Source organism: Burkholderia sp. 9775_39 (assembly GCF_015712225.1).
GTDB classification, from domain to species: domain Bacteria; phylum Pseudomonadota; class Gammaproteobacteria; order Burkholderiales; family Burkholderiaceae; genus Burkholderia; species Burkholderia cenocepacia.
The window spans coordinates 56761-112990 of sequence record NZ_JACCQC010000018.1; the positions used below are offsets into that span (position 1 = coordinate 56761).

Annotated in this window: 55 protein-coding genes and 1 pseudogene (2 of these 56 running past the window's edge); 11 read left to right on the plus strand and 45 right to left on the minus strand. The window is 67.8% G+C overall.

The annotated features are described in order from the left end of the window. The 8 genes from nagA to H0X90_RS23430 form a co-directional block, all read right to left on the minus strand. Window positions 1–99 carry the start of an N-acetylglucosamine-6-phosphate deacetylase gene (nagA, locus tag H0X90_RS23395; protein WP_012492393.1) on the minus strand. It extends 1005 nt beyond the left edge of the window, so only the first 99 of its 1104 coding nucleotides appear in the window; its start codon is at window positions 97–99; the stop codon falls past the left edge of the window. 86 nt (window positions 100–185) lie between these two features. Then, the gene (locus H0X90_RS23400) at window positions 186–920 is read right to left on the minus strand and encodes a GntR family transcriptional regulator (protein ID WP_006487014.1); all 735 of its coding nucleotides are present in this window, start codon (window positions 918–920) and stop codon (window positions 186–188) included. Between the two features lie 312 nt (window positions 921–1232). Beyond that, entirely contained in the window at window positions 1233–4448 is a 3216-nt protein-coding gene (locus H0X90_RS23405; RefSeq protein WP_077189747.1) for an error-prone DNA polymerase, read from the minus strand. Between the two features lie 6 nt (window positions 4449–4454). After that, the gene (locus H0X90_RS23410) at window positions 4455–5942 is read right to left on the minus strand and encodes a DNA polymerase Y family protein (protein WP_077189748.1); all 1488 of its coding nucleotides are present in this window, start codon (window positions 5940–5942) and stop codon (window positions 4455–4457) included. Continuing rightward, complete coding sequence (gene imuA / locus H0X90_RS23415; protein ID WP_048986787.1) at window positions 5875–6582, minus strand: translesion DNA synthesis-associated protein ImuA; 708 nt, start codon at window positions 6580–6582, stop codon at window positions 5875–5877. The genes H0X90_RS23410 and imuA overlap by 68 nt, the downstream gene beginning before the upstream one ends. A 159-nt stretch (window positions 6583–6741) precedes the next feature. Beyond that, the gene (locus H0X90_RS23420) at window positions 6742–7536 is read right to left on the minus strand and encodes an ABC transporter ATP-binding protein (RefSeq protein WP_006486391.1); all 795 of its coding nucleotides are present in this window, start codon (window positions 7534–7536) and stop codon (window positions 6742–6744) included. Between the two features lies 1 nt (window position 7537). Next, window positions 7538–8434 (minus strand): ABC transporter permease, encoded by an 897-nt coding sequence (locus H0X90_RS23425; protein ID WP_006486373.1) that lies wholly within the window; start codon window positions 8432–8434, stop codon window positions 7538–7540. Between the two features lie 139 nt (window positions 8435–8573). Next, complete coding sequence (locus H0X90_RS23430; protein WP_006486371.1) at window positions 8574–9539, minus strand: ABC transporter substrate-binding protein; 966 nt, start codon at window positions 9537–9539, stop codon at window positions 8574–8576. Between the two features lie 332 nt (window positions 9540–9871). On the opposite strand from H0X90_RS23430, the gene H0X90_RS23435 reads away from it, so the two are divergent. Then, window positions 9872–10189: a VF_A0006 family four-cysteine protein gene (locus tag H0X90_RS23435; RefSeq protein WP_077019682.1), complete on the plus strand. Its 318-nt coding sequence runs from the start codon at window positions 9872–9874 to the stop codon at window positions 10187–10189. Between the two features lie 86 nt (window positions 10190–10275). Here H0X90_RS23435 and H0X90_RS23440 read toward each other — a convergent pair whose 3' ends face one another. Beyond that, on the minus strand, window positions 10276–11091 hold the full coding sequence (locus H0X90_RS23440) for a MetQ/NlpA family ABC transporter substrate-binding protein (RefSeq protein ID WP_006486394.1): 816 nt from the start codon (window positions 11089–11091) through the stop codon (window positions 10276–10278). A 218-nt stretch (window positions 11092–11309) separates the two neighbouring features. Then, a complete protein-coding gene (locus H0X90_RS23445; RefSeq protein WP_062884751.1) occupies window positions 11310–12947 on the minus strand; it encodes a methyl-accepting chemotaxis protein in 1638 nt (545 codons plus the stop codon). A 231-nt stretch (window positions 12948–13178) separates the two neighbouring features. On the opposite strand from H0X90_RS23445, the gene H0X90_RS23450 reads away from it, so the two are divergent. Continuing rightward, window positions 13179–13469 carry a YciI family protein gene (locus H0X90_RS23450; RefSeq protein WP_006486398.1) on the plus strand — a complete coding sequence of 97 codons (291 nt, stop codon included), beginning with the start codon at window positions 13179–13181 and terminating at the stop codon, window positions 13467–13469. Window positions 13470–13621: 152 nt separating this feature from the next. On the opposite strand, the gene H0X90_RS23455 is transcribed toward H0X90_RS23450, so the two are convergent. The 5 genes and pseudogenes from H0X90_RS23455 to H0X90_RS23475 all read right to left on the minus strand — a co-directional run bounded on the left by H0X90_RS23455 (window position 13622) and on the right by H0X90_RS23475 (window position 17704). Next, window positions 13622–14239 carry an SCO family protein gene (locus tag H0X90_RS23455; protein ID WP_077189749.1) on the minus strand — a complete coding sequence of 206 codons (618 nt, stop codon included), beginning with the start codon at window positions 14237–14239 and terminating at the stop codon, window positions 13622–13624. 18 nt (window positions 14240–14257) lie between these two features. Further along, window positions 14258–15160: a heme o synthase gene (gene cyoE / locus H0X90_RS23460; RefSeq protein WP_077189750.1), complete on the minus strand. Its 903-nt coding sequence runs from the start codon at window positions 15158–15160 to the stop codon at window positions 14258–14260. A gap of 8 nt (window positions 15161–15168) precedes the next feature. Next, window positions 15169–16281 (minus strand): heme A synthase, encoded by a 1113-nt coding sequence (locus tag H0X90_RS23465; RefSeq protein WP_059723972.1) that lies wholly within the window; start codon window positions 16279–16281, stop codon window positions 15169–15171. 25 nt (window positions 16282–16306) lie between these two features. Next, window positions 16307–16879: pseudogene (locus H0X90_RS23470) on the minus strand (SCO family protein); the annotation flags it as partial. Between the two features lie 114 nt (window positions 16880–16993). Then, window positions 16994–17704, minus strand: a complete 711-nt coding sequence (locus H0X90_RS23475; RefSeq protein WP_012492386.1) for an SURF1 family protein — start codon at window positions 17702–17704, stop codon at window positions 16994–16996. 84 nt (window positions 17705–17788) lie between these two features. On the opposite strand from H0X90_RS23475, the gene H0X90_RS23480 reads away from it, so the two are divergent. Beyond that, complete coding sequence (locus tag H0X90_RS23480; RefSeq protein WP_006477735.1) at window positions 17789–17998, plus strand: twin transmembrane helix small protein; 210 nt, start codon at window positions 17789–17791, stop codon at window positions 17996–17998. 173 nt (window positions 17999–18171) lie between these two features. Here H0X90_RS23480 and H0X90_RS23485 read toward each other — a convergent pair whose 3' ends face one another. From H0X90_RS23485 to H0X90_RS23520, 8 genes are all read right to left on the minus strand, one after another. Further along, entirely contained in the window at window positions 18172–19029 is an 858-nt protein-coding gene (locus H0X90_RS23485) for a cytochrome c oxidase subunit 3 (protein ID WP_006486364.1), read from the minus strand. Window positions 19030–19187: 158 nt separating this feature from the next. Next, window positions 19188–19388, minus strand: a complete 201-nt coding sequence (locus H0X90_RS23490) for a DUF2970 domain-containing protein (RefSeq protein ID WP_006486367.1) — start codon at window positions 19386–19388, stop codon at window positions 19188–19190. Window positions 19389–19404: 16 nt separating this feature from the next. After that, window positions 19405–20016: a cytochrome c oxidase assembly protein gene (locus H0X90_RS23495; protein WP_077189751.1), complete on the minus strand. Its 612-nt coding sequence runs from the start codon at window positions 20014–20016 to the stop codon at window positions 19405–19407. A gap of 35 nt (window positions 20017–20051) precedes the next feature. Then, window positions 20052–20192, minus strand: a complete 141-nt coding sequence (locus H0X90_RS23500) for a cytochrome oxidase small assembly protein (protein WP_006486385.1) — start codon at window positions 20190–20192, stop codon at window positions 20052–20054. Between the two features lie 80 nt (window positions 20193–20272). Beyond that, entirely contained in the window at window positions 20273–21880 is a 1608-nt protein-coding gene (gene ctaD / locus H0X90_RS23505; RefSeq protein ID WP_006477731.1) for a cytochrome c oxidase subunit I, read from the minus strand. A 43-nt stretch (window positions 21881–21923) separates the two neighbouring features. Continuing rightward, entirely contained in the window at window positions 21924–23522 is a 1599-nt protein-coding gene (coxB, locus tag H0X90_RS23510; protein WP_006477730.1) for a cytochrome c oxidase subunit II, read from the minus strand. 56 nt (window positions 23523–23578) lie between these two features. Then, window positions 23579–24103 (minus strand): DUF2244 domain-containing protein, encoded by a 525-nt coding sequence (locus H0X90_RS23515; protein WP_006486400.1) that lies wholly within the window; start codon window positions 24101–24103, stop codon window positions 23579–23581. A gap of 195 nt (window positions 24104–24298) precedes the next feature. Beyond that, complete coding sequence (locus H0X90_RS23520; RefSeq protein ID WP_048986797.1) at window positions 24299–25264, minus strand: methyltransferase domain-containing protein; 966 nt, start codon at window positions 25262–25264, stop codon at window positions 24299–24301. A gap of 81 nt (window positions 25265–25345) precedes the next feature. On the opposite strand from H0X90_RS23520, the gene H0X90_RS23525 reads away from it, so the two are divergent. Then, window positions 25346–26143 carry a ComF family protein gene (locus tag H0X90_RS23525; RefSeq protein WP_077189752.1) on the plus strand — a complete coding sequence of 266 codons (798 nt, stop codon included), beginning with the start codon at window positions 25346–25348 and terminating at the stop codon, window positions 26141–26143. Window positions 26144–26245: 102 nt separating this feature from the next. Beyond that, on the plus strand, window positions 26246–26716 hold the full coding sequence (gene trmL / locus H0X90_RS23530; protein WP_034201336.1) for a tRNA (uridine(34)/cytosine(34)/5-carboxymethylaminomethyluridine(34)-2'-O)-methyltransferase TrmL: 471 nt from the start codon (window positions 26246–26248) through the stop codon (window positions 26714–26716). Between the two features lie 27 nt (window positions 26717–26743). Here trmL and H0X90_RS23535 read toward each other — a convergent pair whose 3' ends face one another. The 5 genes from H0X90_RS23535 to H0X90_RS23555 form a co-directional block, all read right to left on the minus strand. Then, entirely contained in the window at window positions 26744–27268 is a 525-nt protein-coding gene (locus H0X90_RS23535) for an O-acetyl-ADP-ribose deacetylase (RefSeq protein ID WP_077189753.1), read from the minus strand. A gap of 92 nt (window positions 27269–27360) precedes the next feature. After that, window positions 27361–28359, minus strand: coding sequence for an NAD(P)H-dependent glycerol-3-phosphate dehydrogenase (locus tag H0X90_RS23540; RefSeq protein WP_006499050.1), 999 nt, complete (start codon window positions 28357–28359; stop codon window positions 27361–27363). Between the two features lie 25 nt (window positions 28360–28384). Continuing rightward, window positions 28385–28876: a protein-export chaperone SecB gene (gene secB, locus H0X90_RS23545; RefSeq protein WP_006481561.1), complete on the minus strand. Its 492-nt coding sequence runs from the start codon at window positions 28874–28876 to the stop codon at window positions 28385–28387. Between the two features lie 107 nt (window positions 28877–28983). Then, the gene (gene grxC / locus H0X90_RS23550; RefSeq protein WP_006477722.1) at window positions 28984–29244 is read right to left on the minus strand and encodes a glutaredoxin 3; all 261 of its coding nucleotides are present in this window, start codon (window positions 29242–29244) and stop codon (window positions 28984–28986) included. Continuing rightward, the gene (locus tag H0X90_RS23555; RefSeq protein ID WP_006481558.1) at window positions 29241–29663 is read right to left on the minus strand and encodes a rhodanese-like domain-containing protein; all 423 of its coding nucleotides are present in this window, start codon (window positions 29661–29663) and stop codon (window positions 29241–29243) included. Before H0X90_RS23555 ends, grxC begins: the two co-directional genes overlap by 4 nt. A gap of 136 nt (window positions 29664–29799) precedes the next feature. Here H0X90_RS23555 and gpmA point away from each other — a divergent pair, with 136 nt between their 5' ends. From gpmA to H0X90_RS23570, 3 genes are all read left to right on the plus strand, one after another. Beyond that, window positions 29800–30546 carry a 2,3-diphosphoglycerate-dependent phosphoglycerate mutase gene (gene gpmA, locus H0X90_RS23560; protein ID WP_006481562.1) on the plus strand — a complete coding sequence of 249 codons (747 nt, stop codon included), beginning with the start codon at window positions 29800–29802 and terminating at the stop codon, window positions 30544–30546. 257 nt (window positions 30547–30803) lie between these two features. Further along, window positions 30804–32357 carry a S41 family peptidase gene (locus H0X90_RS23565; protein WP_006487071.1) on the plus strand — a complete coding sequence of 518 codons (1554 nt, stop codon included), beginning with the start codon at window positions 30804–30806 and terminating at the stop codon, window positions 32355–32357. A gap of 104 nt (window positions 32358–32461) precedes the next feature. Next, entirely contained in the window at window positions 32462–33214 is a 753-nt protein-coding gene (locus H0X90_RS23570) for a molybdopterin-synthase adenylyltransferase MoeB (RefSeq protein WP_006487067.1), read from the plus strand. 67 nt (window positions 33215–33281) lie between these two features. Here the strand turns inward: H0X90_RS23570 and ptsP are convergent, their stop codons facing one another. The 7 genes from ptsP to H0X90_RS23605 form a co-directional block, all read right to left on the minus strand. Further along, the gene (gene ptsP / locus H0X90_RS23575; RefSeq protein ID WP_006487070.1) at window positions 33282–35054 is read right to left on the minus strand and encodes a phosphoenolpyruvate--protein phosphotransferase; all 1773 of its coding nucleotides are present in this window, start codon (window positions 35052–35054) and stop codon (window positions 33282–33284) included. Window positions 35055–35255: 201 nt separating this feature from the next. Next, a complete protein-coding gene (locus H0X90_RS23580; protein ID WP_006477716.1) occupies window positions 35256–35525 on the minus strand; it encodes an HPr family phosphocarrier protein in 270 nt (89 codons plus the stop codon). Between the two features lie 73 nt (window positions 35526–35598). Next, entirely contained in the window at window positions 35599–36069 is a 471-nt protein-coding gene (locus H0X90_RS23585) for a PTS sugar transporter subunit IIA (RefSeq protein WP_006487073.1), read from the minus strand. Between the two features lie 237 nt (window positions 36070–36306). Then, on the minus strand, window positions 36307–37263 hold the full coding sequence (gene gshB / locus H0X90_RS23590; protein WP_006499053.1) for a glutathione synthase: 957 nt from the start codon (window positions 37261–37263) through the stop codon (window positions 36307–36309). Window positions 37264–37288: 25 nt separating this feature from the next. Continuing rightward, the gene (gshA, locus tag H0X90_RS23595) at window positions 37289–38578 is read right to left on the minus strand and encodes a glutamate--cysteine ligase (protein WP_006477713.1); all 1290 of its coding nucleotides are present in this window, start codon (window positions 38576–38578) and stop codon (window positions 37289–37291) included. Between the two features lie 243 nt (window positions 38579–38821). Further along, complete coding sequence (locus tag H0X90_RS23600; protein WP_006499054.1) at window positions 38822–40333, minus strand: ammonium transporter; 1512 nt, start codon at window positions 40331–40333, stop codon at window positions 38822–38824. Window positions 40334–40370: 37 nt separating this feature from the next. Beyond that, on the minus strand, window positions 40371–40709 hold the full coding sequence (locus H0X90_RS23605; protein WP_006398175.1) for a P-II family nitrogen regulator: 339 nt from the start codon (window positions 40707–40709) through the stop codon (window positions 40371–40373). Between the two features lie 355 nt (window positions 40710–41064). Here H0X90_RS23605 and H0X90_RS23610 point away from each other — a divergent pair, with 355 nt between their 5' ends. Continuing rightward, window positions 41065–41316, plus strand: a complete 252-nt coding sequence (locus tag H0X90_RS23610; protein WP_006489451.1) for an accessory factor UbiK family protein — start codon at window positions 41065–41067, stop codon at window positions 41314–41316. A 265-nt stretch (window positions 41317–41581) separates the two neighbouring features. After that, window positions 41582–43186: a YifB family Mg chelatase-like AAA ATPase gene (locus H0X90_RS23615; protein ID WP_077189754.1), complete on the plus strand. Its 1605-nt coding sequence runs from the start codon at window positions 41582–41584 to the stop codon at window positions 43184–43186. A 332-nt stretch (window positions 43187–43518) separates the two neighbouring features. Here the strand turns inward: H0X90_RS23615 and H0X90_RS23620 are convergent, their stop codons facing one another. Continuing rightward, window positions 43519–44091: a hypothetical protein gene (locus H0X90_RS23620; protein WP_034201333.1), complete on the minus strand. Its 573-nt coding sequence runs from the start codon at window positions 44089–44091 to the stop codon at window positions 43519–43521. A 157-nt stretch (window positions 44092–44248) separates the two neighbouring features. Between H0X90_RS23620 and H0X90_RS23625 the strand changes: the two genes are divergently transcribed. Beyond that, complete coding sequence (locus tag H0X90_RS23625; protein ID WP_006490813.1) at window positions 44249–44785, plus strand: peroxiredoxin; 537 nt, start codon at window positions 44249–44251, stop codon at window positions 44783–44785. 99 nt (window positions 44786–44884) lie between these two features. Here H0X90_RS23625 and H0X90_RS23630 read toward each other — a convergent pair whose 3' ends face one another. The 9 genes from H0X90_RS23630 to H0X90_RS23670 form a co-directional block, all read right to left on the minus strand. Next, window positions 44885–46237, minus strand: a complete 1353-nt coding sequence (locus H0X90_RS23630; protein WP_006499057.1) for a sigma-54 dependent transcriptional regulator — start codon at window positions 46235–46237, stop codon at window positions 44885–44887. Between the two features lie 87 nt (window positions 46238–46324). Further along, window positions 46325–48334: an ATP-binding protein gene (locus tag H0X90_RS23635; RefSeq protein ID WP_077189755.1), complete on the minus strand. Its 2010-nt coding sequence runs from the start codon at window positions 48332–48334 to the stop codon at window positions 46325–46327. Window positions 48335–48338: 4 nt separating this feature from the next. After that, on the minus strand, window positions 48339–49628 hold the full coding sequence (locus H0X90_RS23640) for a dicarboxylate/amino acid:cation symporter (RefSeq protein ID WP_006490818.1): 1290 nt from the start codon (window positions 49626–49628) through the stop codon (window positions 48339–48341). 356 nt (window positions 49629–49984) lie between these two features. Next, on the minus strand, window positions 49985–51670 hold the full coding sequence (locus tag H0X90_RS23645) for a cation acetate symporter (RefSeq protein ID WP_062884303.1): 1686 nt from the start codon (window positions 51668–51670) through the stop codon (window positions 49985–49987). An 11-nt stretch (window positions 51671–51681) separates the two neighbouring features. Then, window positions 51682–51987 (minus strand): DUF485 domain-containing protein, encoded by a 306-nt coding sequence (locus H0X90_RS23650; protein ID WP_006477703.1) that lies wholly within the window; start codon window positions 51985–51987, stop codon window positions 51682–51684. Window positions 51988–52082: 95 nt separating this feature from the next. Beyond that, window positions 52083–53288 (minus strand): CaiB/BaiF CoA-transferase family protein, encoded by a 1206-nt coding sequence (locus H0X90_RS23655; RefSeq protein ID WP_077189756.1) that lies wholly within the window; start codon window positions 53286–53288, stop codon window positions 52083–52085. A 30-nt stretch (window positions 53289–53318) separates the two neighbouring features. Further along, a complete protein-coding gene (locus H0X90_RS23660; protein ID WP_077189757.1) occupies window positions 53319–54464 on the minus strand; it encodes an acyl-CoA dehydrogenase family protein in 1146 nt (381 codons plus the stop codon). Between the two features lie 14 nt (window positions 54465–54478). Beyond that, window positions 54479–55675, minus strand: coding sequence for an acyl-CoA dehydrogenase family protein (locus H0X90_RS23665; protein ID WP_077189758.1), 1197 nt, complete (start codon window positions 55673–55675; stop codon window positions 54479–54481). 29 nt (window positions 55676–55704) lie between these two features. Next, window positions 55705–56230: the 3' end of a 3-hydroxyacyl-CoA dehydrogenase NAD-binding domain-containing protein gene (locus tag H0X90_RS23670; protein WP_077189759.1), read on the minus strand. 1601 nt of this gene lie beyond the right edge of the window; the window shows 526 of its 2127 coding nt (coding positions 1602–2127); the start codon falls outside the window, past its right edge; the stop codon is at window positions 55705–55707.

The following is a 56230-nucleotide window of genomic DNA, read 5'->3' on the forward strand; positions in this document are numbered from 1 at the left end:
ATCGACGGGCGCGCCGTCGAGCGTGGTGATGCGGCCGTTCTCGCTATCGAGCGAACCGTGAATCCAGCCGTCGGGGGTGAGGATGTTTCCAGTCAGCATGACGTTCTCTTGATGATCTGGTGACGCGGGCATCCGCGTCGTGATTTGCAAATCCGTTGCATGTGCTGCGCGGGCAGTCTCGCGCGTCAGCGTTTCAGTTCGGCGACGAAGTCGTAATAGTCGTCGCGGCAATACGTTTCGCTCATTTCGATCGCGCGCTGGTCGACACCGTAGCCGATCCGCGTGATCACCAGCAGCGCCGAGCCCGGCTTCACCGCCATCCATTTCGCGATCGCGTGCGTCGCGTTCGCCGCGCGAAAGTGCTGCAGCGCGCGCACGACGGTCATGCCGCGCGCCTCCAGGTATTCGTACAGCGATGCACCGAGCACCTGCGGATCGGGCACCACCGCGGCGGGCAGCGTCGAATGCTCGACCGCCATCACGATGCCGTCCGCGCGGCGCAGCCGTTCGAGCCGCGCCACCGTCGCGCCGGGCGCGAGGCCGAGATGCGTGAGCTCGTCGCGGCTCGCGGTGCGCAGCGTGCGCGACAGCCACACCGAATCGGGCACGAAGCCGCGCTGGCGCATCTTCGCGGTGAAGCCGACGAGGCGCGACAGCGGATCGGCAACGCGCGGCGTGATGAAGCTGCCCGCGCCGCGCGCCCGCTTGATCAGGCCCTGCTCGACCAGCAGCGCGAGGGCGCGACGCGCGGTGATCCGCGACACGCCGACCGACACCGACAGCAGCCGCTCCGACGGCAGCGCCTCGCCGGCCTGCCACGCGCCCGCGTGGATCGCGCTCGCCAGATTGCGGGCGAGCTGCAGATAGAGCGGCGTATCGTCGAGGGGATCGGGCGCCAGTTCGGCCCAGCCGGTTTCCATGTGCCTCCGCGTGTCGGACGACGATCTCCGACCGTCGAAAGTGAACGCATTATATAACCACAATAATACCAGTCAACGAACTGGTATTAGCGCCGAGGAAATCGCCGAAAGCCTTGCGCGGCAAGCGTTTTAGTACCGGCAAAGCCTTTGTTTACAATGCAGTGCGAGATAGGGATTTACCCGAAGTGGTATGCAAGGGGACAGTTCCAGTGCGTGGACCGGCCGGGTTTCCGGCACGAATATGAGACCAGAATAGAACCAATTTGGCTGACTGGTATGCATCGACGACAGCGCGCCGGTGCGACGCGCGGATCAGTGGAATTCCCGGCTCGACGTGCGCAGGCCGCCGAGCAGCGGCGTCAGATCCTCGAAATGCTGCGCGACGAGGTGCCGCACGTCGCTCACGACCTGCCACACGCCGGACGCCGCGAGCAGCCGCGAATCGAGTGTTTCGCGGCGCTGCCGCGCGAGCAGCTCGGGCCGGACGATCACGTTCACGCAGCCCGTTTCGTCCTCGAGCGTCATGAACATCACGCCCTTCGCGGTGCCCGGCATCTGCCGGGCGATCACGAGCCCGCATGCGCGTGCGAGCCGGCCGTCGGGACGGTCGCGCAACTCGGCCGCCGACGACAGCCGCTGCGCGCGCAAGGCCGGACGCAGCAACGCGACCGGATGGCGGTTCAGCGTGAGGCCGGTGGTGTGATAGTCGGCGAGGATGTCGTCGGCTTCCGACGGCGCGCCGAGCGCAGGTTGCTCCACCTCGTCGATCGGCGCGGCGGCGAGCAGGTCGCGCTCCGGCGCCGCGGCGACGGCCTGCCACAACGCATCGCGACGATGGCCGGCGAGCGTCGCGAGCGCATTCGCGGCGGCGAGCGCCTCGAGATCGCGACGTTCGAGTTGCGCGCGGCGCGCGAGGGTGTCGACGTTGTCGAACGGGCCGGCGGCGCGTGCGGCTTCGATGCACCGCGCGGCGGCTTCGCTCAGGCCGCGCACGAGCGACAGGCCGAGCCGCACGGCCGGCTGACCGTGCGGCGGCGGCTGGTCGGGCAACGCCTCGAGCGCGGCTTCCCAGGTGCTTTGCGTCACGTCGATCGGCAGCACCTTCACGCGGTGACGCTTCGCGTCCTGCACGAGTTGCGACGGCGGGTAGAACCCCATCGGCTGGCTGTTCAGCAGCGCGGCGAGAAAGATCGCGGGTTCGTGGCATTTGAGCCAGCTGCTCGCGTACGCGAGTTTCGCGAAGCTCGCGGCGTGGCTTTCGGGGAACCCGTATTCGCCGAAGCCTTTGATCTGCTCGAAGATCTGTTCGGCGAATTCGCGTGTGTAGTTGCGTTCGAGCATGCCGCTGATGATCTTGTCCTGATATTTCTCGAGATTGCCCTTGCGCTTCCACGCGGCCATCGCACGACGCAAGTCATCCGCTTCGCCAGGTGTAAAACCCGCGGCGACGATCGCAATCTGCATCACCTGTTCCTGGAAGATCGGCACACCCAGCGTACGAACGAGCACTTCCTTGAGCGCGTCGCTCGGATACGTGACCTCGCCCTCCTCTTCACCGGCCACGATCCTGCGCCGCTGCAAATACGGATGCACGGCGCCGCCTTGAATCGGACCGGGCCGCACGATCGATACCTGAACAACGAGATCGTAGTAGTTGCGCGGCTTCAGCCGCGGCAGCATCGACATCTGCGCACGCGATTCGATCTGGAACACGCCGACCGTATCGGCGCGACAGATCATGTCGTAAGTTGCTTTGTCGTCCTGCGGAATGTGTTTCAGCGTGAACGGTTCGCCGTCCTTCGCTGGCCCGCGCCATGCGGTGCGCAGGTCGAACGCGCGATGCAGCGCCGACAGCATGCCGAGCGCGAGCACGTCGACCTTCATCAGCCCGAGCGCTTCGAGATCGTCCTTGTCCCACTGGATCACGCGTCGCCCGTCCATCGCCGCGTTCTCGACCGGCACGAGCCGCGTGAGCTTGCCGCGGCTGATCACGAAGCCGCCCGAATGCTGCGACAGATGGCGCGGGAAGTTGAGCAAGCGCCCGGCCAGTTCGGCCCATGTGCGAATCAGCGGCGTTTCGGGATCGAGCCCGGTCGACGCGAATTGCCGCAGCAGATCGCGACTGCCGTCGAACCAGCGATGCCCCTTTGCGACGCGATCGACCAGCATCGGATCGACGCCGAGCGCCTTGCCGGTTTCGCGCAGCACGCCGCGCGGACGATACGTCGAAACGGCAGCCGCGAGCGCGGCGCGATCCTTGCCGTATTTTGCGTAGATGTGCTGGATCACTTCTTCGCGGCGCTGATGCTCGAAGTCGACGTCGATATCCGGCGGCTCGCCGCGTTCCTCGCTGATGAAACGCTCGAACAGCATCGTGCTTTGCTCGGGATTCACTTCGGTGATGCCGAGGCAATAACAGACGACCGAGTTCGCGGCCGAGCCACGGCCCTGGCACAGGATGTTCTGGCTGCGCGCGTATTTGACGATGTCGTAGACGGTCAGGAAGAACGGCTCGTAGCTCAGCCGGGCGATCAGGTCGAGTTCATGGCGGATCTGCTTGTCGACCTTCTCCGGAATGCCCTGCGGATAACGCACCGCCGCTCCGGCGAAGGTTTCCTGTTCCAGATAGCGCGTCGGCGTCAGTCCCGCCGGCACGATCTCGTCGGGATACTCGTAACGCAGCGAGTCGAGTTCGAAATCGCATGCATCGAACATCGCGCACGTCTCCGCGATCTCGGCCGACGAAAACAACTTCGCGATCCGCCCGCGCGAACGCAGATGCTGCTCCGCATTCGGCGCGAGCGCGTACCCGCATTCGGAGACCGGCATCCCGACGCGAATCGCCGTCATCACGTCCTGCAGCGGCTTGCACGAGCGCACGTGCATCGTCACGTCGCCCAGCGCGACGAGTCGCACGCCGCGCCGTTTGCCGGCCTCGCGAATCTCGTCGCGCTGCGCGCCGTCCAGCGCGCGCTGCAACTGCACGAGCCCGAGCCGCGCCCGCTCGCCGAACATCGCGCGAAACCACGCGACCTGCGCATCGAGCACGTCCGCCCGCACCGGGTACGTCGGCACGAGAATCGCGAAGCAGTCGGGCATGCCGCGCAAGTGGGCAAACTCCGCCGGCGGCGCCGACAGCATCCGCGACGTCAGCTGGTAAGTGCCCTTCGACGATGCCATCCGCCGCCACGAAATCAACTCGGAAAGATTGCCGTACCCTTCGCGGTTCTGCGCGAGCAGCACGAGCCCGAACGCACCGGGGCCCGGGTCGTGGCCGGGCGCGACGTCATCCGGCGTGACGTCGAAATACGAACCGATGACCAGCGGCAATCCGTTCGCCTTCGCCGCGACATGCATGCGCGGCGCGCCGGCGAGCGAGCATTCGTCGGTGATCGCGATCCCGCGATAGCCGAGTTCCACCGCACGCTCGACCAGTTCGTCCGCATGCGACGCGCCATGCAGGAATGAAAAGTTCGAATGGCAGAACAACTCCGCGTAATCGGGCAGCCCGCTGAAATCCGCCATCATCTTCGTTCACCCGAACAGGCCGTGCAGGAACCAGTGCGGTTCGGACTCGCTCCCCGCTCGTTCCCTGAACACCCAATAGCACGCACCGGCTTCGTCCTGCGCGACGTGGTAATCGCGTGCCGCGAGCTGACCATCGAACCACCCGGCCTCGATCCGCTCCGCCGACGACATCATCCTCAGCGGCGTATGGAATACCGGCCGCTCGCCACGCATCAGCAACGGCAGCGGTTCGGCCAGCAACCACGCGGGGCGCGGCGGCACGGCCGGCGGCCCGCCGGCCGGCTTGCCCGCCTGCGCATCGAGCGGCAACCAGCGGTTCGCGGCTTCGGGCCGATGATCGGCGACGGGCGCCGCGCGCAGCACGTTCTCCGCGCCGAGCCGCGCGACCAGCAACTCGAGCAACCGCTCGCGGGTTTCCCGCGTACCGCCCGGCTCGGGAAAAAGATCGTCGGCCGGCGGCGCGACCGATTCGACGCGCGTGGCCTTCAGACGCACCGCGATCACCGCGGCCGGCAGCTCGACGCGCGCGAGCCGCTCGCCGAGCAGCCGCATGAAATGCCCCTCGTCGCGCACGGGGGCGGCGAACGCGAGCGCGAGCGGGGTCGGCGGCACGGCCTGGCGGCCGCGTTCGTGCTCGAGATCGAACGTCATCGCGGCGAGCGACAGGTGCCGCGCGGCCAGCCAGCCGCACAGCTGCACGACGAGCCGCCGCGCGGCGAACAGCACGGCTTCCGCGTATTCGACGCGCTCCGGCAACTCGAGCCGCACGTCGAACACGGGCGGCACCGCCATCCATGCGAGCGGCTCGACCGCTTCGCCGTACGCACGATCGAGCGTGGCCAGCAACGCGGGACCGCAGCGTCGCTGCAGCCCTGCGCGCGGCAGGCGGCGCAGATCGGCGAGCGTGCGGCAGCCGAGGCCGTCGAACCAGCCCGCATACGGACGCGCATCGGGCAGCAGCACGCATGGCAGCCGGTCGAGCGTGCGGACGAGCGAGGCCTGGCGTGCGACGCGGCGCCGGCTGCGTGCGCGGGCCGACGTGCGCGCGAGCAGCCATGCGCCGCGCCCGGTCGGCGCGGCGGACAGGCGCGCCGCGTAGCCAAGCGCCGCGAGCGTCGCGCGCACCTGGCGGCACAGCGACGGCAGGCCGCCGAACAGGCGCAGGCTCGGGCCGACGTCGACGATCAGCGTGGCTTCGTCGTCGAGCGCGACGCACGGCGAGAAACGCAGCAGCGCGAGCGCGACCGCGCGCAGCGCATCGGCTTCGCGCGCGGGATCGCGTTCGACGAGTTGCGTATCGGGCGCGAGCGTGAGCACGCCGCCGCGCTTCATGCCCGCGCGCACGCCCTGCCGGCGCGCGGCCGCGTCGGCGATCAGCACGACGCCCTGCTCGAGCACCGCGCAGCCGGCCTCGCCGGCCGCCGCGTCAGACGGCGGCGGGGCGCACACGTCGAGCGGCAGGCGCGGCAGATGGATGCCGAGCAAGACGCGCATAGCGGCTCTCCACGATGGGCGACGGCAAATCGAGCACGAGCGGCTCGCTGCGCGCGGGCCCGCGACGCTTGACGATGTCGAGCGACACGCCGCCCGGCACCGGATACAGCGCGACGCGCAGCACGGCCGGCGACGGCTGCCGCGCGGCCGACAGCGGACGCAGCATCACGAACAGCGTGTCGCCCGTGCGCGCGGCCGCGAGATGCAGGCGCCGCAGCGCATCGGGCCGCGCGTCCTGCCAGAGCAGCAGCGCGCCGCAACAGCCGGTCTTGAGCGCCTGCTCGGCGGCCCACAACGCATCGGTACGGCTACCGGCGCGCAGCCACAGCAGCGTGTCGGCCGGCACGCCGAGACTGGCGAGCGCGGTGGCATGCGGCGACTGCGGCGGCGCGACGAGCGCGAGCGGCCGCCGGACGCTGACGGTGCGGGCAAGCGCCGGCGCGAGCAGTCGCATCTCGCCGCAGCCCGGCTGCGCGGCCAGCAGTTCGACGAGGCCGCCGACCGGCCAGCCGCCGCCCGGCAGCTCGGCCGACAGCGGCGCGAAGCCCGTGTCGATCGTGCGCGGGCCGCCGCGCGCGAGCTGCGAGCCGCGCCAAAGGGACGGATGAAGGGATTCGGGAGTAATGGAGGATGCGAGCATGACGCCACCCACAACTGTATGGATATACAGTATATGGCAATGCGCGCGCGTCGCACAGCACCGGTGCAAAACCGGTTTTCGTCGGAAGAAACCGGGGAGAAGCCGGCGCGCCCGTCATGTCACGGCGCGCCGGCCCGTCAGCCGTCGGTCAGCAGCCCGTCAACCGAGCAGCAACGCGTCGTCGTCGAGCTGCTCGTGCCGCACCTTCTCGAACATCTGCAGCAGATCCGGCACGTCCAGCCCCTTGCGCGCGTCGCCCGACACGTCGAGCACGACCTGCCCCTGGTGCAGCATCACCGTGCGGTCGCCGTAGTCGAGCGCCTGCCGCATGCTGTGCGTGACCATCATCGTCGTCAGCTTGCTCTCGGCGACGATGCGCGCGGTCAGCTCCAGCACGAACGCGGCCGTCTTCGGATCGAGCGCGGCCGTGTGCTCGTCGAGCAGCAGGATCCGCGACGGCCGCAGCGACGCCATCAGCAGGCTCACGGCCTGCCGCTGGCCGCCCGACAGCAGCCCGATCCGGTCGGTCAGCCGGTTTTCCAGCCCGAGGTTCAGCAGCCGCAGCTTGTCGCGGAACAGCTCGCGCGACGGCCGGTCGAGCGCCGCCCGGAAGCCGCGCCGCGCGCCGCGCGCCATCGCGAGCGCCATGTTCTCCTCGATCGTCAGCGCCTCGCAGGTGCCGGCCATCGGGTCCTGAAACACGCGCGCGACGAGGTGCGCGCGGTCCCACGCGGCCTTGCGCGTCACATCCGTGCCGTCGATCGCGATGCGTCCCGCATCGACGCGCTGGTCGCCGCTGACCGCATTGAGGAAGGTCGACTTGCCGGCGCCGTTCGAGCCGATCACCGCGACGAACTGGCCGTCGGGAATCTCGAGCGACAGCCCGCGCAGCGCGCGCGTCTCGATCGGCGTGCCGGGATTGAACGTGAGTTTGAGATCGTGTGCGGACAGCATGTCATGCCCCTCCGTTCTTGCGCGCGAACAGCTTCTTGCGCGTCGCCGGCAGCACCAGCGCGATCGTGACGAGCGCGGCCGTCACGAGGTTCAGGTCCTGCGCCTTCAGGCCGATGAATTCGCTGTTCAGCGCGAGCGCGATGAAGAAGCGGTAGACGATCGCGCCGAGCACGACGGCAAGCGTCGTCAGCACCAGCCGGCGCGCCGGCAGCAGCGTCTCGCCGATGATCACGGCGGCCAGCCCGATCACGATCGTGCCGATCCCCATCGAGATGTCCGAGCCGCCCTGCGTCTGCGCAAACAGGGCGCCCGCGAGCGCGACGAGCGCGTTCGACAGCGCCATCCCGGCGAGCGTCGCCCGGCCGGTCGCGATGCCCTGCGCGCGCGCCATCCGCGGGTTCGCGCCGGTCGCGCGCATCGCGAGGCCGAGCTGCGACGAGAAGAACCAGTCGAGGCCGAGCTTCGCGATCACGACGACGATCGCGAGCAGCGCCGGGCGCAGCACGTAATCGGGCATCCAGTCGGGCTGCAGCACGGTGAAGAGCGTCGGCTCGGTGATCAGCGGCACGTTCGGCCGGCCCATGATCCGCAGGTTCACCGAGTAGAGCGCGATCATCATCAGGATACTGGCGAGCAGATCCATGATCTTCAGGCGCACGTTCAGCCAGCCGGTGACGAAGCCGGCCAGCGCGCCCGCAACGATCGCGAGCAGCGTCGCGGAAAACGGGTCATGGCCGGCCGAGATCAGCGTCGCGGCGACGGCGCCGCCGAGCGGAAAGCTGCCGTCGACGGTGAGGTCGGGGAAGTTGAGGATGCGAAACGAGATCAGCACCCCGAGGGCGACGAGGCTGAAGATCAGGCCGATCTCCAGTGCGCCCAGAAACGAGAACAGAGACATGATGGGGAAATCCTGTTGCTTCCCGGCCGGACGTGTACGGCCGGGCGAAGCGAACGGGCGGCCCCGGGTGGGAGCCGCCCGTCCGGCGATGTCGTCGAGGCCCGGATCGAGCCTGCAAGCGCGGCGGTCGGGCCGCGGCTTACTTGATGACCGTCTTCGCTTCCTTCACGAGATCCGGCGACAGCGTGACGCCCTGCTTCGCGGCCGCGCCCGTATTCACGAACAGTTCGAGGTTGCTGCTCGTCTCCGACGCGATCGCGCCCGGCTTCTCGCCCTTCAGGATGCGCGCGACGACCTTGCCCGTCTGGCGGCCGAGGTCGCCGTAGTTGATGCCGAGCGCCGCGATGCCGCCGCGCTTCACGCTGTCGGTGTCGCCCGCGACGAGCGGAATCTTCGCTTCGTTCGCGACCTTCACCAGCGCTTCGTACGCGGACACGACGTTGTTGTCGGTGTTCGTGTAGATCACATCGACCTTGCCGATCAGGCTCTTCGCGGCCGGGCCGATGTCGACGGTGCGCGGGGCGGCCGCTTCCTTCAGCGTCATCCCCTGCTTCGCGAGGATCTCCTTGAGCTCCTTCACGACGACGACCGAATTCGCCTCGCCCGGGTTGTAGACCATGCCGACCGTCTTCGCATTCGGCACGACGCGCTTGATCAGCGCGACCTGGCGATCGAGCGGCAGCTTGTCGGACACGCCCGTCACGTTGGTGCCCGACGGGCCCCAGCCCTTCACGAGCTGCGCGGCGACCGGGTCGGTGACGCCCGAGTAGACGACCGGCACGCTCTTCGTCGCGGCGACGACCGACTGCGCGGCCGGCGTTGCGATCGCGACGATCACGTCGGGCTTGTCGCCGACGAACTTGCGCGCGATCTGCGCGGCCGTGCCGGTGTTGCCCTGCGCGCTCTGGTACTCCCACTTGAGCTTGTCGTCGCCGTAACCTTCCGCCTTCAGTTCGGCGCGCACGCCGTCGCGGATCGCATCGAGCGCCGGATGGTCGACGATCGACAGCACCTTGACGGTCTGTGCATGCGCGGCGCCTGCCAGCGCGAGTGCGGCGACGCCGGCCGTGATCGAACGGATCGCGAAAGTCTTGAATCGCTTCATGGGTGAGTCTCCCCCGTATTGTGTCGGTTCTGGATGATGGATTCCCGCCGCCGTCGGGCGGGCGCCGCCCGTGCGTACGAGACGCGGGCGATCGGCCCGCGCACGCTCCGGGAAAGCGTGCAGCGGCGAACGCACGAGGATACCATTTCCGCAGACCACCGCCTGACTCCGTGCTTTCGCGCGGTGCGCCGGACACCACCTCGCCGAGGCCCCGAGAAAGCGCGCCAAGCCTTGCCGGTGGCGGCGCCGATCCGCGTCGGCCAATGCGTCGGCCGCGCATGCGGCTTTACGCTATGCTGTCGGCCGACCCAATCCACTCCACCGGAGGGCAGATGAAACGGGGTATCCGAGCCGCCGCATTCGCAGCATTCACCGCCATCGCGCTGACACTGCCGGGCGCGGCGTTCGCGCTGACCGACGGCAACGCGCAATACGACGACTGCATGCTCAACGCGCTGCGCGAAAGCCGCAACGGCGCGGCGGCCCAGTTGATCCAGCGCTCGTGCGACGCGCTGTACCGCAACAACGCGATGCTGCTGCCGCGCGAACGGCGCTTTCACGAGTGCGTCGTGCAGTCGCTGCCCGGCGTGCGCGACAACTACGCGATCCAGCAGATCATGTCGATCTGCTCGCGGCGCGGGGAGATGTAGGCATAGGCGCGCGTGCCGCGCCAATGAGAAAAGGGCCTGCGCGATGCAGGCCCTTTTCGTTCAGCGGTCCGATCGGTGAGCGGCGTTCAGAACGACGCGACCATCGAGCCCTTGAACTGCTTCTTGATGAATTCCTTCACTTCCGGCGACTGGTACGCCTTGACCAGCTTCTTCACCCACGGCTGATCCTTGTCCTTCGCGCGCACGGCGATCAGGTTCGCGTACGGGCTCGTCAGCGATTCGAGCGCGATCGCGTCCTTGGTCGGCTGCAGGTTCGCGGCCAGCGCGTAGTTCGTGTTGATCACGGCCGCGTCGACGTCCGACAGCACGCGCGGCAATTGCGCGGCGTCGAGTTCGGAGATCTTCAGCTTCTTCGGGTTCTCGGCGATGTCGAGCACCGTCGCGTTGTTGCCGCCCGTGCCGGCGCCGGCCTTCAGCTTGATCACGCCTTGCGTCTGCAGCAGCAGCAGCGCGCGGTTCTCGTTCGACGGATCGTTCGGCACCGCGAGCTTCGCGCCCTGCGGCAGATCCTTCAGCGACTTGAACTTCTTCGAGTACACGCCGATCGGCGAGATGTAGGTCAGGCCCGCGCTGACGATCTTGTAGCCGCGCTGCTTCACCTGGCTGTCGAGGTAGGGCTGGTGCTGGAAGCTGTTCGCGTCGAGGTCGCCCGAATCGAGCGCCGCGTTCGGCTGCACGTAGTCGTTGAACTCGATGACCTTCACGTTCAGGCCTTCCTTCTCTTTCGCGACCTTCTGCACGACTTGCCACACTTCCGAATCCGGGCCGGCGACCGTGCCGACCTTGATCACCTTGTCTTCGGCGTGCGCGCCTGCCGACAGCGTCAGCGCGGCGCCGGTGGCCAGCACGGAAAATACCTTCAGGAGACTGCGACGCTTCATCTGTTTCTCGCTTTCTTGCTTACTGGAAATGGGGCGCGATACGGGTATGCCCGGACTCGCAGGAAGGGCCAAATGGTGTCACAGGATCGGCGGGAAGTGAAATACATCCCGCTCATATGGGTATGCACCAGCGCAGTGCCGGCGGCCGCTGCATAGCTCGGCCGTTAGTTGCATTTTTCCTCGACGCATCGGCCCATTGGCCAATCGGCCGATACGCGTCACGCCGCGACCGTCTCGTCGGCCGCCTTCGTGCCGAAAGCCGGCTCGGCTGTCCGCGCACCGGTCCCGCGCGGCGACGGGCCGCCGGTATTGGCGACCCGGAACGCGCCGACCGCGTCGCGCAGCCGCGCGGCCTGTTCCTGCAGCGACGCAGCGGCCGCGGCCGCTTCCTCGACCAGCGCCGCATTCTGCTGCGTCACCTGGTCCATCTGCGTGACCGCGCGGCCGACCTGCGTGATGCCGCTCGCCTGCTCCTCGGACGCCGCCGCGATCTCGCCCATGATGTCGGTCACGCGTGCGACCGCCTGCAGGATCTCGCCCATCGTCGTGCCGGCCTGACCGACCAGCGTCGAGCCGTTGCGCACGCGCTCGACCGAATCGACGATCAGCGCGCGGATCTCCTTCGCGGCCGTCGCGCTGCGCTGCGCGAGCGAGCGCACCTCGCCCGCGACCACCGCGAAGCCGCGGCCCTGCTCGCCCGCGCGCGCGGCTTCGACCGCCGCGTTCAGCGCGAGGATGTTGGTCTGGAACGCGATGCCCTCGATCACGCCGATGATGTCGGCGATCTTGCGCGAGCTGTCGTCGATCTCGCCCATCGTGCCGATCACGCGGTTCACGACGTCGCTGCCCGCACGCGCGATGTCCGACGCATTGTTCGCGAGCCCGCTCGCCTGCCGCGCGTTGTCCGCGTTCTGCTTCACCGTCGCGGTCAGCTGCTCCATGCTCGCGGCGGTTTCCTCGAGCGACGCGGCCTGCTCCTCGGTGCGCTGCGACAGGTCGTCGTTGCCGGCCGAGATCTGGCGGCTCGCCGACGCGATCGATTCGGCCGACTGGCGAATCCCGCCGATCGTCGCCTGCAACCGTGCCTGCATGTCGTGCATCGCGGCCATCATGCTGGTGCGGTCGCCCGCGCGCACCGGCACCGGCTGCGTCAGGTCGCCCTGCGCGATGCGCGTCGCGAGCGCGGCCGCTTCGTCCGGCTCGCCGCCGAGGCTGCCGCGCACGTTGCGGATGATCACCAGCATCGCCGCGCTGATCACGAAGCCGATCACGAACACCATGGCCAGATGGCCGAACAGCGTCCGGTAGTACACGGTGTCGATGTCCTTCAGGAACACGCCGCTCGAGATGTTCCAGTCCCACGGCGCGAACCGCGTGACGTAGCTGATCTTCGGCACGGCCGTCTCGCTGTGCGGCAGCCGCCCGCGATATTCGGCGAAGCCGCTGCCGGTCGCCTTCGCCGCGTTCAGGATCGTCACGAACAGCGGCTTGCCGTCCGGATCGAGATAGTCGCCGACCTGCGTGTTGACGAGTTTCGGCAGCGTCGGATGCATCAGCACGACCGGCTTCGAATCCATCACGAACACGTAGCCCGAATCGCCGTAGCGCATCGCGGCGAGGCTCGCGAGCGCGTCGCGCTTCGCGTCGGCCTCGGGCAGCGTGCCGCTCTGCGCGAGCGCGTGATAGGCCTTCACGATGCCCGCCGCCGAGTCGACGAGATTCGCGATGCCGGCCTTGCGTTCGGCGAGCATCGTCGCGCGCGTCTCGTAGGCGCTCCATGCGCCGACGCCCAGAAGACCGATCCATACCAGCGCAAGCGCGAGCCACAGCTTGCGGTTCAAACTCATTCTGCTCATCTGCGTGCCTCTGTCGATGTCGATGCATCCGACGCGCGAACGGCCGGCCGCGCGCAAACGGTTGCTCTTTTATTTACGGCAACGAGGCTTACATCTTGAATACGCGTCGCCGCGGCGAACCGGCGATCGACAGGCTCCCACGCGGCGCGCCGGCGCGACAGCCCGCATCCGCTGTGCTAAAAAGACCGGCTGGCCGGCGCGCGAAGCGCCGGCATCATTCCAGGGGCATCCATGTACGTCATCGACATCCACTACACCGCGTCGCTCGAGCGCATCGACGACGCGCTCGAACGCCATCGCGCGTACCTGCAGCCGCAGTTCGACAAGGGCATCTTCATCGCGGCGGGGCCGAAGGTGCCGCGCGCAGGCGGCATGATCCTCGCGGCCCGCATCGATCGCGACGCACTCGACGCGATCCTCGAGACCGACCCGTTCGTCACCGAGGGGCTCGCCACGTATCGCGTGACGGAATTCCGGATCACCCGCGCCGCGTCGGGCTTCAACGTGCCGGCGCTGCCGTAACGCGGCTTCGGCGCAATACGTGCGCAATACGCGCGCATGCCGACGCGCCGCCCGGCGGGCAGCGCATGCGCGCAAAGACGAGAGCGGGGAAACGTGACGGCGCGAACACGACCGTCACGCGAAACGCCGGACGGGCGCCCGGCGGCGGCCGGTCAGTCGACCAGCAGCTTCAGGTCGTGGGCCCACGGGGCCGGGCCCTGGCCGTCGCGCACGAACAGGCGCAGCTTGCCGTCGCGGTCGAACACGTAGCTCGCGGCCGTGTGATCCATCGTGTAGCTGCTAGGCGTCTTGCCGGGCACCTTCGCGTAGTACACGCGGAAATCCTTCGTGACCTTCTTGAGCTGCGCTTCGTCGGCCGGCCGCAGGCCGATGAACGACGGATCGAACGCGGGCACGTACTGGCCGAGCAGCGCCGGCGTGTCGCGCTCCGGATCGACGGTGACGAACAGCACCTGCACGCGCTTCGCGGCATCCGGCCCGAGCTGCTTCAGCGCTTCGGACAATTCCGCCATCGTGGTCGGGCACACGTCCGGGCAATGCGTATAGCCGAAGAACATCACGACGGCCTTGCCCTTGAAGTCGGCGAGCGTGCGGACCTTGCCGCTCGTATCGGGCAGCGCGAAGTCGCTGCCGAACTGCGTGTTGCCGGTGATGTCGAGATTCTGGAATTTCGGCGCGTTGTCGCATCCCGCGAGCAGCAGCGCTGCCGTGAATGCGCACGCGAGCATCCAGCCTTGGCGCGCGCGGCGCCCGAACCGTGATGGGAGCATTGCGTTCAAACCGTGCGGTTACACGCCGAGCAGCGGGCGTGCGTAGTGATCGACGAGCAGCGCGGCAAACAGCAGCGACAGATAGACGATCGAGTAGCGGAAGGCCTTGCGGGCGAGTTCGTCCGAATAGTCGCGATGGATCTTCCACGCATACGCGAGGAACACCGCGCCGAGCAGTACCGCGCTCGTCAGGTAGACGGCCCCGCTCATCCCGGAAATGAAGGGCATCAGCGTGACCGCGAACAGGATCACCGTGTACAGCAGGATGTGCAGCCGCGTGAACTTCTCGCCGTGCGTGACGGGCAGCATCGGCAGCCCCGCGTTCTCGTAATCCTTGCGGCGATAGAGCGCGAGCACCCAGAAATGCGGCGGCGTCCACACGAAGATGATCAGCACGAGGATCCACGCGTCGCCCGGCACCGCGCCGGTGACGGCGGCCCAGCCGAGCGCCGGCGGCATCGCGCCCGACGCGCCGCCGATCACGATGTTCTGCGGCGTCATCGGCTTGAGCAGCAGCGTGTAGATCACCGCGTAGCCGACGAACGTCGCGATCGTCAGCCACATCGTCAACGGATTCGTGAACGTATAGAGCGTCCATGCGCCGACGCTGCCGAGCACGGCCGAGAACAGCAGGATCTGCGGCGTCGTGATCTCGCCGCGCGCGGACGGGCGCCATGCGGTGCGGCGCATCATCGAGTCGATCTTCTGTTCGACGAGGCAGTTGATCGCGAACGCGGCGCCGGCCAGCAGCCAGATGCCGACGGTGCCGCCGATCAGCACATGCCACGGCACCATGCCCGGCGTCGCGAGGAACATGCCGATCACCGCGCAGAACACCGCGAGCTGCGTGACACGCGGCTTCGTCAGCGCCATGTACTGGGAAAAGCGGCTACCGGGCGATTGGGAGAGGGTGCTTTGCATGGGGGCGGTCACGCCGGGGCGGCGTCGCGCGCAGGCTGCGCGACACGGCCGGGGCGGCTTGAAAGGATGCGAAAGTTTAACATGACGACGAGCAGCAGCAGGATCGCGGCCCCGCCGTTGTGCGCGACGGCGACGGGCAGCGGCCACTGCAGCACGATGTTGGTCAGGCCCGTCACGAACTGCAGCAGGACGACCAGCAGCACGCCGTTCGCGGGCCGCCGCAGCGATTCGAAGCGGCGCATCTTCAGCGCGAACGCGACCAGGTACGCGACCACGACGAACGCGAACGTGCGGTGCGTCCAGTGGATCGCGACCAGCGCGTCCTGCGTGATCGCGTCGCCGTCCTTCGTCATCCCGAGCGCGCGCCACAGGTGAAAGCCGTGCTGGAAGTCCATCGGCGGAATCCACTGGCCGTTGCAGGTCGGGAAGTCGGTGCACGCGAGCACCGCGTAGTTCGTGCTCACCCAGCCGCCGAGCGCGATCTGCACGACCAGCAGCACGAGCGCCGCGAGCGCGGCCGCGCGGTAACGCCCGGCCTCGGGGTCATACGACGGCAGCGGCGTCTGGCGCGCCGCGAGCCAACCCAGCGTGCCGAGCAGCGTGAGGCCGAGCAGCAAGTGGATCGTGACGATCACCGGTTGCAGCTTCATCGTGACCGTCCATGCGCCGAACGCGCCCTGCACGAGAATCAGCAGCAGCAGGCTCGTCGGCCACCACGGCGACACGTGCAGCGGGCGGCGACGCAGCCGGGCGGCCCATGCGATCGCGGTCTGCGCGATGATCAGCACGCCGATCGCCATCGCGAAATAGCGGTGGATCATCTCGATCCACGCCTTCGTCATGCTGACCGGCCCGGTCGGCATCGCCTGGTGCGCGGCCGTGATCGCCGCGTGCGCGATGAACGGCGACGACGTGCCGTAGCAGCCTGGCCAGTCGGGACAGCCGAGCCCCGAATCGGTCAGCCGCGTGAAGCCGCCGAACATCACGAGGTCGAGGGTCAGGAAGGTGGTGATCCACACGAGCTTGCGGAACTTGTCGTCGTCGGCCTTCACCCACACGTACGACAGCGGCAGCAGCGCGATGCACAAGCCGATCAGGCCGAGTTGCAGTAGATACGACATCGGAATGGTGCCTCGTTCTCTCGCCTTAACCGATGCTCGACCACTTCAGCAGCTTCGTCACGTCCGACTTGATCTTGCTGGGATTCGGGTCTTTCGGGAAACGCATCATCAGGTTGCCGTTCGGGTCGACCATGTAGATATGGTCGCTGTCCTTCGTGCCGGCGTCGGCCGGCAGCCACGCGGCCACCGCGGCCGGATCGGCAACGAGCCGGCGCGTGTCCGGATACGCGTCCAGCACCTTCTGCGGCACCGCGCCCGCATCGCTGCGCAGCCACACCATCGTGATCCGGTGCCGTTCGCCCGCCTGCGTGACGCGGATCTGGCGCATGAAATAGAGCTTCTGCGCGCACGCGTCGTCGCACGCGCTGCGGTCGGTCATCACGAACAGCCAGACGCCGCGCAGCGACGACAGCGGCACCGTCTTGCCGGCTTCGTCGGTGACCTGCAGATCCGCCGGGATCGGGCGCTGCGGCTCGATCAGCGTGCCGTAGTTGGTCGACCCGCCCTTCGGCTTGATCACGTAATAGGTGAAGTACGACGCGATCATCGGCGCGGCGCACACGAGACCCAGCAGCACGAGCATCCAGCGGCCGCGCTTGCGGGCCGCGGGCGACATCGGCGCAGCGGCCGGACCCTGACGGGGAGATTGCATGGACAAATCAGACCTCTCGAAACGAACCCGCGGCGCGCTCGCCGCGTCCTGGCATGACGCTCACGCGCCGGCCGACTTCTTCGCCGCACGCCGCGCGGCGTACAGCCCGAAGCCGAGCGCGGCCGCCGCCATCGCCCACCACTGAAACATGTAACCGTAATTGCGCTCGACGCCGGTCGTCGCCGCCGGCCAGTCGCGCACGAGCTTGTCGCCGTCGTCGCTCGTCTGCTGGATCACGAACGGCTGCAGCGGCAGCCCGGTTTCCTTCGCATACGCGGCGACGTCGAGGTTCTGCCGGATCTTCTGATGCGCGGCCGACCCGCCTTCGCCGAGCTCGAACGCGCGCGACGCATCGGCGCGCGCGATGCCGACGATCTCGACGTCGCCCGCCGGCGTCGCGAACGGCTCGATCGCCGTGCGATCGGCGATATTGCGCGGCAGCCACCCGCGGTTCACGAGCACGACGCCGCCGCCCGTGAGTTTAAACGGCATCACGACGTAAAAACCCGGCTGGTCGTTATACGGCCGATTGTCGAGGAACACCGCTTGCTCGGGCATGAAACGGCCCTTTGCCCGCACGCGATGAAACTCGATCGACGCGAGCGGAACCGGCTGCGCGCCGATGTCGACAGGGGCCGCCTGCTCGTAGCGCTCGATGCTCGCCTGCAGCGCTTCCTTCTGGTGCGCGCGGTCGCGCTGCCAGAAACCGAGACGGATCGTGACGGCGACGACGACGAGGATCAGCAACGCGGGCAGCCAGCGGATCTTCATCATGCGGCCCGCCCGGCACCTGCGCGAAAGCGAAGTGCGATAATTATCCTCTTCCTTTCGAATTGCCGTCGTCCGGTTCGTGTCATGCACATACTCGTTCCCATCGCCTTCGTCCTCATCATTGCCAGCATGGGCTCGGCGCTCTACTTCATGATGCACGACCGCGGCCATACGAAGCGCATGGTCTGGTCGCTCGCCACCCGCGTCGGGCTGTCGGTGTCGCTGTTCCTGCTCATCCTGTTCGCAAACTGGATGGGCTGGATCCATTCGACCGGCCTGCCGATCGGGCGTTGATGCCGTTGCCGCGCCGGCCGCTGTGACATTTCGCCGCACGGCCGCGCCACCAAGCAAAAGCGCCGCCTGACTGAGTCGCGGCGGCGCCAGGTGGTGTCGGTCGCGGTTTCGCCGCCGCGCGCTCGACACCAATGAAAACGGCCCGCGCATTGCTGCGCGGGCCGTCGTTCCATTTACAGCCAGTAGACGACGACGTACAGGCCGAGCCAGACGACGTCGACGAAGTGCCAGTACCACGCAGCGCCTTCGAAGGCGAAGTGGTGATCGGGCTTGAAGTGGCCGCGGATCATCCGCACCAGCACCACCGCGAGCATCGTGCCGCCGAGGAACACGTGGAAGCCGTGGAAGCCGGTCAGCAGGAAGAACGTCGAACCGTACACGCCCGAGTTCAGCGTCAGGTTCAGTTCGTTGTACGCGTGGTAGTACTCGAAGCCCTGCAGGAACAGGAAGCAGATACCGAACACGAGCGTCGCGGCCAGCCACGCGATCGCCTTCTTGCGATGATCGTCACGCAGCGCGTGGTGCGAGATCGTCAGCGTCACGCCCGACGACAGCAGGAACGCGGTGTTCAGCGTCGGGACCGGCCACGGGCCCATCGTCTTGAAGTGACCGGCGAGCGCGGCGGGGCCTTCGTTCGGCCACACGGCGGAGAAGTCCGGCCAGATCAGCTTGTAGTCGAGGCTGCCGAGCTGGTGCAGCGCGATTTCACGCGCATAGAACAGCGCGCCGAAGAACGCGCCGAAGAACATCACTTCCGAGAAGATGAACCAGCTCATGCTCCAGCGGTACGACTTGTCGACGTTCTTGCCGTAATGACCGCCTTCCGATTCGGCGATCGCGTCGCCGAACCAGTGATACAGCGTGAAGAGCAACCACAGCAGGCCGAGCAGCGCCGTAAACGGCGCCCAGTCGTGACCGTTGATCCACAGCGCTACCGAGCCGAGCATGACCAGCAGGCCGATGGCCGCGCTGATCGGATGCTGCGACGGATGCGGCACGAAATAGTACGGGGTCTGGTTTTGACCGCTCATGCTTGATTCTCCACTTCAGTCCAATTTGTGTACCGGAAACCGCTCCGGCTTTATTTCTTGCGCGGCGAGACCGCCACCGCTCTTTCCTGCACGCCGCGCCGTGGCGCCGCGCACTGCATTCTTTCGTCGCCGCGGGCCGCTAGCCGCTAACTGCGCCCTCAACCCACGACGGCACGCACGATCAGGATCAGCACGCCGATGAACACGCCGGCCGCGATCAACGCGACGATCAGCACGTGCAGCGGATTGAGCTGCGTCGCGTCGGCCTCCAGGTCGCGCCGCTTGCGCACCCCGAAGAACGACCACAGCACCGCTTTCAGCGCCTGACCGAACGTACCGCTCCGCTTGACCTCCGTCATCGCCCCGCCTCCGTCGTCATGCATCCGGCTTCGCCGCACCCTGCGCCGCCGCCGTACTGCGCTGCGACGGGGCCGGCGTGGCCGGGGTATTCAGCTCGAAGAACGTGTACGACAGCGTGATCGTCTTCACGTCCTTCGGCAATTTCGGGTCGATCACGAACACCACCGGCATCTTGCGCGACTCGTTCGCGGTCAGCGTCTGCTGCGTGAAGCAAAAGCACTCGATCTTCTTGAAGAACTCCGTCGCCTGCTTCGGCGCGTAGCTCGGAATCGCCTGCGCGACGACCGGCCGGCCCTGCCCGTTCGTCACGTCGTACACGATCGTCATCAGTTCGCCCGGATGCACGTCGAGACTGTTGTGCTCCGGCTTGAAGCCGAGCGGCCCGCGCGCGTTCGCATCGAACTCGACCGACACCGTGCGGCTGTAGTCGACCTGCGAGTTCTTCACCTCGCGCTCGCTGACATCGCGCTGCACCAGGTTGTTGATGCCGGTGATCTGGCAGATCGCCCGATACATCGGGATCAGCGCGAAGCCGAAACCGAACATCAGCCCGGCCACGACGAAGAGCTTCACCAGCATCGAACGATTGAACGCGCGATCCGCGGCGCCCTCTTCCGGCTTCGACATACGACGACTTCCTCGCTACTGCGTCAGTTACTGCATCAGTGGGTGGACAGCCACCACTGCTTGATCACGACACCCACAAAAAAAACGGCGGCGATGACGAGCAGGGTGAGGCCGAGCCGCTTGTTGCCCGCGCGGATCTGCTCGGGCGTTCGTCTTTCTTGTGGATTCCGGGTCATCTGAAACTTCGCTGAAACTTCCGTTTCGCGCCCGCCGCGCCTGCCTGCGCGGCAGGCAGCGGCGGAACGCTAGGTGAAACTTATTCGACGTGCGGCGGTTGCTCGAACGTGTGGAACGGAGCCGGGCTCGGTACCGTCCACTCGAGGCCCGTCGCGCCATCCCACGGCTTGTCCGACGCCTTTTCCAGCTCGCCGCCGCCACGGTAGGCCGGCAGCGCGACCGCGAACAGGAAGTACACCTGCGCGAGGCCGAAGCCGAATGCGCCGATCGTCGCCACCTGGTTGAAGTCCGTGAACTGCGCCGGGTAGTCCGCATAGCGGCGCGGCATGCCGGCGAGACCGACGAAGTGCATCGGGAAGAACGTCAGGTTGAAGAAGATCATCGACGCCCAGAAGTGGATCTTGCCGCGCGTCTCGTTGTACATCCAGCCCGTCCACTTCGGCGCCCAGTAGTACCAGCCCGAGAACAGCGCGAACAGCGAGCCGGCCACCAGCACGTAGTGGAAGTGCGCGACCACGAAGTAGGTGCCGTGATACTGGATGTCGAGCGGCGCCATCGCGAGCATCAGGCCCGTCAGGCCGCCGAACGTGAACACGAACAGGAAGCCGATCGCGAACAGCATCGGGGTTTCGAACGTCATCGAGCCGCGCCACATCGTCGCGAGCCAGTTGAACACCTTCACGCCCGTCGGCACCGCGATCAGCATCGTCGCGTACATGAAGAACAGCTGGCCGGTGACCGGCATGCCCGTGGCGAACATGTGGTGCGCCCAGACCATGAACGACAGGATCGCGATCGACGCCGTCGCGTACACCATCGAGCTATAGCCGAACAGCGTCTTGCGTGCGAACGCCGGGATCACCTGCGACACGATCCCGAACGCCGGCAGAATCATGATGTACACCTCGGGGTGGCCGAAGAACCAGAAGATGTGCTGGTACATCACCGGGTCGCCGCCGCCTGCCGCGTTGAAGAACGACGTGCCGAAGTGGCGGTCGAACAGCACCATCGTGATCGCGCCTGCCAGAACCGGCATCACGGCGATCAGCAGGTACGCGGTGATCAGCCACGTCCACGCGAACATCGGCATCTTCATCAGCGTCATGCCCGGTGCGCGCATGTTCAGGATCGTCACGACGATGTTGATCCCGCCCATGATCGACGATGCGCCCATGATGTGGACCGCGAAGATCGCGAAGTCCATGCCCGGGCCCATCTGCGTCGACAGCGGTGCGTACAGCGTCCAGCCGGCCGCCGTCGCGCCGCCCGGCGCGAAGAACGAACCGACCAGCAGCACGGCCGCGACCGGCAGCAGCCAGAAGCTGAAGTTGTTCATCCGCGCGAACGCCATGTCGGATGCGCCGATCTGCAGCGGAATCATCCAGTTCGCGAAGCCGACGAACGCCGGCATGATCGCGCCGAACACCATGATCAGGCCGTGCATCGTCGTGAGTTCGTTGAAGAACTCCGGACGCATGATCTGCAGGCCCGGCTCGAACAGCTCGGCACGGATGCCGAGTGCCATCACGCCGCCCGACAGGAACATGATGAACGAGAACAGCAGGTACAGCGTACCGATGTCCTTGTGGTTGGTGGCGAACAGCCAGCGACGCCAGCCGTGCGGGGCTTCGTGCGCGTGGTCGTCGTGCGCGTGGTCCGCGGCTACGTCGTGCCCGATGCTAGACATGAGAATCTCCTAATGCGAATACGTCGACTAACTCAGCGACACGTCAAGCCGCCGGGCCGATCTCGACACGCCGGGCTTCCTTCGCGTCAGCCCCGCCCGTGATCGTTTCCGGCTTTTTGAGAATAATGTGGTCTTCCGCCACGCCTGCTGCCTTCAGCGCATCGCGCACGGCCTGCGCCCGATGCTTCGCCAGTTCGGCGTTCGCGTCGGCCGAGCCCGTCTTGTCGGTGAAGCCCGACAGCGCGAGCTTCGCGTCCGGATGTGCCTTCGCATAGTCGGCCGCGGCGGCGATCGCCGCCTTCGCGTCGGCCGGCAGCACGCTCTTGCCCGTCTCGAAGTAGATCGTCGACAGCGCGGCCGATGCCGCTGCCGCCGGCTGCTCGGCGCCCGACGCGGCTTGCGCCGGCGCCGAAGCCGCTTCCGCCGGGGCCGCTGCCGTTGCCGCGCCTGCCGTGTCTTCCGGCAGCTTGCCGTTGCGTGCGTCGGCCACTTGCTTCGGCTGCAGCAGGTCGTTCTTGTGGTTGCCCCACGAGTTGCGTTCGTACGTGACGACCGAAGCGATGTCGAGGTCCGACAGCGACGCCCACGACGGCATCGCGCCCTTGCCGTGCAGCACGCGCTCGACGTGCGCGGCGATCGGGCCGTTCACGATCGGGCTGCCGTCCATCGCCGGGAATGCGCCGAGGCCCTTGCCGTTCACCTGGTGGCAGGCCGCGCAGTTCGCCTTGTAGACTTCCTCGCCGTGCGCGACGAGTTCGGCCATCGTGTAGACCTTGTTCGGGTCGACCGCCGCGCTGGCCAGCTTGGCCTTCTGCGCCGTCACCCACTTCGCGTAGTCGTCGTCCGACAGGACTTCGACGACGACCGGCATGTACGCGTGCTCCTTGCCGCACAGCTCGGTACAGAAGCCGCGGAACGTGCCGACCTTGTCGGCCTTGAACCACGTGTCGCGCACGAAGCCGGGGATCGCATCCTGCTTCACGCCGAACGCGGGCACGTACCACGAGTGGACGACGTCGTTCGCTGTCGTGATGATGCGGATCTTCTTGTTGACCGGCACGACGAGCGGGTTGTCGACTTCCTGCAGATAGGTGTCGGTGATCGGCTTCTTGCCCATCACTTCGTCGCGCGGGGTGGTCAGCGTCGACAGGAAGCCGATGCCCTCGCCCGGGCCCTTCACGTAGTCGTAGCCCCACTTCCACTGGTAGCCGGTGACCTTGATCGTGAGATCGGCGTTCGTCGTGTCCTTCATCGCGACGACGGCCTTCGTCGCCGGCAGCGCCATCAGCACGACGATGACGAACGGCACGATCGTCCAGATGATCTCGACGGTCGTGCTTTCATGGAAATTGGCGGCCTTGTGGCCCTTGGATTTGCGGTGCGCGAAGATCGAATAGAACATCACGCCGAACACGCCGACGAAGATCACCGTACACAGGATCAGCATCATCGTGTGGAGATCGTAGAGCTCCTCGGCGATCTTCGTGACAGGCGGCTGAAAGTTGATCTCGTTGACACGGGGGCCGCCCGGGCTATCACCGACCGCCAGGGCCGCACCGGCAAAGAGCAATCCGCTGCATGCCAGCACGCCCGTGAGGGCTCGCTTGATTGTTTTCATAGCATCCTTACCCAAAATTTCCATTCAAACCCTCCCCCGTCGCAAGCCACCGACCTCGTCCGGCCGATGACCGCGCCTCGTCAGCCGCAGCGCCTGAGCGACACGCGCAGTTCGTCGGCGAACTGCGCACGCTTGTACTGCGCGAGATGCTGCCCGATTACGACGGTCTGCCCGCGCGATACCAGCCGAATCGGATCGCGTGGCGTCGCACCCGGCTCGACCCGCACCCAGCGCGGGTTGAATTCGATCTGCGTGAGCCGCTCCGCATCCATCCGCTCGATCACGAGCCGGTGCGGAAACAGCCTGATGCGCTCGTAATCGACCGCATGGCGAGCATAGATCGCAAATGCGACACCCACCGCCAGCAACTCGATTCCGGTGAAGGGCATGACGAGCCAGACCCCTCTCCACATCAGCAACGCCGCGATCGCCAGCGAGAAGCCCGCGAGCGACGCATAAAACAGCACGAACTGGCGTGGCGACACCGAACAGTTGCGTTTCATGAGCCAGTCTTCGAGGACCGGTTCGCTGTCCGCCGTCTCCGCCAAAACCCTCGCTGCTTCCATCGCCGCCTCACGCGAATGGCATGCGATGCATGCCTGCATCGGACTCGTCGCCCCGTATTGCGGGGACCCCGGGACGACAAGCTGACGCATTATAGGCGGGTTCAATGGCATCCACAAGCAAGCGCCTATCGCCCGCCAAGCCAAGTGCGACAAGCTTTCCGGCCGTTTTTGGCGCCAATTCGACCCCGCTTTGCGCCGCTAATTTCAGACATAACAAAACCCCTCTTTACCGCTTTACCGATTCTTCGGACGCCCCTTGCCGATGTCCTCGATGCGCACGATCCCGTGGCCTTCCGCGGTCGTGCGCGGCACGGCCTTCCACGCGTGGCCGTAGATCACCTCGAAGGTCAGCGGGATCGTGCCGTCCTCGCGCCGGCGCGCGTCCAGCGCGTCGCCGAGCGCCGCGCGAAAGCGTCGCGTCGCGTGCTGCGGCGCCGTGCGCTCGAACGGATAGGCGCCCCAGCGGCGCACGTCGGCCAGCAGGGAGTCGGGGGATTTGTAGGTGACGGTCAGCACTTCCTGGTCCATCACGGGAATCTCGAAGCCGCTCTCGACGAGCATGTCGCCGAGGTCGTGCATGTCGACGAAATCGATCACGCGCGCGGCGGGCGGCGCGATGCCGAGCGCCGCTTCGGCGTCCGCGCAGGCCGCGCGCAGCTCGCGCAGCGTGTCCGGGCCGAGCGTGCTGAACATCAGCAGGCCGTTCACGCGCAGCACGCGCTGCCATTCAGGAAACACCGTATCGGGACGCGAATGCCAGTGGAGCGCGAGATTCGACCAGATCAGGTCGAACGCGCCACCGGGAAACGGCAGCGCGGCGAAGTCGGCCTGCGCGACGCGCGGGCCGCGCTGGCCCAGCGCCCGGCCGAGCGACGCCGGCAGCCAGCGGCGCCAGTTGGTCTGCTCGACCTCGCGCTGGCCGGCCCGCGCGAGCATCGCGCCGGACAGGTCCACGCCGAACACCGGTGCCTCCGGAAAGCGCGCGCGCAGCGCCGGCAGGTCGTCGCCCGGGCCGCAGCCCGCGTCGAGTACGGCCGCGGGGCTCACCTTGATGTATTCGAGGCGCTCGTTCATCCGCTGCGCGATCTCGCGCGGCAGGAACGCGACCGCATCGAACGTGGCGGCACGGCGGTCGAAGATCCGCCGCAGGCGCCGGGTGTCATTGGCCGGACGGCCGGTTGAAGTCGAAGCTGGGGACATGTCGGGCACACTGGCGAAGAGCCCGAAGTATACTCGCTCGCCTCGCAAGCTTCATTGAGGCGGCGTGCCAGGAGTGTTGCGATGGTCCGCGGTTCCGCCGAGCGCACGATGCGCGTCGTTTTGTCGCAGGTTCGAACGCTGGTCGTGCGCGTTGCCGCGGTCGCATTGCCGAATCGCTGCGCGTTGTGCGGCAATTTGTCACACGAAGTGATTTGCGGCGCCTGCGATGCCGCGTACTGGAATGAAGCGAGGCTGCGCTGCGCGGTCTGCGCGCTGCCGCTCGGTGTCGGGCATGCGCGATCGCCTGGCGGCCGTCGTACCGGCGCCGGCCGCGCGACCGCGTACCGGTGCGACGCGTGCCGCACCGCGCCGCCGCCGTTCGATGCGACGCTCGCGCTTGCCGATTACCGCGCGCCGCTCGACGGGCTCGCGCGCGGCCTGAAGTTTCACGCGCGACTCGCGCTCGGCGGCGAATTCGCGGCCCGGCTCGCCCGGCTGGTCGACGATACGCACGGCGCGAGCGGCTTCGACCTCGTTGCGCCGGTGCCGCTGTCGCACCGGCGGCTCGTCGCGCGCGGCTACAACCAGACGTGGGCGATCGCACGTCCGCTCGCGCGCCGGCTCCGCGTGCAAGCGGACGCAGCCTTGCTCGCGCGCGTCGCCGACACCGCGCCGCAGTCGCGGCTCGACCGGCACGCACGGCGCGACAACGTGATGGCGGCTTTCGCGGTGGCCGGCGGCGTCGCCGGCCGCCACATCGCGCTCGTCGACGACGTGATGACGTCCGGCGCGACGCTCGCGGCGGCCGCGCAGGCGCTGAAGGCGGCGGGCGCCGCGCGCGTGACGAATCTGGTTGCGCTGCGCACCGCCAGGGATTAATTAGAGAGAGAGGCCGGCCGCCGCGAATGCGGCCGTCACGAACCGGTCGGCCGGGAGCCCGCGCGCGTTGCGCGGCTCCGGCCGGCCCAGCCAAACCGAAACATGTTCAACGTCGTCCTCGTCGCCCCCGAAATTCCGCCGAACACCGGCAACGTGATCCGCCTGTGCGCGAACACCGGCGCGCACCTGCACCTGATCGAGCCGCTCGGCTTTCCGCTCGACGACGCGCGCATGCGTCGCGCCGGCCTCGACTATCACGAGTATGCGCAAATGCGCGTGCACCGCGACTGGGACGCATTCGTCGCCTCCGAAGCGCCCGATCCCGCGCGGATGTTCGCGTTCACGACGCGCGGCTCGGGCCGCTTCCACGATCGTGCGTTCCTGCCCGGCGACTGGTTCGTGTTCGGCTCGGAAACGCGCGGCCTGCCGGCCGAGCTGCTCGAACGCTTCCCGAACGAACAGCGCGTGCGCCTGCCGATGCGACCCGACAACCGCAGCCTGAACCTGTCGAACACGGTCGCGGTGGTCGTGTTCGAGGCGTGGCGCCAGGCCGGCTTCGAAGGCGGCGCCTGACGCTCGCCGCGCGCGGCGTCGAATGCGTCAGGTTCGCGCGAGCCGTGCGCGGTACAGGTCGTAGATATCGGGGGAAAAGCACGCGAACACCACGCGTGTGAGGTTCGGCGCCTGCGCGAGCATCTCGGCGACGGTGCCGACCGCGATATCGACGGCGACTTCAGCCGGATAGCGGTAGACCCCGCAACTGATCGCCGGGAACGCGATCGACGTCGCGGCGACTTCCTCGGCCAGCTCGATCGCGCGCCGGTAGCACGACGCGAGCAACTCGGCCTCGCCACGCGCGCCGCCGTACCAGACCGGCCCGACCGCGTGGATCACATAGCGCGCCGGCAGCCCGTGGCCGCGCGTGAGCTTCGCGTCGCCGGTGTCGCAGCCGCCGAGCGTCCGGCACTCGGCGAGCAGGCCGGGGCCGGCCGCGCGGTGAATCGCGCCGTCGACACCGCCCCCGCCGAGCAGCGAGCCGTTCGCGGCGTTGACGATCGCGTCGACCTCGAGCGTCGTGATGTCGACGACTTGCGCATCGAGCGTGGTGGAATGGATCTGCAGCATGACGACCTCGCGGAACGCCGGAGATTGTTCAAGCGTAGTCCGCTTTGGCGCCGCGCGCCCGGCGCAACCGTGCCGGGCGAACCCGGCTCGCGCTACTCGGCGCGCGCGTCGCGGCGCAACAGGCCGCTGACGGCGTCGCGCGGCGCGATGCCGTCGAACAGCACCCCGCACACGGCTTCCGTGATCGGCATTTCGATCGATTGCGCGCGCGCGAGCGCCAGCACGGCCTGCGCGCAGCGCACGCCTTCGGCCACGTGGCCGAGCGCGCCGAGGATGTCGTTGAGCGTGCGGCCGGCCGCCAGTTGCAGGCCGACCGTGCGGTTGCGCGACAGGTCGCCCGTCGCGGTGAGGATCAGGTCGCCGAGGCCCGTGAGGCCCGTGAAGGTTTCCGCGCGGCCGCCGAGCGCCACGCCGAGCCGCGACATTTCGGCGAGGCCACGCGTGATCAGCGCGGCGCGCGCGTTCAGCCCGAGGCCGAGGCCGTCGGAAATGCCGGTCGCGATCGCCAGCACGTTCTTCACCGCGCCGCCGACCTCGACGCCGACCACGTCGTCGCCCGTATAGATCCGCATCGCGCCGTGATGGAACGCGGCGAGCGTGCGCTCGCGGCATCCGGCCGACGTGCTCGCCACCGTCAACGCGACGGGCAGCGACTGCCCGACCTCGCGCGCGAAACTCGGGCCCGACAGCACGCCGTTGCTCTGCTGTCCGGGCAGTTCGGCCGCGATCACCTGATGCGGCAGCAGGTGCGTGTCGGCCTCGAAGCCCTTGCAGACCCAGACGATATGCGCGGGCACGCAGCCGGCGTCGCGCATCGCGTGACACAGCGTGCGCAGCCCGGCCACCGGCGCGGCGATCACGCACAGCGCGTCGTCCGCGGCGCCATGCGCGAGCGCGACGCCGAGATCGGCGTCGTAGCGCAGCGCGTCAGGCAACGCGATGCCGTCCAGATAGCGGGAATTTTCGTGCCGGGCCTGCAGCCCGGCGATGAGCGCGGCGTCGCGCGCCCACAGAAGCGTATCGTGCCGCGCGGCCAGATGACCCGCGAGCGCGGTGCCCCAGGCACCGGCGCCGAGAACGGCTACTTTCATACCCAGCACCGGTCCGAGCGAAACGTCAGTTCAGCGTCGTGCCATTCGGCGCGCCGTTCGGTGCGCCTGCCGCACCAGCCTGCTGCTGGAGCTGCGCGAGACGCTGCTCGTACAGCGCCTGGAAGTTGATTTCCGCGAGGTGGATCGGCGGGAAGCCGGCGCGCGTGATCGCGTCCGCGATGTTCGAGCGCAGGTACGGGAACAGGATCGTCGGGCATGCGATGCCGACGAGCGGGTCGAGCTGTTCGTCCGGAATGTTGCGAATGTCGAAAATGCCGGCCTGCTTCGCTTCGATCAGGAACGCGACCTTGTCCTTCACCTTCGCGGTGACGGTACCCGACACGACGACTTCGAACACGCTTTCCGCGAGGCGGTCGGCCTTGACGTCGACTTCGACTTCAACCGACGGCATGTCCTGCTCGAGGAAGATCGCCGGCGAATTCGGCTGCTCGAGCGACATATCCTTCAGGTAGACGCGCTGGATGTTGAAGAACGGTTGGTTTTCGACGTCGGACATGGTGTTTCCCTAAAAGTGGTGACGGGGCGGCCCGGCTGTTCGCCGGCCGCCACGGATGAATCCTGCGCGCCCAAGCCGCGGCGCGGCCGGCGGCCATTCTGCCCTAATCAGGCCGCTTGCAGAAGCGGCACGAGGCCGCCTTCGCGGTCGAGCTTCGACAGATCGTCGTAGCCGCCGACGTGCGTGTCGCCGATATAGATCTGCGGCACCGTGCGGCGCCCCGTGCGCGTCATCATTTCCTCGCGGCGGGCCGGATCGCGATCGATCAGCACCTTTTCGATCTGCTCGACGCCGCGCAGCTTCAGCAGGCGCTCGGCCTGCATGCAATACGGACACACCTGCGTGCTGTACATCAAAACCTTGTTCACTTCGCCACTCCTTGTTTGACGACCGGCATCCCGGCCTGCTGCCAGGCGGCCACGCCGCCTTCGAGCACGTGCACCTCGGCGTAACCCGCCGCCTCGACCTCGCGCGCCGCCTTCTGCGACTGCTGGCCGTTCTGGCAGACGAGCAGCACCGGGGTGCTCTTGTTCTTCGCGACCTGCGCAATTTTCGCGCCGATCTCGCCCGCCGCGACCTGACGCGCCGACGGCAGGTGGCCGGCGGCGAAGTCGGACGCGGCGCGCAGGTCGATCACGACCGCGTTGCGGCGATTGATGAGCTGCGTCGCCTCGGCGGCCGACAGGCCGCCGCGGCCGCGGCGCAGGGCCGGCCATGCGAGCAGGCCGCCGGAAACCAGCAGGATCGCGATAAGGGCCAGGTTCGTGTAATTGGTAAAGAACGTCACGGAATGCCGCCGGAAAAAGAGAAATCGGATGAGGACAATCCTGCCATTATAAAATAACCGTCTTGCGCGATGTCGGGCCCCGGTTCGGTCCCGCGCGACGCGCCCCGCTTCCCTATCACTACCGACCGCAAGATCCATGTACAAACTCGTTCTCATCCGCCACGGCGAATCGACGTGGAACAAGGAAAACCGCTTCACCGGCTGGGTCGACGTCGACCTGACCGAACAGGGTCGCAACGAGGCCTACCAGGCCGGCGAATTGCTCAAGGAGGCCGGCTATACGTTCGACATCGCGTACACGTCGGTGCTCAAGCGCGCGATCCGCACGCTGTGGCACGTGCAGGACAAGATGGACCTGATGTACCTGCCGGTCGTCCATTCGTGGCGCCTGAACGAGCGCCACTACGGTGCGCTGTCGGGCCTGAACAAGGCGGAAACGGCCGCCAAGTTCGGCGACGAGCAGGTGCTCGTGTGGCGTCGCAGCTACGACACGCCGCCGCCCGCGCTCGAGCCGACCGACGAACGCGCGCCGTTCAACGACCCGCGCTACGCGAAGGTGCCGCGCGAGCAGCTGCCGCTCACCGAGTGCCTGAAGGACACGGTCGCGCGCGTGCTGCCGCTGTGGAACGAGTCGATCGCGCCGGCGGTGCGCGCCGGCAAGCAGGTGCTGATCGCCGCGCACGGCAACTCGCTGCGCGCGCTGATCAAGTACCTCGACGGCATCTCGGACAGCGACATCGTCGGCCTGAACATCCCGAACGGCGTGCCGCTCGTCTATGAGCTCGACGAAAACCTGAAGCCGATCAAGCACTATTACCTCGGCGACCAGGAAGCGATCGCGCAGGCGCAGGCCGCCGTCGCGAAGCAAGGCAAGGCGGGCTGACGCCCGACGCGGCGGGCAGGCCCGGTTCCGGCGCGGCGCGCCCGGCCCCGGTCGCCCGCTGCACGCTGCACGCCGCGCGAACCTTCGCGGCCCCGCTGCGGTCGAACCCGCTTTCGAACCGCAGCGCCCCCCGCCGGGGCCTCTGCGGCCTTTTCGACGCTTTTCGCGCCGTTCCACTGAGTTATCGGACGAACAGTTATACTTGTCCGCTACATCCCCGCTACCGCCACGCGCTTCCCGACCGCACCAGACTCTCTATGCGAATGAATTTGAAGAACATCGGCCTGATTGCCGCGGGCCTCGCCACGGGCGTGTTCGCCACGCTGCAGGTTTCCGCATCGGCCGAGCAGACCGCCACGGCGCCGCTTCCCCTCGACCAGCTCCGCCTGTTCGCGGAGGTATTCGGGCAGATCAAGCGCGAGTACGTCGAACCGGTCGACGACAAGAAGCTGCTGACGGCGGCGATCAAGGGCATGGTGTCGAGCCTCGATCCGCACTCGTCGTTCCTCGACAAGACCGACTATGACGAGCTGCAGGAGCAGACGAAGGGCCGCTTCGCGGGTCTCGGCATCGAGATCTCGCAGGAAGACGGCCTCGTCAAGGTGATCTCGCCGATCGAGGACACCCCCGCGTTCCGCGCCGGCATCCGTCCGGGCGACCTGATCACGCGCATCAACGACAAGCCGGTGCGCGGCATGACGCTCGACAAGGCCGTCAAGCAGATGCGCGGCGAGCCGGGCACCAAGGTCACGCTGACGATCTTCCGCAAGAGCGACGACCGCACGTTCCCGGTCACGGTCACGCGCGCGATCATCAAGGTCCAGAGCGTGAAGATGAAGATGCTCGATCCGGGCTACGCGTATGTCCGCATCACGAGCTTCCAGGAGCGCACGACGCCCGATCTCGCGCAGAAGCTGCAGGACATCGCGCGCCAGCAACCGAACCTGAAGGGCCTCATCCTCGACCTGCGCAACAACGGCGGCGGCCTGCTGCAGAGCGCGGTCGGCGTGGCCGGCGCGTTCCTGCCGCCCGACTCGGTCGTCGTGTCGACCAACGGCCAGATCCCCGATTCGAAGCAGGTCTACCGCGATACGTACGACAACTATCGCCTGCCGTCCTTCGACGGCGATCCGCTGAAGAACCTGCCGCCGATCTTCAAGACCGTGCCGATGATCGTGCTGACGAACGCGTATTCGGCGTCCGCGTCGGAAATCGTCGCCGGTGCGCTGCAGGATTCGAAGCGCGCGCAGATCATGGGCAAGACGACGTTCGGCAAGGGTTCGGTGCAGACGGTGCGCCCGATGACGGCCGACACCGCGCTGCGTCTGACCACCGCGTACTACTACACGCCGAGCGGCCGTTCGATCCAGAACAAGGGCATCACGCCGGACGTGCCGGTCGATCAGTACGCGGACGGCGATCCGGACGACGTGCTCGTGACGCGCGAGGTCGACTACACGAACCACCTCGCGAACACGCAGGATCCGAACGAGAAGAAGGAGCAGGAAGAACGCGAACAGCGCCGGATGGATCAGCTGCGCATTCTCGAAGAGCAGAACGACAAGAAGACGCCGGAGCAACGCCAGAAGGATCGCGATCGCAAGCCGATCGAGTTCGGCAGCGCCGACGACTTCATGATGCAGCAGGCGCTCAACAAGCTCGAAGGCAAGCCGGTCCAGGAATCGAAGTCGCTGCTCGCCGAGAGCACGACCAAGAGCCCGGCCGCGAAGGCGGCGACGGCGTCGAAGGCATCGGGCGCAAGCGCCGCGAAGCCGGCTTCCGCGCCGAAGCCCGCATCCGCGCCGAAGTAAGCGCCGGCCGGCATCGAACGGGCCATCGCGGGAAGACCGCGATGGCCCGTTTTTCATGCGCGCCTAAAATAACGAACGTCCGCCCGCCTCGCTCACGACTCCCCATGAACGACGATCAACTCCTTCGCTACTCCCGCCACATCCTCGTCGACGAGATCGGCATCGAGGCGCAGCAGCGCTTTCTCGATGCGCATGCGATCGTCGTCGGCGCGGGCGGCCTCGGCTCGCCGGCCGCGATGTATCTCGCGGCGTCCGGAGTCGGCACGCTCACGCTCGTCGACGCCGACACGGTCGACCTCACGAACCTGCAGCGGCAGATCCTGCACGTGACGGCCTCGGTCGGCCGCAGCAAGGTCGAGTCGGGGCGCGACGCGCTCGCGCAACTGAACCCCGAGGTGACGGTGAACGCGGTCGCGGAGCGCGTCGACGATGCGTGGCTGGACGCGCACGTGCCGCATGCGAGCGTCGTGCTCGACTGCACCGACAACTTCGCGACGCGGCACGCGATCAATCGCGCGTGCGTCGCGCACGGCGTGCCGCTCGTGTCGGGCGCCGCGCTGCGCTTCGACGGCCAGATCAGCACGTTCGACTTCCGCGACGCGGCCGCGCCCTGCTATGCGTGCGTGTTCCCGGAAGACCAGCCGTTCGAGGAAGTCGCGTGTTCGACGATGGGCGTGTTCGCGCCGACCGTCGGGATCATCGGCGCGATGCAGGCGGCCGAGGCGCTGCGCGTGATCGGCGGCATCGGCAAGACGCTCAACGGCCGGCTGATGATGCTCGATTCGCTGCGGATGGAATGGACGACGATGAAAATCGCGCGCCAGGCCGACTGCCCCGTGTGCGGGGGTCGGCACTGACGCGCGACGGGCATGCGCTGGACGCGCATGCGTGACACTTCGCTACAGTTGGCGGCGACGAAAACGCCTACGCGGCCGCGTCCGCCCGCGGCTCGGCGACCGACAGCCGCTGCAGCGCCGCCTGCACTTCCTCCGGCTCGAACGCGGCCAGCACGTCGGCCGTCGGCTTTTCGAGCGCCTTCAGGTGCGCGCGCAGGATCTCCTGCTTCACGACGAGCAACTGGCTCGGGTGCATCGAGAACTCGGTGAGCCCCATCCCGAGCAACAGGCGCGTGAGCGCCGGGTCGCCCGCCATCTCCCCGCACACCGACACCGACACGCCCGCGCGCTTCGCTTCGCGCAGCGTGTACGCGATCAGATGCAGCACGGCCGGATGCAGCGGGTCGTACAAGTGCGCGACCGCGTTGTCCGCGCGATCGATCGCGAGCGTGTACTGAATCAGGTCGTTCGTGCCGATCGACAGGAAGTCGAAGCGCTTCAGGAACAGCGGCAGCGCGATCGCCGCGGCCGGGATCTCGATCATCGCGCCGAGGCGCACGTTCGGATCGTATGCGAGCCCCGCGTCGTCGAGCTGGCGCTTCGCCTCGCGGATCAGGTCGAGCGTCTGGTCGATCTCCTGCGCATGCGCGAGCATCGGGATCAGGATCTTCACCTGGCCGAACGCGGACGCGCGCAGGATCGCACGCAACTGCGTGAGGAACATCTGCGGCTCGGACAGGCTCCAGCGGATCGCGCGCAGCCCGAGCGCCGGGTTCGGCGCCGTTTCGTAGCCTTCGTCGAGCGCCTCGAGCGGTTTATCGGCGCCGACGTCGATCGTGCGGATCGTCACCGGCATGCCCTTCATCCACTCGACGGCCCGCTTGTACGCGGCGAACTGCTCCTCCTCTTCCGGCATCTCCTTCTGATGCATGAACAGGAACTCGGAGCGGAACAGGCCGACGCCGACCGCGCCGGCCTCGACGGCCGCCTTCGCGTCGTCGGGCAGCTCGATGTTCGCGTACAGCTCGATCTTCGTGCCGCACAACGTTTGCGTCGGCGAGAACTTCAGGCGCTGCAGCTTGCGTTGCTCCAGCAGCTTCTCGGACTGGCGGTACGAATATTCCTCGAGGACGATCGGCGCCGGATCGACGATCACGATGCCCTGGTCGCCGTCGACGATGATCAGGTCGTCCTGGCGGATCAGCGAGCTCGCATGCTGGACGCCGACCGCGGCCGGAATGCCGAGACTGCGCGCGACGATCGCCGTGTGCGACGTGCGCCCGCCGAGATCGGTGACGAACGCCTGGAACGACTGCGTCTTGAACTGCATCATGTCGGCCGGCGCGATGTCGTGCGCGACGACGATCATGTCGTTCGTGCCGTTCCTGGCCGCGCCGTCGAGCGCCTGCGACGCGGACGGCGCACCGGCGAGCGCCTTCAGCACGCGCTCGACCACTTGTTCGATGTCGGCCTTGCGCTCGCGCAGGTACTCGTCCTCGATGTCGTCGAAATGGCGCGTCAGCAGTTCGAGTTGCTCGGTCAGCGCCCATTCGACGTTGTAGCGGCGCGTGCGGATCAGGTCGATGGTTTCCTGCACGAGCATCTCGTCGCTCAGGATCATCGTGTGGACGTCGATGAATGCGCCGACTTCGCTCGGGGTGTCGTCGGTCAGGTCGGCGCGCAGCGCTTCGAGCTCGCGACGCACGACGTCGAGCGCCGTGCGGAATCGCTCCACTTCGGCGTCGATCTGGTTGGCCTCGATCAGGTAATGGGCGACGTCGAGCGCCGCCGGCGCGATCAGATACGCTCGCCCGATCGCGATACCTCGTGAGACGGGAATGCCATGCAGCGTGAAGGACACGCGCACCTCCTCTGTACAAGTAAAGCCGCGGCACACTGCTGCGATGCGCTTATGACCCCGGTTAGCGATTATAAATTCCGCGACTCCCTGCTGACTGCATGCAGCGCAGCATTGCGCATTCCGCATCAATGCTTCCGACGAAAAAAATGCCGCGAAATCCGCGGCATTCTGACTGGAAACGGCAATGATTCCGCGTGGCGATCACTGGCCTTCGCCGAACTTGTCGGCGATCAGCTTCAGCAGCGCGTCCATCGCTTCCCGCTCGTCGGGCCCTTCGGTTTCGATCGTCACGGTGCTGCCGATGCCGGCCGCCAGCATCATCACGCCCATGATGCTCTTCGCATTGATCTTGCGCCCGTTGCGTGTCATCCAGACTTCGGACTGGAAGTTGCCGGCCAGTTGCGTAAGCTTGGCCGATGCGCGCGCATGGAGCCCCAATTTATTGACGATGGTGGTTTCTTGTTGAAGCATGATTCTCGGTCGGGTCGGTCTGGACCGCCGGCGGCACGCGTCGGCGGGTCGGTCTAAAACGGAAAACGGCGGCTCAGTGCGATTCGGTGCGCGGTTGCGGCTCCGGCGGAATCGGCGCGCACTGGCCGCAGCCGGTTTCCGTCGGCGGCGGCGGCGTGCCGGACGACACCTCGTGGACGCCCTTCGCGCCGCCGGACAGCGCCTTGTCGACCAGCTTGTCGAGCGGCACGGTGCGGTAGCAGACGGCTCGCACGAGCATCGGCAGGTTCACGCCGGCCAGCACGCGCACGTTGTCGAGCTTCGCGAGCTGGCCCGCGATGTTCGCGGGCGTCGCGCCGTACATGTCGGTCAGTACGACCACGCCGTTTTCTTCCCGCAGCCGCGCGAGTTCCGCGTGCGCAAACGCCATCACCTGGGTCGGATCACTGTCCGCCATCACGTCGATACAGCCGATGCGGGCAGGTACGCCGCCGTAGATGTGCGCGATACAGTCCCGCAGCGCGGTGGCGAGCGGGGCGTGCGCGATGATCAGGATCCCGGCCATGTCAGATCGCTCCCGGCCGCCCCTGGCGGGCCGATACCCCGCGGCGGGGCAATGAGCGTAGCGAGTGTGGGGAACGTTTCATGTTCAGCCTTGCAACAGTGTCGGCCCGACCGCCGGGCCTTCGGTGCGCCGATCACGGCACCGGGCGAGCGGGCATTGTAGCAGGCCGGTCAAGCTGCTCCGGCGACGGGGGACCTGCGCGGCCGCCGCCGGGGTTGCGCGGGAAACGGGTCGGGCCTACGCGGCCGCACGCTCCAGCGCGTCGATGAACATCGCGGCGACGTCGAAACCCGTCTGCTCCATGATCTCGCGGAAGCACGTCGGGCTCGTGACGTTCACCTCGGTCAGCCAGTCGCCGATCGCGTCGAGCCCGACCAGCAGCAGCCCGCGCGATGCGAGCACGGGCCCGAGCGTGTCGGCGATCTCGCGGTCGCGGGCCGTCAGCGGCTGCGCGACGCCGAGCCCGCCCGCGGCGAGATTGCCGCGCACCTCGCTGCCCTGCGGAATCCGCGCGAGCGAATACGGCACCGGCTCGCCGCCGATCAGCAGGATGCGCTTGTCGCCGGCCTTGATCTCGGGAATGAACTTCTGCGCCATCACCGAGCGCGTGCCATCGTGGCTCAGCATCTCGACGATCGAACCGAGGTTCATGCCGTCCGGCTTCACGCGGAACACGCCCATCCCGCCCATCCCGTCGAGCGGTTTCAGGATCACGTCGCCGTGCTCGGCGTGGAACGCGCGCAGCCGTTTCGCGTCGCGCGTGACGAGCGTCGGCGCGACGAACTGCGGAAACTCGCCGATCGCGAGCTTCTCCGAATGGTCGCGGATCGACTGCGCCTTGTTGAACACGCGTGCACCCGCGCGCTCGGCCAGCTCGAGCAGCCACGTCGACGTCACGTACTCCATGTCGAACGGCGGATCCTTGCGCATCAGCACCGCGCCGAACGATTCGAGACGGCGCGCGTCGACCGGGCCCGCGTCGAACCAGGTGTCGCGATGCAGGTCGTCCAGCTCGCCGACGAACGTGATGCGCCGCACGTCGGCCTCGACGGCCGAGCCCGTCCACGCGAGGTGGCGCGGCTCGCACGCGTACACCGCATGCCCGCGCCGGGCGGCCTCCGCCATCATCGCGTAGGTCGAATCCTTGTAGATCTTGAAATGCTCGAGCGGGTCGGCGATAAAAAGAATGTCCATGCGGGTCCTGTACGTAGCGAAGCCGTCACACCTGGATGGCTTCGGGATCGGTCTTTTCCAGTTCGATCGACGACGCGATCAGCGACAGCCGCGCGACGACGCCGTACATGTAGAAACGGTTCGGCGGCGCGGCGCCCGGCTTGGCGCCTGCATCCGGCAGCGCGGTGTGCTCGAAGCCGAGCGGCACGTAGTGCATGCCCGGCGCGTTCAGGTTCTGGTCGCGCTCGCGGCCGCCGTGCGTGCGGTAGAAGCCGCCGACCACGTAGCGGTCGATCATGTAGACGACCGGCTCGGCCACTTCGTCGCCGACGCGCTCGAACGTGTAGACGCCTTCCTGCACGATCACGTCGCGCACCGCGAGGCCGGCCTTCGATTCGGCCATCTGCGCGCGCTCGGCCTTCGTCATGCGGCCGATCTCGGCCGCGTCGTGCACGGTCATCACGCCACGGCCGGCGGTGCCCGCGTCGGCCTTCACGACGACGTACGGCTTCTCGCTGATCCCGTATTCGCGATACTTGCGCGCGATCTTCTTCAGCACGCCGTCGATCGCGTCGGCGAGCGCCTGCTCGCCTTCATGCGCCTGCCAGTCGACGCCTTCCACGTGCGCGAAATACGGATTCACCATCCACGGATCGACGCCGACCATCTTCGCGAACTTCTTCGCGACGTCGTCGTAGCACGAGAAGTGCGTCGACTTGCGGCGCACGGCCCAGCCCGCGTGCAGCGGCGGCAGCAGGTACTGCTCGTGCAGGTTTTCCAGCACGGCCGGAATGCCGGCCGACAGGTCGTTGTTCAGCAGGATCGAGCACGGATCGAAATTCTTCAGGCCGAGGCGGCGCTGCGAACGCTCGAGCGGTTCGAGCACGATCTTCTGGCCGTCGGCCAGCGTGATCGGCGTCATGTCGGTGATGCTCGGGTCGAGCGAGCCGAAGCGCACGTTCAGGCCGGCCTGGCGCATGATCGTCGCGAGGCGCGCGACGTTTTCCAGGTAGAACGCGTTGCGGGTCGGCAGCTCGGGAATCACGAGCAGATTCTTCGCGTCCGGGCAGATTTTCTCGATCGCGGCCATCGCGGCCTGCACGGCGAGCGGCAGCACTTCGGACGGCAAATTGTTGAATGCGCCGGGAAACAGGTTCGCGTCGACGGGCGCCAGCTTGAAGCCGGCATTGCGCAGGTCCACCGAACAATAGAACGGCGGGGTGTGTTCCTGCCATTCGAGCCTGAACCAGCGTTCGATCGCAGGCGTCGCGTCGAGGATCTTCTGCTCGAGTTCGAGCAGCGGACCGTTCAACGCGGTAACGAGGTGGGGAACCATGAATCACTCGCGAGCGGGAGAATGAAGATTGTAGAGCAATTGCCTTGCCCATTTGGGGATTGTTCCCGGCTTCGCAAGGATATCGAGGAACTTTTCGGCTATTGACCCGATAGAGTGAAGGGTTATCCGCTACGGCAGCGGGTGACAGGAGAAAAAAAGCCCGCCGGGTGGGCGGGCCGAAGTCGCTGCGCTCATTCGGAGCGGGCGCCGTCGTCGCGGCGGCCCGCCGTTGATTCGTATGACTTATTCCACGTGCTCGCCGTGCAGGATCACGTCGAGACCTTCGCGCTCTTCCTCTTCGGTCACGCGCAGGCCGATCGTCAGGTCGATCAGCTTCAGCAGCACGAAGCTCAGCACGCCGCTGTAGACCAGCGTGATCAGCACGCCCTTGGCCTGCAGCAGCAGGCTGCCGTCGAAGCCGCCGATGTCCTTGACCGCGAATACGCCCGTCAGCAACGCGCCGAGAATCCCGCCGATGCCGTGCACGCCGAACGCGTCGAGCGAATCGTCGTAGCCGAGCTTGGACTTGAGCCAGGTCGCCGACCAGAAGCAGACGACGCCCGCCGCGATACCGATCACCAGGGCGCCCGCCACGCCGACGAAACCGGCGGCCGGCGTGATCGCCACGAGACCCGCGACCGCGCCCGACACGATGCCGAGCACCGACGGCTTGCCCTTCGCGATCCACTCGGCAAACATCCAGCCGAGCGCCGCGCAGGCGGTCGCCACTTGCGTGGTCAGCATCGCGAAGCCGGCACGGCCATCGGCCGCGACTGCGGAGCCCGCGTTGAAGCCGAACCAGCCCACCCACAGCATCGAGCCGCCGATCATCGTCAGCACCAGGTTGTGCGGCGCCATCGATTCACGGCCGTAGCCGACGCGCTTGCCGAGCACGAGGCACGACACGAGGCCCGCGATACCGGCGTTGATGTGCACCACCGTGCCGCCCGCGAAGTCGAGCACGCCGTCGGCCGACAGCCAGCCGGTCGGCTCCCACACCATGTGCGCGATCGGCACGTAGACGATCAGCGACCAGAGCGTCATGAACACGAGCATCGCCGAGAACTTCATCCGGTCGGCGAACGCGCCGCAGATCAGCGCCGGCGTGATGATCGCGAACGTCATCTGGTAGACGAAGTAGACCGATTCCGGAATCGTCGTCGCGAGATGGCTGACCGTCAGCGTCGTCGCCTTGTCGCCCTTGATGTAGTTCATGCCGTGCAGGAACGCGCGCGACAGGCCGCCGATGAAGCCGTTGCCCGGCGTGAACGCGAGGCTGTAGCCGACCACCGTCCACAGCACCGTGATCACCGCGGTGATCGCGAAGCTCTGCATCACGGTCGCGAGCACGTTCTTCTTGCGGACCATGCCCGCGTAGAACAGCGCGAGGCCCGGGATCGTCATGAACAGCACGAGCGCGGTCGACGTCAGCATCCACGCGGTGTCGCCCGCGCTGATCTTCGACGAATCGACCGAGAACGGGGCGGTGGGCGCGGCCGGGGCGGCCGGCGCGGACGCGGCGGCGGCAGCCGATGCGTCGGTCGCGCCCGAAGCCGGTGCGGCCGCAGCGGCGGTGGCGGACGCGTCGGCGCTCGGCGCCGAGGCGGCCGGTGCGGCGGCCGCCGATGCGTCGGAAGCGGTGGCGGCAGGCGCGGAACCGGCCGCGGCGGACGCCGCGTCGTCCGCGAGCGCGGAGCCGACGCCGGCCGCGATCAGCGAGCCGGCCATCAGCAGGGACATCAGAAGTTTGCGCATCTTGGGTTTCCTCTTGTCGCTTGTCTTGTGTGTTCTGTTACAGCGCGTCCGCGCCCGTCTCCCCGGTGCGAATCCGGATCACCTGTTCGATCGGCGTGACGAAGATCTTGCCGTCGCCGATCTTGCCCGTGCGCGCGGCCCGCTCGATCGCTTCCACCGCCTGGTCGACGAGATCGTCGGACACGGCCGCCTCGATCTTCATCTTCGGCAGGAAATCGACCACGTATTCGGCGCCGCGATACAGCTCGGTGTGCCCCTTCTGGCGCCCGAACCCTTTCACCTCCGTCACCGTGATGCCCGAGACGCCAAGCGCCGACAGCGCCTCGCGCGTCTCATCGAGCTTGAACGGCTTGATGATTGCGGTAATGAGTTTCATGAAGTCCTCTCGCTGGGTTGTCCCGTCGAATGAGTTGGAATGTTGTAACGGACTCTTCTCAGCAACTCGCATGCCATGTTCGTCCGAACACCGTCTCGAAGGGCTTCGAAGCGGGGTCGCATCCCGTGGTGTAAGGCGCGGAAGCCCGGCCGAATGGCCAACATGGCCCGGTTTGCTGGCGCGGCGAAAGGATCGTTGCTAGAGTGCACGCACGTCCCGGATCGCCGGGCCATTCACCCATGCGGGCGCCATGCCCGGAATTCGCGCCCCGCGCGCACCATTTCCGGTCATGCGTGCATCATGGGCACGTACGCAACTGAAGATGCACATTTTTTGTGCAAGGAAGGGAAATCACATGAAGCAACCCAGCGACGTTTTCAACGATCTGCAGTCGCGCGTCAGCGATTTGCTGAAAAACTCGCCGGCCAAGGACGTCGAGCGCAACGTGAAGGCCATGCTGTCGCAAGGCTTCTCGAAGCTCGATCTCGTCACGCGCGAGGAATTCGACACCCAGGCACAGGTGCTCGCCCGCACCCGCGTGCGCCTCGAGGAACTCGAAAAGCGCGTCGCGGAACTCGAGCAGAAGCTCGCCGCCCCGCAGGCCTGACGCCCCACCCGGCCAAACGGTCCGGGCGCGGGCCGCCTCGTGCGGCCCGCGCCCCCCACCCCCGAAGCCGGTCCCGCTCTTCGTCGTCCGTCGTTCTTCGCAGCACCCTCCGCTCTTCGCAGTCCATCGCTCTTCGCAGTACGTCGTTCCGCAACACCTCGTTCTTTCCCCCGCGCCACGCCGGCAAGCGCGCACCCGATTCCTCCGATTCCCGCGGCATGCGGCCCCGAACGGCCGTCGTCCGCCCGTTCACAGGAGCCTCGCCATGTCGCTCGCCGTGGTGCGCAGTCGCGCGCCCGCCTCCGGCCGCGCGCCGGACGTCACCGTCGAAGTCCATCTCGCCAACGGATTGCCGTCGTTCTCGATCGTCGGGCTGCCCGATCTCGAAGTCCGCGAAAGCCGCGAGCGCGTGCGCGCCGCGCTGCAGAACTGCGGATTCGAATTCCCGGTACGCCGCATCACCGTCAATCTCGCGCCGGCCGACCTGCCGAAGGAATCGGGCCGCTTCGACCTGCCGATCGCGCTCGGCATCCTCGCCGCGAACGGCCAGATCCCGGCCGACGCGCTGGCCGGCCGCGAATTCGCGGGGGAGCTGTCGCTGACGGGCGCACTACGGCCGATGCGCGGCGCGTTCGCGATGGCGTGCGGCGCCGCGCGGGACTGGCGTGCGGCGGAATCCGGCGCGGGCCTCGCCGGCGGCCCGGGCCCGGATTCCGTCGCCGCGAGCGATTCCGTCGCGACCTCGCGGCCGCCCGAGCTGTACCTGCCGCTCGACAGCGCCGCCGAGGCCGCGCTCGTGCCGGGCGTGACCGTATTCGGTGCGCGCGACCTGCCCGCGCTGTGCGCGCACCTCGCGGATGCGCCGGACGGGCGGCTCGCGCCGGTCGCGGCGCCCTGTCTCGACGGCCTGCCGGCGCCCGCCGCGCCCGACCTCGCGGACGTCGTCGGCCAGCGCGGCGCCCGGCGCGCGCTGGAAGTCGCGGCCGCGGGCGGCCATCACATGCTGATGGTCGGGCCGCCCGGCGCCGGCAAGTCGATGCTGGCCGCGCGGCTGGCCGGGCTCCTGCCGCCGCTGACCGACGACGAGGCGCTGACCTCGGCCGCACTGCTGTCCGCGAGCCGGCTCGGCTTCTCGCCCGCGCAGTGGCGCCGCCGGCCGTTCCGCGCGCCGCATCACTCGTCGAGCGCCGCCGCGCTGGTGGGCGGCCGCAATCCGCCGCAGCCGGGCGAAATCACGCTCGCGCACCTCGGCGTGCTGTTTCTCGACGAACTCCCGGAATTCGACCGGCACGTGCTGGAAATGCTGCGCGAGCCGCTGGAAGCCGGCCGCATCACGATCTCGCGCGCGGCCCAGCAGGCCGACTTCCCCGCCGCGTGCCAGTTGATCGCCGCGATGAACCCGTGCCCGTGCGGCTGGCACGGCGATCCGTCCGGGCGCTGCCGCTGCTCGCCGGACGTGGCCGCCCGCTATCTGCGCAAGCTGTCGGGGCCGCTGCTCGACCGCATCGACATCCAGATCGACCTGCCCGCGCTGTCGCCGGCGGAACTCGCGACCCGCGCGACGGCACCCGGCGAGCCGAGCGCGGCGGTGGCCGCCCGGGTCGCACAGGCGCGGGCGCTGCAGCTCGATCGGCAAGGCAAGACGAATCACATGCTGAGCGGCCGCGAAACCGACGACCTGTGCCGGCCGACCGACGAAGGCGAGCGGCTGCTGCGCGAGGCCGGCGAGCGCTTCGGCTGGTCGGCGCGCGCGTATTTCCGCGTGCTGAAAGTCGCGCGGACGATCGCCGACCTGGCCGGCGACCCGCTGCCGACGGCCGCGCAGATCGCCGAGGCGATCCGCTACCGGCGCGCGCTGACGGCGCTGTGAGCGCGATGGGAGGACAAAATCAGGCTGTCAAGACTTGACTTATGCACAATTTCGCGAATCCGGCCCCGGTTCGCGACTCGCCGCGGCCTTTGCCGGACGGAATTCGTATCCCGTTGTTTTGATTGATTTTTCTCAAACGGCGTACGGACGGCCAAACGGGCCGGAAGGCCGTCCGGCGCGGCTCTGCGGGAAATGCGCGCGACTTTTCAACAAAGTTATCCACATGCGCTGTGGATAGCCGAAAAACCCTCGCAAAATCCGGCGATTAGCGTCGAAAGCTGCGAACGAACTTTCAGTTGTCACAGTGTGTCCGGGCGCCGCGCCGGCCGTCGTCAATCGAGTTTGAACGAGCCGAAAAACTGGTCGAGTTGCTCCTGCGCGAGCGGCCCGTCGGCGATCACGACGGCCTGGTACGCATGCCGGCCGCGCGCGGCGAGCCGCGCGACGATCGTCTTGCGCGCGCGATCGCCGCCGGCGGCGGCGCCCGTGACGCGCAGCTCGAGCCCGTTCACCGCGCCGCCGGCCGCGAGCGGCACGGGCACCGACGCCGTCTGCGGCACGCCCTCGAGGTTGCGCGACAACCCGGCGCGCAGGAAGTCGAGCGCCGCGCGGCGCGTGTCGTCGCGGTCGTCGGGCAGCGTCAGCGTGCCGACCGCGAACACCGCGCCGTCGACGTGCGCGGCCTGCATCCGCATCGGCATCGACGCGCCGCCGAGCGCCACCGGCTGCTGCTCGACGGTCGGCTTCGCCGGCAGGTCGATCGTATAGCCGGCGTCGTTGTGCAGCGTGCGCCAGTCGTACGACGGCGAGCACGCGGCCAGCGCGGCGCTCAGGCAGGCGAGCGCGGCGAAGTGTCGCAGCGGGCGAAAAAGGGGGCGCAACGAATCGATGACTTCCTTCGGCATGGCGTGGATCGCGGCAGGCAAAACGGCCATTATCCGCCGAACCTGACAACCGGGATGCGGGGCCGCCGCCGGTGCGCGCGCCGCATTCGCGCTAAAATGAGCGCCGAATTTCGACGTCCCTTGCATCGATCCGCGTCATCGACTCCGAGAGCACCAGATGAACACCACGCCCCCCGCCCGCCGCAGTACCGGCCCCGTCCGCTATATCGTCGCGGCCGCCGTCGTCGCGGCGATCGCCGTCGCCGGCTTCTTCGCGTTCAACGGCAAGTCCAGCGTGCCGGATGCAACCTTCACGCTGTTGTCGGGCCAGAAAGTCTCGACCGCCGGCGACCTGAAGGGCAAGGTCTATCTCGTGAATTTCTGGGCGACGAGCTGCGCGACCTGCATGCAGGAAATGCCGCAGATGGTCGATACCTACAATCGCTTCAAGGGTCAGGGGCTGGAATTCGTCGCGGTCGCGATGAACTACGATCCGCCGATGTACGTCGCGAACTACGCGCAGACGCGCCAGTTGCCGTTCAAGGTCGCGCTCGACGACGGCAGCGTCGCGAAGCAGTTCGGCAACGTGCAGCTCACGCCGACGACCTTCGTCGTCGACAAGGACGGCAAGATCCTGAAGCGCTACGTCGGCGCGCCGCAATTCGCGGAGCTCGACGCACTGCTCAAGAAGGCGCTCGACGGCAACGCGGCCTGAGCGCCGCCCGATCCGGCTCGCAGGCGCGCGCACCGCGCCCTTCCGGCAAGACAACGGACCGCATGACCGGGCAACCCGGTTCCGCGGTCCGTTTGCTTTTCAGCGCTCGGTGTCGCCTTTCGCCGACAGCCCGTAGCGCTTCATCTTCTCGTACAGCGTCGCCTTGCCGACGTGCAGCCGGTCGGCCGTTGCCGCGACCGCGCCGCCCGTCTGGTTCAGCGCCTCGGCGATCACCGCGCGCTCGAACTGCTCGATGCGCTCCTTCAGCGTCTGGTCGTTGTCGGCGTCGTCGCCCGCGCCCGTTTCCTGCGGCATGTCGGCCACGCCGAGCACGAAGCGGTCGGCCGCATTGCGCAGCTCGCGCACGTTGCCCGGCCAGTCGCGCTGCATCAGGCTCGCGCGCTGCCGGTCGGTCAGCACCGGTGCGGGCCGCCCGTAGCGCACGGCCGCGTCGAGCATGAAATGCTCGAACAGCGGCACGATGTCCTCGCGGCGCTCGGCGAGCGGCGGCAGCGCGATCGTCACGACGTTGAGCCGGTACAGCAGGTCGCGCCGGAACGTGCCGGCCGCGACGAGTTCGCTCATGTCGCCCTTCGCGGCCGCGACCACGCGGCAGTTCACGCGAATCGGTTGGTTCGAGCCGAGCCGCTCCAGCACACCGTCCTGCAGCACGCGCAGCAGCTTGACCTGCAACGCGAGCGGCATGCTTTCGATTTCGTCGAGAAACAGCGTGCCGCCGGACGCGTATTCGAGCTTGCCGACGCGCCGCTTCGCCGCGCCGGTGAACGCGCCGGGCTCGTAGCCGAACATCTCCGATTCGAACATCGGCTCGGGCAGCGCGCCGCAATTGACCGCGATGAACGGCTTGTCGCGGCGCGGCGACAGCTCGTGCAGGCTGCGCGCGATCAGTTCCTTGCCGGCGCCCGTGTCGCCGTTGATCAGCACCGACGCGTCGGTCGGCGCGACGTTCGCGATCAGCTTGCGCACCTGCTCGATCGCCGGGCTGCGGCCGATGATGCGCGGCGCGACCACGTGCTGCCCGGCCAGTTCGCGCCGCAGCGCGTGGTTCTCGAGCACGAGCTCGCGGCGCTCGAGCGCGCGGCGCACCGTCTCGATCAGGCGCTCGGCCGCGAACGGTTTTTCGATGAAGTCGTACGCGCCGTCGCGCATCGCCTGCACGGCCATCGAGATGTCGCCGTGCCCGGTGACGAGGATCACCGGCACGTCGGGCACGCGCTCGCGGCACTGCGCGAGCACGTCGAGCCCGCTCGCGCCGGGCAGCCGGATGTCGCTGACGACCGCGCCGGCGGTATCCGCGACGATCGCCTTCTCGGCCGCTTCGGCCGACTCGAAGCCGGCGACGTCGAAGCCCGCCAGTTGAAGGCTCTGCACGCTCGCCCGGCGCACGAGCGCATCGTCTTCGATATAGATCACTTGCAGCCGGTTGGCCATCTTGGTCACTTGCTCCTGACAGGCCGCGCGACGCTCGCACGCGGCTCTCGATTGATGCCGGTCGGTCGCCGACCGGGCCTGTTCACGCTAATGCGAACCCGCCGGCTCGGACACGGAGTCCGGATGATGCGTGCGGGCGCGCCGCAGCGTCAAGACGAACAGCGCGCCGCCCGACGGGGCGTTGCGCGCGGTCAGCGCGCCGCCCGCGTCGCTCGCGATCGACGACGAGATCGCGAGGCCGAGCCCGAGCCCGCGCCCCATTTCCTTGGTCGTGAAGAACGGCTCGAACAGGCGCGGCAGCAGATCGGGCGCGATCCCGGAGCCGTTGTCGCGCACCTCGACCGCGAGCGTCGCGGCCGACACCGCGATCGTCACCTCGATCGCCGGCGCCGCGACGCCGGCCACCGCGTCGAGCGCGTTGCCGAGCAGGTTGATCAGCACCTGTTCGAGGCGCAGATCCTCGCAGCGCGCGACGAGTTCCGGATAGTCACGCGCCAGGTCGAGCGGCGCGTCGCGCGCGGGCGACACGGTCGCGTCCTGCAGCGTCAGCGTGAGCGCGACGCCGCGCAGGCGCTCGTCGAGCAGCGACAGCACGCTGCGCAATGCGCGCACGACGAGGGCCTGCTCGTTGCGCGGCTTCGCGCGGCCGACGAACAGCTTCAGCTGGTTGGTGATCTTGCCCATCCGCTCGGTCAGCGCGGCGATCGCCTCGAGATTCTCGCGCGCGGCGGCCTGCTCGCCGCGATCGAGCAGCACGCGCGTGTTGTCCGAGAAGCTGCGCAGCGCCGCGAGCGGCTGGTTCAGTTCGTGCGTGATGCCGGCCGCCATCTGGCCGAGCGCGGCGAGCTTGCTCGCCTGGATCAGTTCGTCGTGCGCGGCGCGCAGCTCCTGCTCCGCGCGGATCCGGTCGCCGACTTCCTTCTGCAACTGCTCGTTCGCTTCCGACAAATCGGCCGTACGCTCCTCGACGCGCCGGTTCAGTTCCGCGTACGCCTGCTGCAGCAGCGCGCGGCCGCGGATCATCTCGCGCACGCGGGCGCGGCGCATCCGCCAGTAGAACGCCAGCAGCGCGACCGACACGAAGCCGAAGCCGGTGACGATCGTCGCGTTGCGCGCATCGGCATCGATCGGCGCGATCGGCGCGAGCGTGACGAGCAGCCAGTCGGGCTCGCCGATCCGCCGCTTGCTGGCGAGAAAGCGCGGCGCGCGCCGGCCGGCGCCGAGGCGCACGATCTCCGCGTCGGCGCCGAGCGTCTGCTCGACGCGCAACGGCAGCGGCGTGACCGGTTGCTGCGCGTACTGGCGCGTTTCGTAGATCGACGCGGCGACCGGCCCCGTGAGCGGGCGCAGCGTGTGGTACTTCCACGCGGGCACCGACGACAGGAACACGACGCCGTGATCGTCCACGACGACGAGCGGCTCGGACGCGTCGGCGCCCTGGAACCATTCGAGGTTGAGCTTCACGACGACGACGCCCGCGATCTTGCCGTCGTGCCACACGGGCTGCGAGATGTAGTAACCGGGGTCGCGCGAGATCGTGCCGATCCCGAAAAAACGGCCGACCTGGCCGTTCATCGCGTCGAGAAAATACGGGCGGAAACGGTATTCGATTCCGACGAAGCTGTCGGGCGCGCGCCAGTTGCTGGCGGCGACGCACAGCCCGTCCGCGCCGATCACGTAGGTGACGGTCGCGTGCGCGTGTTCGTTGAGGTCTTCGAGATAGCGGTTGACGCGCGCGGTGTAGTCGCCGCGCTTGGGCTCCGCGAGCAGATCCTGCACGTACGGATGGCTGCCGAGCAGGTAAGGCAGCGATTCGTAGCGATCGAGCGTGCTCTTGAGCGCGTTGGTGGTGCGATCGACGCGCACCGCGGCATTGCGCTGCAGCTCGGCGACGCCGCGCTGCCAGGTGACCGTCCACGTGAGCGCGCACGCCGCGACGAGCGCGGCGGCGAGCACGACGAGGATGAGCAGGCGGCGCGTCACGGTCGAGGCTTCCTGGCGATGCGGATCGCCTATTGTGTCATAGGCCTCCGCCTCGATGCCCCGGGCGCCGCGGGCCGTACGGCCGGCGGGCGGCGGCGCCGCCTGCTCGTTCATCGCGTCAGACGCCGGCCGTCTCGGTCGGCGCGACTTCGCTGCCGCCCTTCAGCGCCTGGCGCAGCTTGTTGCGGTCGAGCTCCTTCTCCCAGGCCGACACGACGACCGTCGCCACGCCGTTGCCGACGATGTTGGTCAGCGCACGGCATTCGCTCATGAAGCGGTCGATGCCGAGGATCAGCACCATGCCCGACAGCGGGATCGTCGGCACGACGGCCAGCGTCGCGGCGAGTGTGATGAAGCCCGCGCCGGTCACGCCGCTCGCGCCCTTCGACGTCAGCATCGCGACGGCCAGCAGCGTGAGCTGCTGCATCCAGGTCAGCTCGATGTTGGTCGCCTGCGCGATGAACAGCACGGCCATCGTCATGTAGATGTTGGTGCCGTCGAGGTTGAACGAATAGCCGGTCGGCACGACGAGGCCGACGACCGAACGCGAGCAGCCGGCCTTCTCGAGCTTTTCCATCAGCTGCGGCAGCGCGGCTTCCGACGAGCTCGTGCCGAGCACGATCAGCAGTTCTTCCTTGATGTACGACACGAAGCGGATGATCGAGAAGCCGGTGAAGCGCGCGATCGCGCCGAGCACGACGAGCACGAACACGACCGACGTCAGGTAGAACGTGCCGATCAGCTTGAGCAGCGGCACCAGCGAGCCGACGCCATACTTGCCGATCGTGAACGCCATCGCGCCGAACGCGCCGATCGGGGCCAGCTTCGTGACGATGTGCACGATGCCGAACAGCACGCGCGTCAGGCCGTCGATGAAGTCGGTGACCACGCGGCCGCGCTCGCCGAGGTGCGCGAGCACGCTGCCGAACAGCAGCGCGATCAGCAGGATCTGCAGGATTTCACCCTGCGCGAACGCGTCGACCATCGTGTTCGGGATGATGTGCATCAGGAAGTCGACCGTCGACTGCCCGTGCGCCTTCGCCGCGTACGACGCGACGGCCTTGCCGTCGAGCGTCGCCGGATCGATGTTGAAGCCGACGCCCGGACGCAGCAGGTGCGTGGCCGCGAGGCCGAGCAGCAGCGCGAAGGTCGACACGATCTCGAAGTACAGCAGCGCCTTGCCGCCGACGCGGCCGACCTTCTTCATGTCCTCCATGCCGGCGATGCCGGTGACGACCGTACAGAAGATGATCGGACCGATCACCATCTTGATCAGCTTGATGAACCCGTCGCCGAGCGGCTTCATGTCGGTGGCGAGCGCCGGGTAGTAGTGGCCGAGGATCACGCCGACGATGATGGCGAAGATCACCTGCACATAGAGCACTTTGTAGAAGGGTTTCTTCTTCACGATGGTTCCTGCTGAAGTAGATGATGAGCCGGTGGAAACGGCGTCACGCGCGCAGGCGAATGTCTCAGGGGAAAGTCACTCGCCCGCGCGGCTGCCGTGCCGCAACAAGCGATGCCTCAGAACATCCGGAGGGGGAGGAAGGCAGTGGTCATCGGTTGTCTCCTTGGTTTAATAGTCAGGCCGGGGGCCGGCCATGCGCTTTATATTGCAAGGTCGATGCCAGGTTTCCGGAACCCCTCAAGCCGTTGTTTTCATTGTATTTCTCATAATGCGGCAGGCAAGAAAATCCGGGATTCCGGATTTCCGGAAAATATCCGTCCGGCGATCCGGACGGATGTGTCGCTTCGTCAGACGAATCAGTGCCGCACGGCCTGGCTGGCCAGCACGCCGGTCTGCGCGTAGAACTCCTGCTGCGCGAACGCGTCGCGCTCGCGGCGTGCGCGCTCGCCGCGATCCGCGAGCGAACCGATGACGATCCCGACGAACGCGAGCGGCACCGACACGAGCGCAGGGTTGTCGAGGAACACCGGCGCATGCGCGTGGTGCAGCACGTCGACCCACACCGACTTCGACAGCACCGTGAGCGCGACCGCCGACACGAGGCCGAGACCGCCGCCGAGCACCGCGCCGCGGGTCGTCATCCCGCGCCAGAAGATCGACATCGCGAGCACCGGGAAATTGGCGCTCGCGGCCACCGCCGCGACGAGCCCGACCATGAACGCGACGTTCACGTGCTCGAACAGGATCGACAGCCCGATCGCGACGGCCGACAGCACGATCGTCGCCGCGCGCGAGATCCGCATCTCCAGCCGTTCGTCGGGCTTGCCGCGCGCCCACATCTGCGCATACAGGTCGTGCGAGATCGTCGTCGCGCCGGCGAGCGTCAGGCCCGCGACCACCGCGAGGATCGTCGCGAACGTGACGGCCGCGATGAACCCGTAGAACCAGTTGCCGCCCACTGCCTGCGCGAGCTTCACCGCGACCATGTTGGAGCCGCCGAGCAGGTCGTGCGTCAGGTTGAACGTGCCGTTCGCGCCGAGCCGGAAGAATTCCGGATGCTGCGCGAGCAGCACGATCGCCGAGAAGCCGATCACGAAGGTCAGCAGGTAGAAGTAGCCGATGAAGCCCGTCGCGTAGAGCACCGACTTGCGCGCCTCCTTCGCGTTCGGCACCGTGAAGAAGCGCATCAGGATGTGCGGGAAGCCGGCCGTGCCGAACATCAGCGCGATGCCGAGCGACAGCGCGTTGGCCGGGTCGCGGATCAGCTTGCCGGGCCCCATGATCGACAGCGCACCCGGATGCACGGCCACCGCGCGGCGGAACATCGCGTCGATGCTGAAGCCGAACTCGCCGAGCGCGAGCACCGCGAGCAGCGTCGCGCCGCACAGCAGCAGCACGGCCTTGATCACCTGCACCCAGGTGGTCGCGGTCATCCCGCCGAAGAACACGTAGACGACCATCAGCACGCCGACGATCAGCTCGGCCGTGCCGTACGACAGCCCGAACAGCAGCTGGATCAGCTTGCCCGCGCCGACCATCTGCACGACGAGGTACAGCACGACGATGGTCAGCGCGTTCGCCGACGTCAGCAGTCGGATCGGCCGCTGCGCGAAGCGGTACGCGACGACGTCGACGAACGTGAACTTGCCGAGGTTGCGCAGCGGTTCGGCGATCAGGAACATCACGAACGGCCAGCCGACCAGGAAGCCGATCGAATAGATCAGCCCGTCGAAGCCGAACATGAACACCATCCCCGACAGCCCGAGGAACGACGCGGCCGACATGTAGTCGCCGGCGATCGCGAGCCCGTTCTGCAGCCCGGTGATGCCGCCGCCGGCCGTGTAGAAGTCGCGCGTCGAGCGGGTGCGGCGCGCGGCCCAGCGCGTGAGCGCGAGCGTCGCGAACACGAACGCGAAGAACATCGCGATCGCGACCGGGTTCAGCTCGACCTTGTCGGGCATCGGGCCGGCGACACCGGTCGCATGGGCGGTGGAGGAGACGAGAACGGTCAGCGCGCCGAGCGCGCGCGCAATGCGTCGCATGCGGGCCTCCGTCACGAACGTTGCAGGATCGCGTCGACGCGGCGGTCGAACGCACGGTTCGCGCGCAGCACGTAGCACGCGGTCAGGCCGATCGCGATCAGGATGATCGCGACACCCGCGGCGATCCCGACCGTTGTCGTCGCACCGCGGTACAGCGGCGCGGCGAGCACGTGCGGCGCGAGCGCGACGAGCAGGATGAAGCCGTAGTAGGTGGCGATCATCAGCGCCGTCAGCGTGAAGCTGAAGCGGCGCCGTGCCCGCACGAGCTGCTGGTAGTCGCGGCGCGCCGTGACCGATTCGATGACGGAAAGCTCCATGGTGTCTCCATTTCCAGCTCGTCATGGCGAGCGGTGTTTTGTGGAATGGTCGGCGCGCGTCGACTGTTCCGCCCGCGCCGCGGCGGTAAATTGAATTACACGATGCGATCCGCCCGCAGCCGCGCGACGTCCTCCGCCGACATCCCGAGCCAGCCGCCGAGCACCGCATCGGTATCGGCGCCGAGCACCGGCGGTGCACCGCGCACCGGCAGCCGCGCGCCGTCGAAGCGGTACGGCGGCGCGAGCACGTCGACGCCGCCCGCGACCGGATGCGGCTGCCGCGTGACGAGCCCGGCACTCGTCGCACGTTCGGACGTCAGCGCTTCGTGCAGCCCGAGCACTTCGCCGCACGGGATGCCCGCATCGGCGAGCGCGGCGAGCAGCGTCGTGCGCGACCGGCGTGCCAGTTCGCGACGAATCTCGGGCAGCAGGTCGGCACGATTCTCCGAGCGGCCGAGGTTGGTCCTGTAGCGTTCGTCCGCCGCCAGGTCGGGCCGCTCGATCGCGTCGCAGAAGCGCGCGAACTGCGTGTTGTTGCCGACCGTGATCACGAGCGGGCCGTCGGCCGCGTCGAACACGCCGTACGGCACGATCGACGGGTGCGCGTTGCCGTAGCGCGGCGGGTCCTCGCCCATCAGCAGCGCGTCGAGCCCGTAGTACGCGGTGATCATCAGCCCGCAGTCGAACAGCGCCATCTCGATGCGCCGCCCGCGCCCGGTCGCATGGCGTTCGTACAACGCGGCCAGGATCGCCTGCGCCGAATACATGCCGGTGAACAGGTCGACCGCCGCGACGCCGAACTTCAGCGGCGGCTGGCCGGCCTCGCCGTTCAGCGCCATCAGCCCGGCCTCGCCCTGCACCACGAGGTCGTAGCCGGGCCGCGCGGCCTCGGCGCCCGACCGGTCGTAACCCGAAATCGCGCAGTGCACGAGGCGCGGGTTCAGCTCGGCCAGCGCGTCGTAGCCGAGGCCGAGCTTCTCCGCGCCGCCGAACTTGAAGTTGTGGATCAGCACGTCGGCCTGCGCGGCCAGCTCGCGCGCGATGCGCTGGCCGGCTTCCGTCTGCAGGTCGACGCAGATCGACCGCTTGCTGCGGTTCACGCTGTTGAAATACGTGGTTTCGGTGTCGCCGATCCGCAGCCCCCAGTCGCGCGTATCGTCGCCGCGCGCCGGATGCTCGACCTTGATCACTTCCGCACCGAAATCGGCCAGCACCATCGCGCACCACGGGCCGGCCAGCACGCGCGAGAAATCGAGCACCTTCACGCCGGCCAGCGGCAGCGCGCACCGTTCGTTCGTCATCGTTGTCTCCTCCATTCGCGCCGTGCGCCCTTACTGTTTCGACAGCGCGATGTAGCGCGCGAGATGATGATCCTCGTCACCGAGCTGGTGATCGATCATCACGAGCCGCTTCGCGTAGTGCGACAGCGGCAACTCCCACGTCATCCCGATCCCGCCGTGCAGCTGGATGCTTTCCTCGGCGACGAGCGTGCCGATCCGGCCGATGCTGTATTTCGCCGCCGCGAGCGCGCGCTCGCGCACCGCGCGCGGCGCGTCGAGCTGCGCGGCCGCGTTGATCACGGCCGAGCGCGCCTGCTCGACTTCGAGCAGCAGGTCGGCCATCCGGTGCTGCAGCGCCTGGAAGCTGCCGATCGGCAAACCGAACTGCTTGCGCGTGCGCAGGTAGTCGAGCGTGTGCTCCTTCGCGACGTCCATCGCGCCGAGCGCTTCCGCCGACAGCGCGAGCAGCCCGTAGCCGAGCACGCGTTCGAGCAGTTCGGCGCCCGCTTCGCCGTCGAGCGCGTCCGGCGCGCCGAGCGCGGCGTCGGCCGGCAGCGCGACACGCTCGAAGCGCACTTCGGCCGCACGGCCGCCGTCGATCTTCCGGTAGTCGCGCAGCGACACGCCCGGCGCATCGGCCGGCACGACGAACAGGCCGATGCCGGCCGCGTCGTCGTCGCGACCCGACACGCGCGCGCTGACGACGAAGAACGCCGCCTGCGCGGCCTGGTCGACGACACCTTTCGCGCCGGTCAGCACCCAGCCGCCGCCGGACCGTTCGGCGCGCGTGCGCACGGTCGTCAGTTCGTAGTGCGAGCCCGGCTCGTCGTGCGCGAACGCGGCGCTCGCGCTGCCGTCGATCAATGTGGCGAGCCGGTGGCGATGCGCATCGCCGCCGGCGAGCGCCAACGCGCGGCCCGCGAGCAGCGCGCCGAGGAACGGCTCGACGACGAGCCCGCGCCCGAGGCATTCGAACACCACGGCGATATCGAAGCCCGCGCCGCCGAAGCCGCCGTCGGCTTCGGCGAACAGCGCGCCGACCGTGCCGAGTTCGGCGAAGCGCTGCCACATCGCGCGATCGAACCCTTCGGCCGACTGCGCGATGCGGTCACGCACCGGGAACGCGTACTGTTCGGCGATGAAGCGGTTCAACGTGTCCGCCAGCATCCGGCGGTCTTCTGTGTGCTGGAAATCCATCGTCGCGTCCCTCGTTACAGCCCGAGCATCATCTTCGCGATGATGTTCTTCTGGATCTCGTTCGAGCCGCCGAAGATCGACAGCTTGCGGTTGTTGAAATACTGCTGCGCGGCGCTCGCGGCTTCTTCCGGGCCGACCGGTTCGCCGTCGTAATCGGCGTCGAGCGCGTCGTCGACGAACGGCTGCGCGTATGGCCCCACCGCGCGCCGCATCAGCGCGGTGATCTCCTGGCGGATCTGCGTGCCGCGAATCTTCAGCATCGAGCTTTCCGCGCCCGGCACGCCGCCGCCCGCGACCGCGGCCAGCACGCGCAGGTTGGTCGTGCGCATGTTTTCCAGCTCGATCTCGACGCGCGCGAGCCGCGCCGCGAAGAACGGATCGTCCGCGAGCGGTCGGCCGTTCTTCGTGACCTTCGCGGCCACCGCGCGCAGCCGGTCGAGGGCGGCGGTCGAGAAGCCGATCCCCGCGATGTTGGTGCGCTCGTACGTGAGCAGGTATTTCGCGTAGGTCCAGCCGCGATTCTCTTCGCCGACCAGGTTCTCCACGGGCACGCGCACGTCGGTGAAGAACACCTCGTTCACCTCATGCTCGCCGTCGAGCGTGATGATCGGACGCACGTCGACGCCCGGCGTATTCATGTCGATCAGCAGGAAGCTGATGCCTTCCTGCTTGCGCACGTCGGTCGCGGTGCGCACGAGGCAGAAGATCATGTTCGCGTAGTGGCCGAGCGTGGTCCACGTCTTCTGGCCGTTCACGACGTAGTGATCGCCGTGGCGCACCGCGCTCGTCTTCACCGACGCGAGATCGGAGCCGGCGCCCGGCTCCGAGTAGCCCTGACACCACCAGTCGGTGCCGTCGAGGATGCGCGGCAGCCAGTGGCGCTTCTGCGCGTCGTTGCCGTACTTGATCAGCACCGGGCCGAGCATGTTCACGCCGAACGGCACGATGCGCGGCGCACCGGCGAGCGCACATTCGTTGTCGAACAGGAATTTCTGCGCGACGCTCCAGCCGGGGCCGCCGTATTCGCGCGGCCAGTGGCTCGCGAGCCAGCCGCGCGCGTTGAGGATCGCGTGCCATTCGCGCATGTCGTCGCGCGTCAGGTGCAGGCCGCCCTTCACCTTGCGCGCGGTGCGCGCCGGCAGTTCGGCGGCGAGGAAGCGCTGCACTTCAGCGCGAAAGGCTTCCTCTTCGGGAGTGAAATCGAGGTCCATCTTCGGTCCGTGGCAAATGCGGTTGGCGTTCAGTCGATGTGGTCCAGGCTCGCGAAATCCGCGCCGCGCGCGACGAGATCGACGAGCAGCGGCGACGGCTTCCAGAACAGCGGATCGTCCTTCGCGAACGTGCGGATGTCGGCGAGCACGTTCGCGAGGCCGAGCGTGTCCGCGTAGTGCATCGGGCCGCCGCGATAGCGCGGGAAGCCGTAGCCGTGCAGGAACACCGCGTCGACGTCGAGCGGGCGCAGCGCGATCTTCTCGTGCACGACGTTCGCGCCTTCGTTGATCATCGCGGCGAGGTAGCGGCGCAGGATCTCGTCGTCGGTGAACGTGCGCGGCGTGATGCCCTTCTTCGCGCGTTCTTCCGCGACGATCGCGTCGACTTCCGGGTCGGGCGTGCCGACGCGCGCGCCGTCCGGATACAGGTAGTAGCCGCGGCCGGTCTTCTGCCCGAACCAGCCGCGCTCGCACAGCCGGTCGGAAATCTCCACGTAGCGCGCATTCGGATCGCGCGTCGCCGCGCGGCGCTTGCGGGTCGCCCAGCCGATGTCG

Bases quoted from the DNA above. Each gene is read 5' to 3' on its own strand.
- H0X90_RS23475 (WP_012492386.1), bottom strand. From the start codon at position 17,704: ATGAAGATCCGCTGGCTGCCCGCGTTGCTGATCCTCGTCGTCGTCGCC.
- H0X90_RS23660 (WP_077189757.1), bottom strand. From the start codon at position 54,464: ATGGATTTCCAGCACACAGAAGACCGCCGGATGCTGGCGGACACGTTG.
- H0X90_RS23580 (WP_006477716.1), bottom strand. From the start codon at position 35,525: ATGCTTCAACAAGAAACCACCATCGTCAATAAATTGGGGCTCCATGCG.
- H0X90_RS23515 (WP_006486400.1), bottom strand. From the start codon at position 24,103: ATGCAGGCATGCATCGCATGCCATTCGCGTGAGGCGGCGATGGAAGCA.
- H0X90_RS23600 (WP_006499054.1), bottom strand. From the start codon at position 40,333: ATGCGCAAACTTCTGATGTCCCTGCTGATGGCCGGCTCGCTGATCGCG.
- H0X90_RS23565 (WP_006487071.1), top strand. From the start codon at position 30,804: ATGCGAATGAATTTGAAGAACATCGGCCTGATTGCCGCGGGCCTCGCC.
- gshA (WP_006477713.1), bottom strand. From the start codon at position 38,578: ATGGTTCCCCACCTCGTTACCGCGTTGAACGGTCCGCTGCTCGAACTC.
- H0X90_RS23450 (WP_006486398.1), top strand. From the start codon at position 13,179: ATGTACGTCATCGACATCCACTACACCGCGTCGCTCGAGCGCATCGAC.
- H0X90_RS23645 (WP_062884303.1), bottom strand. From the start codon at position 51,670: ATGCGACGCATTGCGCGCGCGCTCGGCGCGCTGACCGTTCTCGTCTCC.
- H0X90_RS23605 (WP_006398175.1), bottom strand. From the start codon at position 40,709: ATGAAACTCATTACCGCAATCATCAAGCCGTTCAAGCTCGATGAGACG.
- H0X90_RS23610 (WP_006489451.1), top strand. From the start codon at position 41,065: ATGAAGCAACCCAGCGACGTTTTCAACGATCTGCAGTCGCGCGTCAGC.
- H0X90_RS23665 (WP_077189758.1), bottom strand. From the start codon at position 55,675: ATGGACCTCGATTTCACTCCCGAAGAGGAAGCCTTTCGCGCTGAAGTG.
- H0X90_RS23495 (WP_077189751.1), bottom strand. From the start codon at position 20,016: ATGTCGAAGCCGGAAGAGGGCGCCGCGGATCGCGCGTTCAATCGTTCG.
- H0X90_RS23420 (WP_006486391.1), bottom strand. From the start codon at position 7,536: ATGCTGTCCGCACACGATCTCAAACTCACGTTCAATCCCGGCACGCCG.
- H0X90_RS23445 (WP_062884751.1), bottom strand. From the start codon at position 12,947: ATGAGCAGAATGAGTTTGAACCGCAAGCTGTGGCTCGCGCTTGCGCTG.
- H0X90_RS23585 (WP_006487073.1), bottom strand. From the start codon at position 36,069: ATGGCCGGGATCCTGATCATCGCGCACGCCCCGCTCGCCACCGCGCTG.
- H0X90_RS23405 (WP_077189747.1), bottom strand. From the start codon at position 4,448: ATGATGGCGGATTTCAGCGGGCTGCCCGATTACGCGGAGTTGTTCTGC.
- H0X90_RS23625 (WP_006490813.1), top strand. From the start codon at position 44,249: ATGAACACCACGCCCCCCGCCCGCCGCAGTACCGGCCCCGTCCGCTAT.
- gshB (WP_006499053.1), bottom strand. From the start codon at position 37,263: ATGGACATTCTTTTTATCGCCGACCCGCTCGAGCATTTCAAGATCTAC.
- H0X90_RS23430 (WP_006486371.1), bottom strand. From the start codon at position 9,539: ATGAAGCGATTCAAGACTTTCGCGATCCGTTCGATCACGGCCGGCGTC.
- secB (WP_006481561.1), bottom strand. From the start codon at position 28,876: ATGTCCGACGTCGAAAACCAACCGTTCTTCAACATCCAGCGCGTCTAC.
- ctaD (WP_006477731.1), bottom strand. From the start codon at position 21,880: ATGTCTAGCATCGGGCACGACGTAGCCGCGGACCACGCGCACGACGAC.
- H0X90_RS23540 (WP_006499050.1), bottom strand. From the start codon at position 28,359: ATGAAAGTAGCCGTTCTCGGCGCCGGTGCCTGGGGCACCGCGCTCGCG.
- H0X90_RS23520 (WP_048986797.1), bottom strand. From the start codon at position 25,264: ATGTCCCCAGCTTCGACTTCAACCGGCCGTCCGGCCAATGACACCCGG.
- trmL (WP_034201336.1), top strand. From the start codon at position 26,246: ATGTTCAACGTCGTCCTCGTCGCCCCCGAAATTCCGCCGAACACCGGC.
- imuA (WP_048986787.1), bottom strand. From the start codon at position 6,582: ATGCTCGCATCCTCCATTACTCCCGAATCCCTTCATCCGTCCCTTTGG.
- H0X90_RS23570 (WP_006487067.1), top strand. From the start codon at position 32,462: ATGAACGACGATCAACTCCTTCGCTACTCCCGCCACATCCTCGTCGAC.
- H0X90_RS23490 (WP_006486367.1), bottom strand. From the start codon at position 19,388: ATGACGGAGGTCAAGCGGAGCGGTACGTTCGGTCAGGCGCTGAAAGCG.
- H0X90_RS23455 (WP_077189749.1), bottom strand. From the start codon at position 14,239: ATGCTCCCATCACGGTTCGGGCGCCGCGCGCGCCAAGGCTGGATGCTC.
- H0X90_RS23485 (WP_006486364.1), bottom strand. From the start codon at position 19,029: ATGAGCGGTCAAAACCAGACCCCGTACTATTTCGTGCCGCATCCGTCG.
- H0X90_RS23465 (WP_059723972.1), bottom strand. From the start codon at position 16,281: ATGTCGTATCTACTGCAACTCGGCCTGATCGGCTTGTGCATCGCGCTG.
- H0X90_RS23655 (WP_077189756.1), bottom strand. From the start codon at position 53,288: ATGACGAACGAACGGTGCGCGCTGCCGCTGGCCGGCGTGAAGGTGCTC.
- cyoE (WP_077189750.1), bottom strand. From the start codon at position 15,160: ATGCAAAGCACCCTCTCCCAATCGCCCGGTAGCCGCTTTTCCCAGTAC.
- H0X90_RS23435 (WP_077019682.1), top strand. From the start codon at position 9,872: ATGAAACGGGGTATCCGAGCCGCCGCATTCGCAGCATTCACCGCCATC.
- gpmA (WP_006481562.1), top strand. From the start codon at position 29,800: ATGTACAAACTCGTTCTCATCCGCCACGGCGAATCGACGTGGAACAAG.
- H0X90_RS23650 (WP_006477703.1), bottom strand. From the start codon at position 51,987: ATGGAGCTTTCCGTCATCGAATCGGTCACGGCGCGCCGCGACTACCAG.
- H0X90_RS23440 (WP_006486394.1), bottom strand. From the start codon at position 11,091: ATGAAGCGTCGCAGTCTCCTGAAGGTATTTTCCGTGCTGGCCACCGGC.
- H0X90_RS23400 (WP_006487014.1), bottom strand. From the start codon at position 920: ATGGAAACCGGCTGGGCCGAACTGGCGCCCGATCCCCTCGACGATACG.
- H0X90_RS23525 (WP_077189752.1), top strand. From the start codon at position 25,346: ATGGTCCGCGGTTCCGCCGAGCGCACGATGCGCGTCGTTTTGTCGCAG.
- H0X90_RS23620 (WP_034201333.1), bottom strand. From the start codon at position 44,091: ATGCCGAAGGAAGTCATCGATTCGTTGCGCCCCCTTTTTCGCCCGCTG.
- H0X90_RS23410 (WP_077189748.1), bottom strand. From the start codon at position 5,942: ATGCGCGTCTTGCTCGGCATCCATCTGCCGCGCCTGCCGCTCGACGTG.
- H0X90_RS23630 (WP_006499057.1), bottom strand. From the start codon at position 46,237: ATGGCCAACCGGCTGCAAGTGATCTATATCGAAGACGATGCGCTCGTG.
- coxB (WP_006477730.1), bottom strand. From the start codon at position 23,522: ATGGAAATTTTGGGTAAGGATGCTATGAAAACAATCAAGCGAGCCCTC.
- H0X90_RS23635 (WP_077189755.1), bottom strand. From the start codon at position 48,334: ATGAACGAGCAGGCGGCGCCGCCGCCCGCCGGCCGTACGGCCCGCGGC.
- H0X90_RS23615 (WP_077189754.1), top strand. From the start codon at position 41,582: ATGTCGCTCGCCGTGGTGCGCAGTCGCGCGCCCGCCTCCGGCCGCGCG.
- H0X90_RS23425 (WP_006486373.1), bottom strand. From the start codon at position 8,434: ATGTCTCTGTTCTCGTTTCTGGGCGCACTGGAGATCGGCCTGATCTTC.
- H0X90_RS23535 (WP_077189753.1), bottom strand. From the start codon at position 27,268: ATGCTGCAGATCCATTCCACCACGCTCGATGCGCAAGTCGTCGACATC.
- H0X90_RS23500 (WP_006486385.1), bottom strand. From the start codon at position 20,192: ATGACCCGGAATCCACAAGAAAGACGAACGCCCGAGCAGATCCGCGCG.
- H0X90_RS23480 (WP_006477735.1), top strand. From the start codon at position 17,789: ATGCACATACTCGTTCCCATCGCCTTCGTCCTCATCATTGCCAGCATG.